Annotated in this window: 52 protein-coding genes, 1 tRNA gene and 3 pseudogenes (1 of these 56 only partly in view); 35 read left to right on the top strand and 21 right to left on the bottom strand. The window is 46.4% G+C overall.

Going from position 1 to position 57,671, the window contains the following annotated elements:
- Positions 1-169: 169 nt before the first annotated feature.
- From BQ5591_RS12845 to BQ5591_RS21420, 16 genes and pseudogenes are all read left to right on the top strand, one after another.
- Positions 170-1,723 (top strand): peptide MFS transporter, encoded by a 1,554-nt coding sequence (locus tag BQ5591_RS12845; RefSeq protein WP_071149663.1) that lies wholly within the window; start codon positions 170-172, stop codon positions 1,721-1,723.
- Positions 1,724-2,130: 407 nt separating this feature from the next.
- Positions 2,131-2,457, top strand: coding sequence for a PadR family transcriptional regulator (locus BQ5591_RS12840; RefSeq protein ID WP_071149662.1), 327 nt, complete (start codon positions 2,131-2,133; stop codon positions 2,455-2,457).
- 75 nt (positions 2,458-2,532) lie between these two features.
- On the top strand, positions 2,533-3,585 hold the full coding sequence (locus BQ5591_RS12835; RefSeq protein WP_022162827.1) for a PspC domain-containing protein: 1,053 nt from the start codon (positions 2,533-2,535) through the stop codon (positions 3,583-3,585).
- A gap of 329 nt (positions 3,586-3,914) precedes the next feature.
- On the top strand, positions 3,915-4,136 hold the full coding sequence (locus BQ5591_RS12830) for a hypothetical protein (RefSeq protein ID WP_071149661.1): 222 nt from the start codon (positions 3,915-3,917) through the stop codon (positions 4,134-4,136).
- 130 nt (positions 4,137-4,266) lie between these two features.
- A complete protein-coding gene (locus BQ5591_RS12825) occupies positions 4,267-5,376 on the top strand; it encodes a helix-turn-helix domain-containing protein (RefSeq protein ID WP_159434479.1) in 1,110 nt (369 codons plus the stop codon).
- Positions 5,377-6,397: 1,021 nt separating this feature from the next.
- Positions 6,398-6,811: pseudogene (locus BQ5591_RS22035) on the top strand (DUF4221 family protein); the annotation flags it as partial.
- Between the two features lie 56 nt (positions 6,812-6,867).
- Complete coding sequence (locus tag BQ5591_RS22030; RefSeq protein WP_083380976.1) at positions 6,868-7,545, top strand: DUF4221 family protein; 678 nt, start codon at positions 6,868-6,870, stop codon at positions 7,543-7,545.
- Between the two features lie 59 nt (positions 7,546-7,604).
- Complete coding sequence (locus BQ5591_RS12810) at positions 7,605-8,633, top strand: BF3164 family lipoprotein (RefSeq protein WP_071149657.1); 1,029 nt, start codon at positions 7,605-7,607, stop codon at positions 8,631-8,633.
- Between the two features lie 134 nt (positions 8,634-8,767).
- Positions 8,768-9,925, top strand: coding sequence for a DUF4221 family protein (locus BQ5591_RS12805; protein ID WP_083380975.1), 1,158 nt, complete (start codon positions 8,768-8,770; stop codon positions 9,923-9,925).
- Between the two features lie 118 nt (positions 9,926-10,043).
- Positions 10,044-11,054, top strand: coding sequence for a TolB-like 6-bladed beta-propeller domain-containing protein (locus BQ5591_RS12800; RefSeq protein ID WP_113740879.1), 1,011 nt, complete (start codon positions 10,044-10,046; stop codon positions 11,052-11,054).
- Positions 11,055-11,101: 47 nt separating this feature from the next.
- Positions 11,102-12,067 (top strand): TolB-like 6-bladed beta-propeller domain-containing protein, encoded by a 966-nt coding sequence (locus BQ5591_RS12795; RefSeq protein WP_159434478.1) that lies wholly within the window; start codon positions 11,102-11,104, stop codon positions 12,065-12,067.
- An 11-nt stretch (positions 12,068-12,078) separates the two neighbouring features.
- A complete protein-coding gene (locus BQ5591_RS12790) occupies positions 12,079-12,258 on the top strand; it encodes a hypothetical protein (protein WP_071149654.1) in 180 nt (59 codons plus the stop codon).
- A 99-nt stretch (positions 12,259-12,357) separates the two neighbouring features.
- Positions 12,358-13,488, top strand: a complete 1,131-nt coding sequence (locus tag BQ5591_RS12785; RefSeq protein WP_083380974.1) for a BF3164 family lipoprotein — start codon at positions 12,358-12,360, stop codon at positions 13,486-13,488.
- Positions 13,489-13,651: 163 nt separating this feature from the next.
- Positions 13,652-14,419, top strand: coding sequence for a hypothetical protein (locus tag BQ5591_RS12780; RefSeq protein ID WP_071149653.1), 768 nt, complete (start codon positions 13,652-13,654; stop codon positions 14,417-14,419).
- A gap of 45 nt (positions 14,420-14,464) precedes the next feature.
- Positions 14,465-14,746, top strand: a complete 282-nt coding sequence (locus BQ5591_RS12775; RefSeq protein WP_205410637.1) for a winged helix-turn-helix domain-containing protein — start codon at positions 14,465-14,467, stop codon at positions 14,744-14,746.
- A gap of 737 nt (positions 14,747-15,483) precedes the next feature.
- The gene (locus BQ5591_RS21420; protein ID WP_159434477.1) at positions 15,484-15,648 is read left to right on the top strand and encodes a hypothetical protein; all 165 of its coding nucleotides are present in this window, start codon (positions 15,484-15,486) and stop codon (positions 15,646-15,648) included.
- Between the two features lie 784 nt (positions 15,649-16,432).
- Here the strand turns inward: BQ5591_RS21420 and BQ5591_RS12770 are convergent.
- Positions 16,433-17,344 (bottom strand): Rpn family recombination-promoting nuclease/putative transposase, encoded by a 912-nt coding sequence (locus BQ5591_RS12770; RefSeq protein WP_071149651.1) that lies wholly within the window; start codon positions 17,342-17,344, stop codon positions 16,433-16,435.
- Between the two features lie 388 nt (positions 17,345-17,732).
- On the opposite strand from BQ5591_RS12770, the gene BQ5591_RS12760 reads away from it, so the two are divergent.
- Together BQ5591_RS12760 and BQ5591_RS12755 are read left to right on the top strand one after the other, a co-directional pair.
- Positions 17,733-18,449, top strand: coding sequence for an Abi family protein (locus BQ5591_RS12760; protein ID WP_071149649.1), 717 nt, complete (start codon positions 17,733-17,735; stop codon positions 18,447-18,449).
- Between the two features lie 250 nt (positions 18,450-18,699).
- Positions 18,700-20,340, top strand: coding sequence for a VapE domain-containing protein (locus tag BQ5591_RS12755; protein WP_113740878.1), 1,641 nt, complete (start codon positions 18,700-18,702; stop codon positions 20,338-20,340).
- Positions 20,341-20,562: 222 nt separating this feature from the next.
- Here the strand turns inward: BQ5591_RS12755 and BQ5591_RS12750 are convergent, their stop codons facing one another.
- The 4 genes from BQ5591_RS12750 to BQ5591_RS12735 all read right to left on the bottom strand — a co-directional run bounded on the left by BQ5591_RS12750 (position 20,563) and on the right by BQ5591_RS12735 (position 24,847).
- Positions 20,563-21,354: an N-acetylmuramoyl-L-alanine amidase-like domain-containing protein gene (locus BQ5591_RS12750; protein WP_022162004.1), complete on the bottom strand. Its 792-nt coding sequence runs from the start codon at positions 21,352-21,354 to the stop codon at positions 20,563-20,565.
- Between the two features lie 30 nt (positions 21,355-21,384).
- Positions 21,385-22,248 (bottom strand): alpha/beta hydrolase, encoded by an 864-nt coding sequence (locus BQ5591_RS12745; RefSeq protein ID WP_071149648.1) that lies wholly within the window; start codon positions 22,246-22,248, stop codon positions 21,385-21,387.
- A gap of 19 nt (positions 22,249-22,267) precedes the next feature.
- Positions 22,268-24,259 (bottom strand): OPT family oligopeptide transporter, encoded by a 1,992-nt coding sequence (locus BQ5591_RS12740; RefSeq protein ID WP_071149647.1) that lies wholly within the window; start codon positions 24,257-24,259, stop codon positions 22,268-22,270.
- A gap of 192 nt (positions 24,260-24,451) precedes the next feature.
- Positions 24,452-24,847 (bottom strand): DUF1573 domain-containing protein, encoded by a 396-nt coding sequence (locus tag BQ5591_RS12735; RefSeq protein WP_022162007.1) that lies wholly within the window; start codon positions 24,845-24,847, stop codon positions 24,452-24,454.
- 205 nt (positions 24,848-25,052) lie between these two features.
- Between BQ5591_RS12735 and BQ5591_RS12730 the strand changes: the two genes are divergently transcribed.
- Together BQ5591_RS12730 and BQ5591_RS12725 are read left to right on the top strand one after the other, a co-directional pair.
- Positions 25,053-26,060: an ABC transporter ATP-binding protein gene (locus BQ5591_RS12730; RefSeq protein ID WP_071150707.1), complete on the top strand. Its 1,008-nt coding sequence runs from the start codon at positions 25,053-25,055 to the stop codon at positions 26,058-26,060.
- A gap of 10 nt (positions 26,061-26,070) precedes the next feature.
- Entirely contained in the window at positions 26,071-27,444 is a 1,374-nt protein-coding gene (locus BQ5591_RS12725; protein WP_071150706.1) for an MATE family efflux transporter, read from the top strand.
- Positions 27,445-27,474: 30 nt separating this feature from the next.
- Here BQ5591_RS12725 and BQ5591_RS12720 read toward each other — a convergent pair whose 3' ends face one another.
- The 6 genes from BQ5591_RS12720 to cobU all read right to left on the bottom strand — a co-directional run bounded on the left by BQ5591_RS12720 (position 27,475) and on the right by cobU (position 32,632).
- Entirely contained in the window at positions 27,475-28,248 is a 774-nt protein-coding gene (locus BQ5591_RS12720) for a nucleotidyltransferase family protein (RefSeq protein WP_071149646.1), read from the bottom strand.
- Positions 28,249-28,281: 33 nt separating this feature from the next.
- Entirely contained in the window at positions 28,282-29,694 is a 1,413-nt protein-coding gene (locus tag BQ5591_RS12715) for a RapZ C-terminal domain-containing protein (RefSeq protein WP_071149645.1), read from the bottom strand.
- Positions 29,695-29,715: 21 nt separating this feature from the next.
- The gene (cobC, locus tag BQ5591_RS12710) at positions 29,716-30,246 is read right to left on the bottom strand and encodes an alpha-ribazole phosphatase (RefSeq protein WP_071149644.1); all 531 of its coding nucleotides are present in this window, start codon (positions 30,244-30,246) and stop codon (positions 29,716-29,718) included.
- A 19-nt stretch (positions 30,247-30,265) separates the two neighbouring features.
- On the bottom strand, positions 30,266-31,009 hold the full coding sequence (locus BQ5591_RS12705) for an adenosylcobinamide-GDP ribazoletransferase (protein ID WP_071149643.1): 744 nt from the start codon (positions 31,007-31,009) through the stop codon (positions 30,266-30,268).
- A 6-nt stretch (positions 31,010-31,015) separates the two neighbouring features.
- Entirely contained in the window at positions 31,016-32,053 is a 1,038-nt protein-coding gene (gene cobT / locus BQ5591_RS12700) for a nicotinate-nucleotide--dimethylbenzimidazole phosphoribosyltransferase (protein WP_071149642.1), read from the bottom strand.
- Between the two features lie 66 nt (positions 32,054-32,119).
- Positions 32,120-32,632 carry a bifunctional adenosylcobinamide kinase/adenosylcobinamide-phosphate guanylyltransferase gene (gene cobU / locus BQ5591_RS12695; protein ID WP_071149641.1) on the bottom strand — a complete coding sequence of 171 codons (513 nt, stop codon included), beginning with the start codon at positions 32,630-32,632 and terminating at the stop codon, positions 32,120-32,122.
- Positions 32,633-32,768: 136 nt separating this feature from the next.
- Here cobU and BQ5591_RS12690 point away from each other — a divergent pair.
- Positions 32,769-32,841, top strand: a tRNA-Gly gene (locus BQ5591_RS12690).
- 240 nt (positions 32,842-33,081) lie between these two features.
- Positions 33,082-34,575, top strand: a complete 1,494-nt coding sequence (gene proS, locus BQ5591_RS12685; protein ID WP_022161989.1) for a proline--tRNA ligase — start codon at positions 33,082-33,084, stop codon at positions 34,573-34,575.
- Positions 34,576-34,696: 121 nt separating this feature from the next.
- On the opposite strand, the gene BQ5591_RS12680 is transcribed toward proS, so the two are convergent.
- The 8 genes and pseudogenes from BQ5591_RS12680 to BQ5591_RS12650 all read right to left on the bottom strand — a co-directional run.
- A complete protein-coding gene (locus tag BQ5591_RS12680; protein WP_071149640.1) occupies positions 34,697-36,262 on the bottom strand; it encodes an ATP-binding protein in 1,566 nt (521 codons plus the stop codon).
- A gap of 229 nt (positions 36,263-36,491) precedes the next feature.
- On the bottom strand, positions 36,492-36,614 hold the full coding sequence (locus BQ5591_RS22025) for a hypothetical protein (protein ID WP_262483116.1): 123 nt from the start codon (positions 36,612-36,614) through the stop codon (positions 36,492-36,494).
- A gap of 29 nt (positions 36,615-36,643) precedes the next feature.
- A complete protein-coding gene (locus BQ5591_RS12675; protein WP_071149639.1) occupies positions 36,644-37,144 on the bottom strand; it encodes an HU family DNA-binding protein in 501 nt (166 codons plus the stop codon).
- Between the two features lie 256 nt (positions 37,145-37,400).
- A pseudogene (locus BQ5591_RS12670) lies at positions 37,401-38,189 on the bottom strand (fimbrillin family protein); the annotation flags it as partial.
- Positions 38,190-38,201: 12 nt separating this feature from the next.
- On the bottom strand, positions 38,202-39,803 hold the full coding sequence (locus BQ5591_RS12665) for a fimbrillin family protein (protein ID WP_071149637.1): 1,602 nt from the start codon (positions 39,801-39,803) through the stop codon (positions 38,202-38,204).
- Positions 39,804-39,830: 27 nt separating this feature from the next.
- Entirely contained in the window at positions 39,831-40,715 is an 885-nt protein-coding gene (locus tag BQ5591_RS12660) for a fimbrillin family protein (RefSeq protein ID WP_071149636.1), read from the bottom strand.
- Between the two features lie 41 nt (positions 40,716-40,756).
- The gene (locus BQ5591_RS12655) at positions 40,757-41,623 is read right to left on the bottom strand and encodes a hypothetical protein (protein ID WP_235817092.1); all 867 of its coding nucleotides are present in this window, start codon (positions 41,621-41,623) and stop codon (positions 40,757-40,759) included.
- Positions 41,624-41,659: 36 nt separating this feature from the next.
- Positions 41,660-42,175, bottom strand: a pseudogene (locus BQ5591_RS12650) (DUF3575 domain-containing protein); the annotation flags it as partial.
- A 649-nt stretch (positions 42,176-42,824) separates the two neighbouring features.
- Here BQ5591_RS12650 and BQ5591_RS12645 point away from each other — a divergent pair.
- The 7 genes from BQ5591_RS12645 to bla all read left to right on the top strand — a co-directional run bounded on the left by BQ5591_RS12645 (position 42,825) and on the right by bla (position 50,564).
- On the top strand, positions 42,825-43,007 hold the full coding sequence (locus BQ5591_RS12645; protein ID WP_022163336.1) for a hypothetical protein: 183 nt from the start codon (positions 42,825-42,827) through the stop codon (positions 43,005-43,007).
- A 213-nt stretch (positions 43,008-43,220) separates the two neighbouring features.
- Complete coding sequence (locus BQ5591_RS12640) at positions 43,221-44,360, top strand: glycosyltransferase family protein (RefSeq protein WP_071149635.1); 1,140 nt, start codon at positions 43,221-43,223, stop codon at positions 44,358-44,360.
- Between the two features lie 54 nt (positions 44,361-44,414).
- Complete coding sequence (locus BQ5591_RS12635) at positions 44,415-46,490, top strand: RNA degradosome polyphosphate kinase (protein WP_071149634.1); 2,076 nt, start codon at positions 44,415-44,417, stop codon at positions 46,488-46,490.
- A gap of 2 nt (positions 46,491-46,492) precedes the next feature.
- Positions 46,493-47,398: a Ppx/GppA phosphatase family protein gene (locus BQ5591_RS12630; protein ID WP_022163333.1), complete on the top strand. Its 906-nt coding sequence runs from the start codon at positions 46,493-46,495 to the stop codon at positions 47,396-47,398.
- A 253-nt stretch (positions 47,399-47,651) separates the two neighbouring features.
- Positions 47,652-48,746, top strand: coding sequence for a Nif3-like dinuclear metal center hexameric protein (locus tag BQ5591_RS12625; RefSeq protein WP_071150704.1), 1,095 nt, complete (start codon positions 47,652-47,654; stop codon positions 48,744-48,746).
- A 4-nt stretch (positions 48,747-48,750) separates the two neighbouring features.
- Positions 48,751-49,581, top strand: coding sequence for a zinc ribbon domain-containing protein (locus tag BQ5591_RS12620; protein WP_022162685.1), 831 nt, complete (start codon positions 48,751-48,753; stop codon positions 49,579-49,581).
- A gap of 83 nt (positions 49,582-49,664) precedes the next feature.
- Positions 49,665-50,564, top strand: coding sequence for a class A beta-lactamase, subclass A2 (gene bla, locus BQ5591_RS12615; RefSeq protein ID WP_113740917.1), 900 nt, complete (start codon positions 49,665-49,667; stop codon positions 50,562-50,564).
- Here bla and BQ5591_RS12610 read toward each other — a convergent pair.
- Positions 50,549-50,998, bottom strand: a complete 450-nt coding sequence (locus BQ5591_RS12610; RefSeq protein WP_022162687.1) for a type I restriction enzyme HsdR N-terminal domain-containing protein — start codon at positions 50,996-50,998, stop codon at positions 50,549-50,551. The two genes, bla and BQ5591_RS12610, sit on opposite strands and share 16 nt — an antisense overlap.
- Positions 50,999-51,064: 66 nt before the next feature.
- Between BQ5591_RS12610 and BQ5591_RS12605 the strand changes: the two genes are divergently transcribed.
- From BQ5591_RS12605 to BQ5591_RS12585, 5 genes are all read left to right on the top strand, one after another.
- Positions 51,065-51,841 carry an AMP nucleosidase gene (locus BQ5591_RS12605; RefSeq protein WP_022162688.1) on the top strand — a complete coding sequence of 259 codons (777 nt, stop codon included), beginning with the start codon at positions 51,065-51,067 and terminating at the stop codon, positions 51,839-51,841.
- 15 nt (positions 51,842-51,856) lie between these two features.
- Entirely contained in the window at positions 51,857-52,876 is a 1,020-nt protein-coding gene (gene holA, locus BQ5591_RS12600) for a DNA polymerase III subunit delta (RefSeq protein WP_071149632.1), read from the top strand.
- Positions 52,877-53,866: 990 nt separating this feature from the next.
- Positions 53,867-54,334: a helix-turn-helix domain-containing protein gene (locus BQ5591_RS12595; RefSeq protein ID WP_071149631.1), complete on the top strand. Its 468-nt coding sequence runs from the start codon at positions 53,867-53,869 to the stop codon at positions 54,332-54,334.
- Positions 54,335-54,405: 71 nt separating this feature from the next.
- Positions 54,406-55,182, top strand: coding sequence for a dihydroorotate dehydrogenase electron transfer subunit (locus BQ5591_RS12590; protein ID WP_071149630.1), 777 nt, complete (start codon positions 54,406-54,408; stop codon positions 55,180-55,182).
- Positions 55,170-56,081 (top strand): dihydroorotate dehydrogenase, encoded by a 912-nt coding sequence (locus tag BQ5591_RS12585; RefSeq protein WP_022162692.1) that lies wholly within the window; start codon positions 55,170-55,172, stop codon positions 56,079-56,081. Before BQ5591_RS12590 ends, BQ5591_RS12585 begins: the two co-directional genes overlap by 13 nt.
- 113 nt (positions 56,082-56,194) lie before the next feature.
- Here the strand turns inward: BQ5591_RS12585 and trmD are convergent, their stop codons facing one another.
- Complete coding sequence (trmD, locus tag BQ5591_RS12580) at positions 56,195-56,872, bottom strand: tRNA (guanosine(37)-N1)-methyltransferase TrmD (RefSeq protein ID WP_022162693.1); 678 nt, start codon at positions 56,870-56,872, stop codon at positions 56,195-56,197.
- Between the two features lie 112 nt (positions 56,873-56,984).
- Between trmD and ligA the strand changes: the two genes are divergently transcribed.
- A protein-coding gene (gene ligA / locus BQ5591_RS12575) for an NAD-dependent DNA ligase LigA (protein ID WP_071149629.1) crosses the window boundary here: on the top strand, positions 56,985-57,671 show its 5' portion. It continues 1,311 nt past the right edge of the window; only the first 687 of its 1,998 coding nucleotides appear in the window; it begins with the start codon at positions 56,985-56,987; its stop codon lies off the right edge, out of view.

Below are 57,671 nucleotides of genomic sequence, written 5' to 3'. Positions count from 1 at the left end.
CAAGCCTTACTGACAATTTGTTCCTATCAAGGGTATGCAAGCCATATAAATCTTGCATACCCTTTCTATTTTTCAGCTTATTTTAGTGTATTATCTCACCCAAAAGTATATATTTGCAACTATTATTATTTGAAAAACATATTTAGTCACTATTTAAAAAATTAATTCTATGTTCAACAAACATCCTAAGGGTCTGATTCCTGCGGCACTTTCAAACATGGGTGAGCGTTTCGGCTACTACATCATGAATGCCGTACTAGTATTATTCCTTTGTTCTAAATTCGGTATCAGCGAAGAAAAAAGTACACTGATTTATTCATTCTTTTATGCCGGCATTTACCTTTTAAGCCTCATAGGCGGTTACATAGCCGACAAAAAACAAAATTATAAAGGCACAATCATGGCCGGTCTTGTCATTATGGCTGTCGGCTACATCGTTCTTTCATTCCCCATTACTGCAAATTCAGGAAACATCACCTGGTTACTGACACTGACTTGTGCCGCCCTTTTCCTCATCGCATTCGGTAACGGTCTGTTCAAGGGCAACCTCCAGGCCATCGTTGGTCAGATGTACGACGACCTGGAAGCAGAAGCCGCCAAGAAAGGCGAAAAAGAACTGAAGATTGCCAAAAGCAAGCGCGACTCCGGTTTCCAGATCTTCTACGTATTCATCAACATCGGTGGTCTTATCGCTCCGTTCGTAGCTCCGCTTCTGCGTAGCTGGTGGCTGAACGCACACAACATGGTTTACAACGCCAGCCTTCCTGCCCTGTGCCACGAATATATCGAAAAGGCAGAGCAGATGTCAGCCGAAGCACTGGGCAACCTCAACCAACTGATGGCGCAATGTGTAGGCGATACCGCCAATATGGCTGACTCGTGCGCACAATATCTCCAGATTTTCAATGAAGGTATCCACTATTCGTTCCTGGCATCGGTAGCGGCCATGTTCATTTCACTGATTATCTTCCTCGTAACCAAGAAGCAATTCCCCAATCCGGGAAAGAAAGAGGCTGTTGCTGCCGTTCAGTATTCCGAAGAAGAAAAACAGGCGATGGCAAAAGAAATCAAACAACGTCTTTATGCTCTGTTTGCAGTGTTGGGAGTCGTTATTTTCTTCTGGTTCTCATTCCATCAGAACGGAACATCCCTCTCGCTGTTTGCCCGCGACTTTGTTAATACCACTACCATTGCTCCCGAAATATGGCAGGCTGTCAATCCATTCTTTGTTATCACGCTGACTCCGATCATCATGATGATTTTCGGATCTATGGCTCGCAAAGGCAAAGAAATATCCACTCCCCGCAAGATTGCCATCGGTATGCTGATTGCAGGACTTGCTTACCTGTTCCTTTCCGTATACTCCTTCTCGCAAGGTTATCCGTCTGCAACCGAGTTCCGCGAGCTCCCCATCGACCAGCAAGTGAAAGCCGGAGCATGGGTATTGATCGTTCTCTATTTCCTTCTTACCGTTGCCGAACTCTTCATCTCGCCGCTCGGACTCTCGTTCGTGTCCAAAGTTGCTCCCAAGCATCTTCTCGGTCTCTGCCAAGGACTCTGGCTGGGTGCTACGGCTGTCGGTAACCTCTTGCTGTGGATTGGTCCGCTTATGTACAATGCCATCCCCATCGGTTATTGCTGGGCCATATTCCTGATCGTTTGTCTTATCTCCATGGGAGTCATGCTCGCTATGGTGAAATGGCTCGAAAGAGTAGCTAAGTAACCACAACGTTCCTAACATAAGAAGAAGGCAGCTGAATCACAAGAAATCAGCTGCCTTCTTTTATTTTCTGCCTGTCAGCTTTTCTCCTTGCCAACTTTGTGCATATTCTGCATACATTATCCCGTATTTTTTCCCCAGTTAGGAAAAAATATCTTCCCAGTTAGAAAAAAAATTTTCCTAACTGGGAAAAAATTACCCCTCTTGCTATCATCGTACCCCATCTGTACTTGTAGGTATTTCTTCTTACCTCGCAATCGGCTTCTGCACTGTTATTCCTGTATCTCTCAAACCTACAGTATAGGACATACACCACTTCTCAAATCGTTAATATAGTATAATTATATAGTATTATGCAATACAAGGTACTCATATAATACATATATTTGTGCTATACAAAACAATTAACCATGAATGTAGACAACGTAAAATCGCAAATGCGGAAGGGAATGCTGGAATACTGTATCATGCTTCTGCTGCACAAAGAACCGGCCTACGCTTCCGACATCATATCGAAACTGAAAGAAGCCCGGTTGATAGTAGTGGAGGGAACACTATATCCACTGCTGACCCGCCTGAAAAACGACGGTTTGCTCAGTTACGAATGGGTTGAATCAACGCAAGGACCACCACGCAAATATTATCGGCTGACAGAAAAGGGAGAGACTTTTCTCGGTGAGCTGGAAGTGTCGTGGCGGGAACTGAACGAAACCGTCAATCACATAGCCAACCGATAAGCCCAGTCCTCGACTCTTTTATGCAGGACTATCCAACGAACAATAAACGAATTAATTAATAAACAGAAGAACACAATGAAAAAGACTTTAACTGTAAATTTAGGAGGAACCGTGTTCAACATAGACGAAGACGCTTATCGTCTTCTCGACAACTATCTCAATAATCTGAAGCTGCATTTTCGCAAACATTCAAGTGCTGAAGAAATTGTAGACGACATCGAGCTACGCATTTCCGAACTGTTTGCCGAAAAATTGCAGACTGGTGCCCAAGTCATCACCATAACTGATGTAGAGGAAGTCATAGCACGCATGGGAAAACCGGAAGATATGGATACAGACACCGAACCGTCTTCGGACGAAAATACGAAAACAACCGGACATCGCCGTTTCTTCCGCAATCCGGACGACAAGATGCTGGGTGGCGTCATCAGTGGTGCGGCAGCCTATTTTGGCCTTAATGTCACCACGCTTCGTCTGGCAATGGTCTTTCTGCTGATTTTCTCTTTCAAAATACTGATACCGCTCTACATCATTTGCTGGATTATTGTTCCCGAAGCCCGGACTGCTGCCGAGAAACTGAGTATGCGTGGCGAAGCCGTCACTGTAGAGAACATCGGCAAAACTGTCACCGACGGATTCGAAAAGGTAGGAAATGGGGTAAACGAATACATCCGGTCGGACAAGCCACGCTCTTTTCTTGCATCGTTGGGCAATGCCATAGTCACCGTTGTCGGATGGATATTGAAAATGGGACTAATTGCTATTGCCGTTATCTGCAGCCCTGTACTCTTTATCTTTGCCGTCGTCTTTGTTGCGTTGCTTTTCATGGCTATCGTTATCGGCATTGGCGGGGGAGCAGCATTGCTGTCTCTGTTTCCTACCACCGATATCATATTGCCCATCTCGCCAATGTCAACTATTGTCATGTACATTGCAGGTACCCTGATGCTGGGCATCCCTTTGCTGGGCATTGTTTATGGCGTTTGCCGCTCTATGCTCAAGTGGCAGGCCATGGCTACTGGATTAAAATGGACACTGTTGATTCTTTGGGTGGTTAGTACCGCCATATTTGCCATCAGCTTCACAATGAACGGGTTCGACCTTCCAGATCTGCTGATCCATATATAATCTCAGCTTCCCTCTGTTTTTTTGTGTCCAGCCTGTGTGTCTTTCGGATAAAAAAGTGGGGCGTATCTCGCCCCGACAGGTACGAGAAACATACGGGCCGGACACAATGTTATACATACAAAGCTTTTTGTTAGCCAATCGAAGATACAGACACAAAGATATTACATAAAAGCAATAATTTGTAACATTATTCATTTGAACTATCCGACTTTATTCTTATTTTTGCTTTGTTAATCTGAGAAACATTTACTGACTCCTTCATCATAGAGAGAATACACAGAATTTCATGGGGTAGAGGAGTGCAATTTATTCTTAAAATAAGAAACACGATGAAAACCAATTTTCTATTCTCTTTCCACCGGATATTCTTCTTTCCGGCGTTTCTGTCCCGACTGTCTGGCAGTTTGTCCGCTGTGTTTGTCCTTTTGTGGCTCGCCGCCTGCTCCCGTCCTCTATGCGAGGGGCTGACTGTTTACGACGATTTCCCGCAGAAGGCGGAATATGCAACGCCGCTGCTTCTCGGAACTACTGTATCGATGTTTTTTTGCTGACAAACAGTCAGATTTAATTGGAGCCAAGGAATATCAACAGCGATGAACTGATGGCAAGATTTAAATAAGCGACACAGAAAAATACTCAGCAACGAAATAAAAATTATCTTTAATGAATTCCAATTTCAATATGAAGAAAATAAGATTCAGATCAATAACAATTTATTTGCTTACAGGGGCAGTGCTAGCCGTAATGGTTGGCTATATGCGTACTTCATATAGACATGAAACGTATCAGTTGAAAGCAGGAGAAATCTTGACGAAAGCTTTGCAGCAGGAGATGCTTTCGCGTGATACGGCCAACCATTTGTTCAGCAGCAATCTCACGGAATCCTTGAATGAAGAATTACCCGATACGGTGCGAGGAAGAATACGTTCCATCCATGGCATACAATCTTACGTTGTCCCTCGGACAAAATACTATGATAATATCAGTGCAAGTAAATTTGTTCGCGACATACATTCTTATTTAATTTTGGAATCGGTGTTAAAAGCAGATTCTTTATATAAAAGTTGGTCTCGATTATTGTCCGATTCGTCGGTTTGCAATCATAATATTGGTTTGCGACTGAAGCAACCTTTATCTGAAACTACCAGTTATGTTCCGGATTCTATTACGGTAACACGTTACGACAGCCTGTGTACCCGGTATATAGGCAGTTATTGCGAAGCAGAAATAACGGCTTTTTCCGATATTTCCTGGTACGATTTGTTGGAATGGACAGATTGGGGATTAATATTCTTGGCAGGAGGGGGAGTTCCATGCCTTTGCTTGTTCTTTGTCCGTCTGAGAAAGTTGTATAAATCTTTATCAGCTCTCCGAAAAACAAAAACGAAAATTCAGGAAGAGGGCGTAAAACCCCGAACGCGAAGTAAAAACAATCGGCTTTACAATTTGGGTATGGAAATCTATTTTGACGCTGAGCAAAACGTACTCTGTAATGAGAATAACAAGACGATTGCTACCCTGTCTGCAACCATGTCTAATTTGTTAGAATGTTTTCTTAAAGCTCCTCATCACACTTTGTCTAAACATGATATTTACCTGGCTATCGGAAAAGAGCTTGAAACCTACTCTTTGGATAGTTTTTATAAGATGATAGGACGCCTTCGGGATAAACTCGAAAGCATATCGCCTGCTACTATATCTAATGATAGAAATGGCTCTTATCAGCTTGTCCTGCCTTCTTCGATAGACAAACAGAAAAAAATGAATCATTCGGATGAAAACGCCAACTGACATCAACTGACATTTTCGATTTTTAATATTATGATAAACAGATATTTATGATTAATGTCAGTTGATATCAGTTGAGATGATGGTTTATTTCGGTTGTATTTTTTTAATTTTATCGGCAAATTGAAATTCAGGCTATTTACTTGGGAAAGCTATACAATAAATTACGTCTGATTCCTTCCATTTTATTCGTATTTATCGAGTATTTTTCGATTTGGTGAGGATCTTTGAGGTTTGGTGAGGGCATGGTGAGGTTTGGTGAGCAGGTCTATGGAAGAAACGAATAGTGATCCAATTTTATAAACGGTCATTTTTATAATGTTGGATTTCAATGATTTATATGTCTGTTAGAAATGGTGAGTCGTAATTTTGCATATTGGAATTATTATTGCTTATTTTTGAGAGATAACAATGAAATGAGTTATGCTTTTCTACATGTTTACTCAACTTTGATTCAATTCGTAAGCTCAAGTTGCAATTGACAAGTAACAAGTTGACAAGGCATTTGTAGAAAGCCGTTTCTGGTGATACTTTATTAAACAGGGCATTCCAGCCCTTGTTTGTCTTGTTGACTGAAGACTTGTCAACTACTAAGTTGATCACCTGCGAAACTTAAATATGTTTTATTTAAAAAGGTATGAATATGTTTAATATATGAAAATGAATTTAGAACTTTTATTTATAGGAATCTGTATCTTTCGGCACCCTATAATGTGTGGAAGACAAATTCCATCAGTATGAATATTTGAATGGAAAGATGAATACGAAAAAAAATCTTTTAAAGGTTACTCTTCTAACAGCCGCTGCGGCAATGGCAGTTTATGGCGTTTATGCTCATTAGACAAAGGAAATGATGTCAGGGATGTTATGAAGAAGAATTTGGAAACGTTGACATAAAGTGAAAATGGTAGCTATTGTCGTACGAATGAAGACTATACGGCAATCTGTAACTATTGTAATAAAGAAGTAATCTGCCCTTGTAGATTTTGAATTTAGTATTTAATAATTAAAAAATAAGAAGAATATGAGAACACTATTTTCACTTCTGTTTTGCTGTCTGTTGGGAGCTTGTAATGGAAAAAAAGAGCAGGTAAAGGATATCTGTGAACTGAAAGCTACGGGAGAAGTGAAATCCTTTGAACTTGACAGCGATGTGCGATACAATGCATTCTACTTATATACGTTTTCTGACGAAACAGGTAAAGACTATTTGTCTTTTTTGAATTACCGAACCAATCAGCTTCTTTTTTATGACTGGAAAACAGCCCGTTTTCTTTCAAAAGTAGAGTTGGATGCGGATGGACCGAATGGGGTAGCACAGGTTTCCGGTTACTATGCCAAGGATTTTAACCATCTGTACGTTTCCAGCTATGCCTATAGCGGGTTGATAAGAGTAGATACAACAGGAAGAATTGTTCAGAAAATACCTTATGGTACACCACCGCCAAAGGATATAAGGTACTACCGTCTTATACCCCTTCCTCACATCCTTACATCGCTCCTGTTTTTCTTGAAGGGAAGCTGTATATCACTCAGCCGGATATTCCTCGTTTCCATTCTGCGGACGATACTCCTCTCACGGTGCGGATTGATACGACACAACAGGTTTGCGAAGAGTTGCCTTTGACCTATTCCTTGCTGACTTCTGAAGAGAAAAGTGCCAATAATTCGCAGTTTAGCCGCATTTTCGACGGAAAAAACTTTGTTTATTCCTTTTACGTAAGTGAAGATATTGTTGTGGCTTCTGCCGACCATTCCACTATCAAACGAATAAAAGCAGCCAGCCGCTATATTTCTTCTGCCACCGAAGAACAGAAAGATTCGGAAGCAGGTCCTCGTCTTTATCTGGAACTGGCACGTTATGGTGATCTGATTTATGACCCATATAGGAAAATCTATTACCGTTTTGCCTATCCTAAGGTTGATTTAGACAGGAATATGAATTGGTGGGGTAAGGCCGTTTATGGCAGGAAGAAGTTCTCCTTCCTGATTCTTGACAAAGATTTTCAAGTAATAGGCGAGACTCTTTTTCCCGAAGGCATTTACAATTCCTTTGTATTTCTTGTAAACAAAGACGGTCTGTACATAAGCCGTGATTATCAGGTAGGAATGGGTAACCAGTCAGATGATTATATGACTTTCGAACGGTTCGAACTGGTTTCGAAGAAATAAAAAAACGCAACCGAATGAGAGTCATAATAAAGAAATGAAATGGCAATAACAGTGAAATTATGAAAATAGTATTTTATATCATTCTTTGTATCTCTATATTCTCGTGTACTTCTACTAAGAATAATTCAGATTTTGTAGATTTGTCGGAATCGACAATTTTACAATCTCCTGAAACAATATTAAGATTTGAAGACAAATATCCGGTGAGTATAAAAATAGTTGATTCATTACTTTTCGTAATCAACATAAAAGCAGATACATGCATTGATGTTTATAATATTGAGACGAGGCAAAAAATAAAATCTTTAGGCTCTGTAGGATATGGAGCTGATGACTTGATTAACCCTACTTTTATTTTATCAGTAGATGTGGATAGGGTTTTATTGGATGAAGGAAATCTTAAAAAAATAGTGGAAATAGAAAAAGATGATAATGGTGCTTTGCTATTAAAAGAATATATTCCGTATCCGGATTCTATATTTATAAGTAGTGAAACGAATTTATCTAAAAATTATATTGTAGGTAGGAAGATTGATGCCACTAATCCCAATATGTTCTTTGTGTACAATAGGAACACCGGAAAAACCTTGAAAGCAAAATGCCCTATTACTTTAAATGAATCTGTATCAGACTATAACTATACCTTTGCATCAATAGTTGCATTAAACGAACAACAAAACCGTATTCTTGTAGGAATGTATTTTTTTGATTTGATTCATGTCTATGATTTGGAAGGAAAACACATCCAGACATTCAAATTTTCAGAAAAATGTATTCCCGATGTGAATAAAAATACGAAGATGTTGGCATTAGATAATGGCTATTCAGGCTTTACCAGATGTTTTCCTACAGAAAAGTATTGTTATTTGTTACGTATGATTGTTAGCCCAATGGCAGAGAAGACAGAAAGTATGTTGATCCAGACGGATTGGAATGGCAATATGATAAATTCTTATCGTTTTGTTGATAATGTATCGGGACAATTTTATATAGATGAAAATGCCCACAAAGTATATATTATACGAAACGAGTGGGATGCAGACATAAATGAGGAAGTATTTGATATCGTATCTTTCAATCTGAAATAACCCTAATATTGTTCGTACTTTAAAATATAAGTTTGAAAAATATAATTATCCTGTTAGGTATAGGTACTGATAAGATAATAAGTTTAATAAATTGAATCGTTTTCTATAAAGATCATTTAATATTGTAAGTTACTATGAATAGATTAAGCATGTTTGCATATGGATTTATTGTTTTTTGTTTTGCATCCTGTTCTCCAAAACATAATAAAAGTTCGGAAACCAATCATTCTGACTTAAAAGGACTACAGATCAAAAAGCATATATTGCCCGAGGCCGATATCTTGAATTTGAAGTCATATTATTTATCTGATTACTACCAAGATACTACAGAGTGGTTATATGGCTATAATTTTAAGTTACATGCACTGGATCGTTTCAATTTACGGAATGGGAAAGCTACTCAGTTATCCTTTTACACAGAAGGACACTCAGCTGTCATCAGTCCTATTACAGGCTTAATGGTTTGTTCCCCCGACTCTATTTGGGTAGTGGATGCTACTCAAAGTGCTCTATTGCTGAATGGTAATGGCGAATTGTTGAGAAAGGTAAAACTCTTATCAAACTTACCTTCAGGTCAGTCTGTGATGGTGGAACGTAATTATGCGATTTCTACAACGGATTTGTACTACGACAAGATTCGTCATTCTTTACTCTTTGGCATAAGAAACGCATCCACGCATCCTGTATCATTTGGGGTACGTGAAGTCTTTCTATCTGACTCAATCCCTCCTGTGACCTACGCCCTTCAGCCATCGGTAGAGATACCAGACATAGGAGATGGTGATTATGCCAATATGAATCGTCCGAACATTACCTTTACATCTGATAAAATCTTGTATAATTATCCTGTAGAATCTCATGTGTATGTTATGGATCGGAAGAGTGGAAAAACTGCGATCCACGAAGCGTATAGCCGCTTCTGCAAAAACAAAGCGGATAAGTGTGAGTCAAAGGAAGATTATACGAAATGGGAGAAACACGGAGTGGTAAATCCTCATTTTTATGAAGTGGGTTATTTGCCTGCACGCGATATGTACATTAGGCTGCATGTAGGCGAAGAAGAATACAATACATCAAAAAAACTGAATGACATATTGGCCGGTAGGAAGTTATATCTGACCGTATTCGATAATCAGTTTAATATTTTAGGTGAGAGCGAACTGGCTACAAAACGTTATAGTTTGTTGACCGGTTGGTGCATGACATCGGATGCGCTTTTGCTATATGTTGACAATCCTTTATCAAGTGAGAACAAAGAAGAAATTTTTGAATACGATGAGTTAAGATGGTAAGAAAGAAGAATATGAAATATTTTGTTTCAGAACTAATTGTAAACCTTGTATTTCTCATACAAGGAATCTTCACTGAATCACAAAACAATTTTATTAAAGGATAGAGTGAAAATATAATATGAGAATGATGAAACGCAACATTTTTACATTATTAATGGCGGTCGGGATGCTGTGTTCTTGCAGCAGGCAGGAGACAACCGAGGTATATACATCTTTCGATGTGACAGATACATTGGTGGCAGACGTACACCGGATTCCTCCGGTCATGCTGTATCCGAGGAGTATGTTTCTGACAGACTCCTGCCTGGTGGTGTTCAACGACAAGATGGATACTTGTTTTCAGGTGTTCGACAAAGCCGGACTCAGGTATCTGTACAGCTTCGGGGTACGGGGCGAGGGGCCGTCCGATTTCCGTATGCCGTCCAACCAGCTTGTGGGAGAGCGTTCCGGTCGGACTTATGTATTGGATGTCAATGAAGTGAAGGGTATCTCACTGGCCAATGGAAAAGCGGTCGTGACTGCCTGCAAACTTCCGGTACAACGCAGTTATTACAACGGTTTGCTGATGTTGGCAGACTCGGCTTATGTGTGTGAAACCGACTTTGAAGAGGAGAAAGAGTACCTCTTTATCCGTCCGGACGGCACTGCCGAGCAGCAGGTCGATTATCCGGAAACGCCCGACCGCTTCGGTTCTGTACTGGCTCGCAACCAGGCGTATGGGCGTATTGCCGCCGCCCATCCTTCGGGCGAGTGCTTTGCCTCGTTCTATACTTCGGACCGCCGTTTCCGCATCATAGACAAGGCTGGTCGTCTGCTTCGGGATGTCACATTGGATATAGCTCCTAAAGACGACCGCATTCCGATCGAACCGGACAAACGGAGAATCTATCCTTTGGCCGTCTGCGCAACGGAACAATACATTTATACGCTGAACCTTGACATGACACCCGAAGAGATCAGAGAACAGAAGTCTTATCCGTCCGTCCAGATATTCTCGTGGGAAGGCAAGCCCCTGAAGCGGCTGTATCTGGATCGCATGATCAGTTCGTTTGCCATTGACGAAAAGGAACAGACCATTTATGGCGTGTTTGCCGAAAATGAAGACGAAATTTATACGTTTGACATGTAACAGATTACGCAAAGAAACATTGAAAAAATAGAAACATGGGTATGGATATGAAATCTTATTTGTATGGGTTGTTGTCGCTGTTTTTATTGGCAGGATGCGCATCCCAATCCGTCGAAATGCCTTTTCCGGCTTTTGAGCAGAAGGCGGCTTTGAAGGGAGAAATGTTGGAATGTAAGGAGATCATTGCTCCGGATTTTATTGCATTGAAAGGAAAATCGATGTTCGTGGCAAGCAGCAGGAGCGACACGATGCTGTGGCGGTACGAACTGCCCGATTTGTTGCTGCAAAGCGGCTGGGGCACCAAAGGACAGGGCAAAGATGAAATAGGACTCTTCCCGATGTTTTGCCGAAGTTTTTCGGATACATTGTATGTATGGGGCTACACGCCTGTCACGATAAAAGCAATGGTCACCGACGGACAGGCAATGAAGGCAGCCCACGCACTTCTTCTGCCGCAATACGACAATTTCAACCAGATGCACATTCTGCGCGACTCTTTGCTGGTTTACAGTACCGTTTCTACCGATTATACGATCAAGAAGATAAATCTGATAACCGGAAAGCCAAGCGGGCAGATAACGATGGAACGCGATGAGCATGGCGAAACTTTTTTTGACAGCCATCGCGGAATCATGTCTGCCAACGATGACTTTATAGTCTATGCATATAGCTATAAGAAACAGATAGACCTATACCGGGTTTCGGACATGACGTTGTACAAGCGTCTGGTAGACAAAGACGTGAAGTCTGAAATCCGCATGGGCGGCATGCAGCATACCGTACAGCGCTATCTGAACGTCATGGCAGGCCGGAAGTACATTTATGCCTTGTACGACCGACAGGAGAATGGCTGCTGCCTGGAAGTATTGGATTATGAGGGCAGGGGAGTAGCCCAATACAGTTTCGATGTAGCTCCCTTCCTGTTCGATGTAGATGAGGAAAACAATATGCTCTATGGATTCAATGGAAACTATGAGAACTATTTTATCCGATATAAGTTGCTTTTTGATTAAAATAAAAAAGAATGAATACACGAATCGTGCTTTTAGGTTTTGTCCTTATCGGAATGGTGGCCTGCAAGCCATCGGCTTCTTCCCCGGATGCGGAAGGGAAGACAATCACCGTAGCGAACAGTCGTATCTTGGAAAAAGTGGATCTTTATGAGTTAGTGGATAGTGTCAGCTTACGATTCGTCAACCATTAACCATTCATCATTAACCATTGTAAAATTATCGGTTTAACTCTTGAACTTCTTAACTACCAAGCAGAATTTTACTTGTTCAAATTCTTAAAATAAAGAAATATGAGTATTATTTCCTTATGCTCTTCCCACCGGACTTTCGCCTTACCGGCGTTTCTGTCCCGACTGTCTGGCGGTTTGTCCGCCGCGTTTGTCCTTTTGTGGCTGGCCGCCTGTTCCCGTCCTCTTCGCGAGAGGGTGACTGTTTACGACGGTTTCCCGCAAACGGCAGAACTTGCAGGCACACCGCTGCATCTCGATACCGCTGTGTTCCGCTATCTCTTCCGCATCCGCGTGCAGGCAGACCGTGCCGTGGTGATGGATCTTCATGGTACGGACCATTTCTTCCACGCCTTCAGCCTTCCCGACTTCCGTCATCTGGCTTCTTTCGGTCGCCGTGGCGATGGCCCCGACGACCTGATTTCCGCCGAAAACATGCGTTGGACAGGCGACACGCTCCATGTCCTCGATTCCGGCAAGTCGCAGGTCGCACATTTCGTGTTTGCTCCTTCTGCCGACTCGCTACTTCGCGTAGGTACGGTCAGCCTCGACCGTCAACTGCTCCGTGCGCTCGATTTTGTCAGCATCAGCGACTCCACTTGCCTCGTTCCCGACTATTCGGGTGACAGCCGTTTCTGCGTGGTGAACCGCGACGGCCGCCTGTTACGCCGGTTCGGCTCCATCCCCACGGCCAACGAAGACGCTTTGCTCCACTCCCGTCCGGCGTTGGCACAAGCCTGGCGCAGTTTTATCGACTACAATCCCCGTAACGGTATGTTGGCCGCCGCCACCCAGTTGGGCGAGGTGCTTGAGTTGTGGAACCTGCACGACAGTACGCATACGGTGCTCCTGGGACCCGGTGGCGAACCGCAGTTTCAAGTACGTCAGGGGTATGGCATCCCTACGGGCATCATGGGGTTCATCGACGTACAGGTGGCAGACAGTGCCGTCTATGCCATTTTCCAGGGAACTTCGTTCAAGGAAATTGGCCAAAGCATCCAACAAGGCGAAAGCCTGCAGGATGGTGGCCGTTACCTTTATGTGTTCAGCCTAACAGGAGCACCCTTGCGCCGTTATATACTCGACCGTCATGTGTGTGGCATTGCGGTGGATGAAAAGCGGAGGATATTATGGACTACAGATGTCAACAGTGATGAACCTGTGGTAGAGTTCCGGTTGGATGCTACAGACTGATGGACATACCACATTATCATCATTTCTTTATTTATGGACATTCGTCTGTTGGTCTGTTCGGCACTATTTCTGACGGAAGTATTTTGTCATCGTTTTTTAGTCATTGTTTGTTGTTTCGTGTAGAAAGAACAATTATTTTTGCGAACAAAATCTTAAGTCGGAGATGAAAAGAAAAAAATCTGTAAGGTGGATAGAAGGAGGTATAGCCATCCTGTTTGGTGTCGTTTGTGTCTTCTTGGTTGGCAAGTATTATTACAATGTCCATATATCTTCATTTAAAGGAACAGCACGGCAGGAGTGCACAAAGGTATTGGAGCATGAGCTTTTGAAAAGAGACAATATGAAAGTATCGCTCTACTCCAACCGGTCACAGGCGGTATTGTCCAAGGAAGAGATGGTGAAGGACACGGTGAAACTGAATATTACGGGGGTGGGTAAGCGATCGTATGCGATACCGCTCCATCGTCGGTTGAACAACCTCGAAGTGTTGCCGGAATACCGGGTTATGCAATCTTATATCTTGTTACTTTCGCCTTTAAGTGCCGACACGTTGCTACATTCATGGCAAAAGTCGGTGTCCGACTCCGGCCTCCGTTTATCGGTTCGTGTAGGTGTGACCGACTTTTTCGAAAAAGAAACCTTTTCCTATGCCGGCGATACTGTGCATCTGGCAGATGCGGATAGCCTGTTTTCCTGCTATCTGGGGATGCGGAGCGAAGTGGAAGTCACGGGGTTTGCAAGTTATCTGTGGTATCGCATGTTCACCGAGGACGAGTGGTACACGTTGTTTTTCCTGTTTTTTACAGTGTCAGGTCTTGTGATGGTCGTTGCCAATTTTCGGTCGGTTCTCCGTTGGATCAGAATCGGCTTGCACAAACTTTTTCCTTCTTGGATATCCCTACCGACAATGGAAACGGCAAAAGAGGCTTAGCCTGTGCTGGTGGTGCAGGGCTTGACGTTCTGTCCGAACAACCATATGCTGATAGGAGAGAACGGAAAAACGAAACTGAATCCTCAGATGTCTTGTTTGTTTATGTTGTTTGCCAAAGCGGAGGGACATCAGCTGCCCAAAGTGGATATCATGGAGCATTTATGGCCTGATGGAAATTGTACTATCCATTCCCTCCATTCTGCTATTTCTCGATTGCGTAAGGAACTACACGCATGTAGTGATGTAGATATTCTGGATGTGAGTGTCGCCTATAAGTTGTGCAGGCCCAAGGAGGATGAAATCGTAATGCCTACGGAACAACCGTAATTACATTTTATTTATTTCGAAGTTTTTCTTCGCCGCCGATCGATCTTGGCGAGACAATAAAAATGTACGGATAGGGGGGGAATCTGCTGCTCTCTTTCGTTTATTTTTGGTAAGATTCTGATCGTCTATTCCTTTTTTATCTATATGATATATAGTGTTTTGATATTTTTTGAGGTGCTTATTGAGTAATTTTGAGCTATTTTTTTAAGCTATTATCAGCTGGTTGCCTACCTTTATCCAGACTAACAAATAAAACTACTGACATGAAAAGTAAAAAGACAAAAATTTTGTAGGTTGGATTGGCTCTTGTGGCTTCCGTTTATGGCTTTAGTGTACAGTCATAAAACAGTTAGTTCTTTTTTCCGAGAAAGTGATGCGGCGAATGTAGAAAGTTGGTAGATAATTAAACTACTTTCCAAGATTGTACTGGAGGAAGACATTTGTATACATGGGTTTATGATACTTAGGTTAGTCACTGGTAACTTTTTTCTTTAAATATACTATGATTTTTAATTATAAATACGTATTGTTAATCATCTAAATATGAAACAAATATGAAAAATGTAGCTTTACTTATTTTGTGTGTTCTGTTAAGGGAATCCGGTAAAACTGTTGAAGTCGAGTAAACGAATCACTTGTCTGGCTGTGGACGAAAAAGAAGGAGTAGGATATTGCATCATTCGCGATCCGGAAGATACATTGGTATCTTTTAAGTTGAGTGTATAAACATTTGTAATTTGGTTGATAGCAAAATGTACTTTTATGAGAGGTTTTATGCTCTGCCCGACTACCGTCATCCGGATAAGTTGGAGGAGATGAAGCGGATTGTGCTGACGAAAGAGCCCAAGGTGATGTCGACCGCCATCCGCGAGATGCGCGAGGAGGTGGAGAAACTGGAGTGAGCGGTGCTTGTTGCGCCGGCTAACTGCCCATATTACGCGGCTAAAGTAGGTGGTTACGTCTGCCAAGTGGCACTTTAGGAGGGTGAAAGATGGATACGCGGACGACGAGGAGGGGACGGACGAACACGGATGAAAAGGAGAAAAGGGGAAATTGGGTTCACGCTTTCAACAGGTAAAATAGTATTGATAATCAGATGGATATGGTGAAGGATAAAGTTTCACGTTGATTCAATTAAAAATGAATAATTAAAAATTAAAATCCGCGTTCATCCGCTCATTCCGTGTAGTCCGCGTATCCATTCTTTGCATTACAACATCTTTATTATCATTCGCTTACGGTGAAACTTTTACAGACAGGCTCTTGCACTCACAGGCTGTCACCCACCTGTTTTTTTCTAGTTAGGAAAAAATTATTTCCTAACTGGGCAGTAATTTTTTCCTAACTGGGAAAAATCATGGCAAGACTAGTATCAACTTTCATCCCTTTGTAGAAATCCGTTCCACCCGTATTTAAAAATTCAAATCCGCGTTCGTCCGCCCCCTCCTCGTCGTCCGCGTATCCATATTTCACCACAAACAGCTCACCCACAGGATATTACGACAAAATTTCACCCTGCAAACTGGTGAAAAATACCACAGAAGACACGGATGATCACGGATTAAACATGGCGGTGGGGTAGTAGTATAATAATGTGTAAGGGATAGAGACGCAAAATCTTGCGTCTCTACAGTTTGCATATAAATTAATCTGACAAATCTGTGTAATCCGTGGATTATTGACAGTTTATAAGGTTTTGATTTCCTCGACTATGAGTCCGGTGATTTGGGCTATAGTTTCGATTGGAATGCCGGCGGCTTTCATGGCAGTAGCGTTTTTTAGACGCTCTTCCCTAATGCCTTGTTCTCTTCCTTGTTCTCTTCCTTCTTCTCTTCCTTCTTCTCTCCCTTCCGCTCTTCCTTCCGCTCTGCCCTCTGCCCGTTCTGTCTGAATATTATCCCGGAGGATGACGATATTGTCCAAGTGGCGATAATAGGCTTTCAGTTCATCCTGACTCATACGATCCAGTTGCAACTGCTCTTTCACGGTCTCCAGTCCCGGTGCGGTGGCACCTTCCGGCACTTCGCCCGTGTTCAGATAGTAAATCCATTCTTCCAAAGGCGTTTTTGCCACACGGTTGAAGTCGTTCACCTTCAGTATGTAGTACTCCGGATAAAGCTGGCTCACCTGATCGACCTTGAAAGTCTGACGCTGGAATGGCGAAAGCTCCAACAGGTCGCCCTCGTGAATGCCACGGAACTCCGTCTTGCCATGGTAAACAAAATCCTTTCCGTGCCCTAACGAGAAATAGACGATGTTCACGCTATACACCTTGCGCACTTTTTCATATCCCTCGCCACGGTTGATATATTCCGTCACCAGTTTCGACGCACCGAACAGCATGCGCTGGAAGTAAGCATACTCGTTGTTGTTTTGCACTTCTATCAGGATCAGTTCGCCCCGTGAGTCCTCGGCAAGCATGTCCACACGGTTATACTTGTCATACTCATCCTCCTGGTTGCTTTCGCTTTCCAGCAACTTGCAGATTTTCACCTTATCTTCCAACAACGTGGTCAGCAGTCCTTCCAATACAGCATAATTGGCCTTATTGCGCAACAATCGCTTCATGGCCCAGTCGAAACGGATGTAATTTGCCATAGTCTTTCAAAATGAAGTTCATAACGCAAATAAACGAAGTTCTTGCTACATTTCCAAACATTGAAAAGAAATATTCGTTTGACATGACGGGGGATATTCACCACAGATGACACGGATGATTACGGATTGGATGTCGGGTAAAATGTAGTTATATGTGTGTATGCCCTAAAAAGAAATTTTATACTCTTAATATTAAAAATGGTCTGAATACTTTCCATGACCTTCTTTTTTTGGCTATTTTTGTAGGATAAAACAGATGGGATAGTTATAAACGAAAAAACCCGTTCTTGATGAACGGGTATATCCTTAACTTGGTTACGTGTTTTGATAACAGAGGCTTTACCAAGCATTACGATGCAAAGGTACGGTTTTTATTTGAACAAGCAAAATGAAATATAAAAAAGTAGTCAGATTATATTCTAATTCGAGAGTTTCCAAATATTATAAGGCGACCAACCGCAACAAAAGCAAGGCGGTCATGCTCTATTTTGCCAACATGAAGATAGCACAGGCATTTCATCCCTTGCTGTCTTCCTTTGAGGTCATATTGCGTAACCAGTTGCATTATGCTCTGGCACGCCATTTCTCCGACGGAAACTGGATTATCAACCAGAAGGCCGGATTCATGGTTGCTTCTTCCCTGACATATACGAACAAACGGACAAAGAAAAAAGTTATCAATGACTATATCTTAAAAGAAGTTCTGAAAGCAGAAAAGAAAATAGCCGACCGGGGTGTCAAGGTTACGACTGGCAGGGTAATAGCTGAACAGACCTTGGGATTCTGGAACAGTTTTTATGAAACGCACCACTATGCGCTTTTGGCTGGTGTACCATGCCGGATTTTCAAGAAGCTGCCTTCCGGGTACGGACGAAAGGAGGTTAACGATATTATAGTGCAGGTTCGTGAACTGCGCAACCGCATCAACCATAACGAGCCGATATGCTTCGTAAATAGAAAATGTGACTTCTCCTATGTGAAGAATATGTATGTGATAATCAGCGACTTTCTCACATGGATAGACCCTGAGATTATGCCCTCGCTAAGAGAGGTGGATAAAGTATGTAAGATAATAGAAAAAGAAGAAAATAAACAAAAACAATGACTATGTAAAAACTAATTTTTCGAGGTATCACCTTAGAGTTACTTTTGTACAAAATGTTGGTGATACCCCGTATGGGGCGTTTATGAATGTGTATGTGAAGGTGTGCGCATGTATACATAATGCCCCTGTGTCCTCCGTGGTGCATGAGAATGAAGTTGATTAATGTTGATTATTGTTGATTATTCCACACCCACCCACTTGACAAAGGGCTTTTGATGTTGTATCTTTGGGGACAAAAACCTAAATCGCTATGAATCTGATTACAAACCTGAAAAACTGGTTCCTTCCTTGGAACAATGCACACAAGAGTCCCACAACCGGTACGCCGGCAGCCAGCCCCGCCGCTCCGTACGAACAACTGCTGACCGACCTGCAACACGTCTGCCACCGCCTGCCCGAGGGTGAAATCTTCGTAGTGATGGGCGGCGGCGAGTTCAGTGTCCGCATGACCTGGACGCCCGACGACCGTGCCAAAGGTGAACAGAAACGCATGTTCAGCCTGAACGGCGGGAACGAAATCATTGAATGGGTGGATGCGCAACCCGAAGAAACTGCCGAAGCGCGTATTCTGACAATGGAGCAACCGCCTGTCATTGAAAAGGATACAGTGAAAGATGCGCTAAAAAATACACCCAAAGAAGATGTTGCACCTACCGAAGAATCTCCTGCCCAACCCGAAAAGCCCTCGCGTCAGCAACAGATGATGCAACGCCTGACGCGCTACCTGAAGCTGCACTACGCTTTCCGCTACAACCTGCTGACGGAACGAACGGAGTGCGCCCGCATAAATACCGATCTTACGAACGATCCGCACCACCTTAGTTATATACCTGTGGACAACCGCACGCTGAACGGCATCGCCCTTGACGCCATCGACAACGGCGTGGACTGCTGGGATCGCGATATAAAGCGCTACGTGGAGTCTGACCACGTGCAGGCTTATCACCCGTTCGACCTCTACTTCAAACAACTCCCCACATGGGATGGCACCGACCGTGTGACCGACCTGGCCAAACGGGTGTCCGACACCGAACTCTGGACACGTGCTTTCCACCGCTGGATGCTGGCCGTCACCGCCCAGTGGACAGGTCGTGGCGGAGAGGGACGCCGAGCCAACAGTGTGGCACCGCTACTGGTCAGCACCGCACAAGGTTTGGGAAAATCTACCTTCTGCCGCCTGCTGCTCCCGCCCCAACTGCGTGACTACTTTACCGAAAGCTTCGACCTGACCAACGCCACGGCGGCGGAGAACAAACTAGCCTCGTACGGACTCATCAACCTGGACGAGTTCGACCGTCTGCCTGCCAGCCGGATGCCCCAGCTGAAGAACCTGATGCAGATGGAAGCCTTACGCGTGCGCCGTGCCTATCGTCGCACGGCAGAGCCGTTGCCCCGCATCGCCTCCTTCATCGGCACCAGCAACCGCCGAGACCTGCTGACCGACCTTTCGGGCAGCCGTCGCTTTATCTGTGTGGAGGTGGAACGCCCCATCGACTGCACCACGCCGATAGATTATGAACAGCTTTATGCCCAGCTGCTGCACGAGTTGGAGAACGGCGAACGCTGCTGGTTCAGCAAGGAAGAGGAAACCGAAATCCAACAGGCTAACCGCCCGTTCTATCGCGTTACGCCCGCCGAAGAGTTGGTCAGCTCCTGCTTCCGCTTCGCCGAGCCGGGTGAACAGGGCGCCCGCCTGATGTCTGCTGCCGAAATCTATGCCACAGTGAAGAAGAAGAATCCTGCTGCTCTGAAGGACTGTTCGTGTACATCGTTCGCCCGCCTGTTGGCGCAGCTGGGGCGCAGGGTACATACGAAGTATGGGAATGGGTATTGGGTGGAGCCTCACCCCCGGCCCCTCTCCCAAGGAGAGGGGGGAGGAGAGCGGGAGTAAATCTGGCTGGGTACCTTCCATTCTCTTTCATTCATGTACGTTGGGCTATGAAAGAAAGAGATTTGTAAGATGTTGATTACAGGTTGATTTGTTTTGTGGGTGGTAAAAACGCAAAAAAATTGCGTCTCTACACGAACGGGACAGATTCAAAACAGGTTATCTGATCCAAGTCCGTGTAGAGACGCATTCGAAACATGTTCTCACTCCTGAGCAGGTGTGCGCTTACTTCTTCATGCGCAACACACGGATGCCTGTCCATTTATCATTGTTCTTCAGCATCTGCGACAGTGCGATACGCGATACGGTCACCTTTTTCGCAGTAGAAGAGGCATGGAGCAGACTCAATTTGCCATCCACATAGAATGCAATACCCATGTGGGCAATGTCCAGTCCCGGAATATTGGTGGTGATGGCTATGATATCACCGTTCTTAATCCACGGCAGACCGTTGACAGGAAGCTTGTCTTCAGGAATATAATGAATCTCTTTTTTTGACAGTTCCTTTTCTATTTTTTTGATCTTTCTCATATCCTCAGGCGAATCGGCCAATTTCCAGTACTGTTCCGGATGGGTACTCATATAGTTGACCGTCACTTTCTGCGTATAAGGACTCTTCTTTTCGGTGATATCCTCAAGAAAGCCATTTCGAACACCATTCTCTGCCCAATCGGTGATATAATGCAAACGTGATGCATATCCGTCAATACGTCCGTTCCGATAACGGATTCGCTGGACATTGTTTGCAAAATCTCCTTCGGCCACCTGTCCGTCTTCGGTCGGCGAAAGCGACATGGCCAGCGTGTATTCAACAAAAGTGGTGCAATCCATCTCGTCGCAATTGACAACCAGATCTTCTTTCACTTCCCCGTCCAGCGTATGAGCCACATAAGGGATATCCAGAAAGCCAAGGCCATTGCTCAACATCACCTCACCCGGATCTTCCTGAGCATAAGTCGAAATAAAAGGTATAGCCATACACAGTATGCTACACAAAATCTTTGTAATTATTTTCATCGCTTTATTAAAAAAAAGATTGTTACATTTCTATTCTGCAAACTTCAAGCCTTCGCGCAGCCACTTTTCCAATTCTCCGGTCCACTGACGCTTATAAGAAAAGTCGTCGCGAAATCCCCAGCCGTGTCCTCCTACAGGATAGGCATGGAGAGTGGCAGATACTTTCTGTTTGACTAAAGCCAGATAATAGTTGATGCTGTTGACAGGAGGGACACTCGTATCATCTGTCGAAAGCATAATGAAAGCTTGCGGAGTACGGGAAGTGACCCTGTTTTCAAGAGAATAATCCCGTACCAGTTCGTCAGACGGATTCTCGCCTAACAAATTGTTCCGGGAGCCCTGATGGGTATCTGCTCCCATCGTGATAACCGGATAAAACAGAATCTGGAAATCGGGATGGGTTTCATCACTGCCGTAAAGCGTAGCCAAAGATGCAGCCAGGTGTCCGCCGGCTGATGCCCCCATGATGCCTACACGCGCAGGATTGACATTCCACTCGGCTGCATGCTGACGTACAAGGCGAATAGCCTGTTCGGCATCGGAAAGAGGCACTTCACGATGACCGTTCGGCATTCTGTACTTCAAAACAATATAAGTAATACCTTGCGCATTGAGCCAAGGTGCCATATCATAGCCCTCGTGCGCCATCGCAAGGCGGGCATAGCCGCCTCCCGGACACATGATAATGGCCATACCGTTAGGGCAGGAGGGACGATAAACCGTAATAGAGGGTGTCACGACATTGGCTACCAGTCCGCCATTCAGATCTTCTTGCGTTCCGGTCAGTCCATTCGTATTAGGAGCCCCATCGGGCCATAACGGAAGCTCGATGGGATTTTGTGCATATAACATAGTTGTAATGAATGAAAAAAGTAAAACTAGAATTTTTTTCATGATATTCTGTTTCTAAAGGTTATTTCGTCTTCATGGAAGCCTTGATAAAGTAGAAAATAAGCACAGCGTAGGCAACAAGCGACAATACCTCCGACCAGGAGTTGGAAAGCCAAGCCTCGTTGACGAGATTGATGTTGCCGAAACGCATGGCTGCACTGACAACTCCCATCAAAGCACCGCCGGCAATAAATCCGGAAGCCAGCAATGTTCCCTTTTCGCCACGTCTTGCATTAACAGCTGCGTCCTTGCTGCGGCTGGTAACATACCAGTTGATGGCACCTCCCACAATCAGAGGAATATTCAGTTGCAAAGGAATAAACATACCCAATGCAAAAGCCAATGCAGGCACCTTACAGAACGTCAGCACGATAGCCAGTAAAGCACCAATACCGTAAAGAAGCCAGGGAGCACCCACACCACTCATCAGCGGTTCGATAACAGCTGCCATGGCATTGGCCTGAGGAGCAACCAGGTCACCGCTTGTAAATCCATAGGTCTTGTTCAGGATAATCATTACACCTCCTACCGTTGCTGCCGAAACAATGGTTCCCAGGAATTTCCATGTTTCCTGCTTGACCGGAGTAGTACCCAACCAATAACCGATTTTAAGGTCTGTAATAAAGCCACCAGCCATGGACAGAGCCGTACAGACAACACCTCCCATCACCAGTGCGGCTACCATACCCTCAGGACCTTTCAGTCCGACAGCTACCATAACCACGGAAGCCAGAATCAATGTCATCAAGGTCATGCCCGATACAGGATTGGTTCCTACAATGGCAATGGCGTTGGCAGCGACAGTCGTAAAGAGGAACGAGATACCGGCCACAAGTAAAATGGCCACCACCGTATGCATCAGATTGCCCTGCATCACATCGAAATAGAAAAACAGGAAAACCAGAATCAGCGTAAGGATAGAACCTACTACAATGATTTTCATGGAAAGGTCGCGCTGAGTACGTTTCACGTTACTTTCTGCATTCGACTTTCCGCCCATCTCTTTGGCTGCCAATCCTACAGCACTCTTAATGATACCCCAGGATTTGATGATACCGATGATTCCGGCCATGGCAATACCACCGATACCGATGCTCTTGGCATAATAATCGAATATCTGTTCGGGAGTCATGCTGCCGACAGTTGCCGTAATATCCGGATTCCACTGATTGAGCACTTCATTTCCCCAAATGAGTGACATACCGGGAATGATGATCCACCACACGGCCAGTGAACCGGCACAGATAATGGCTGCATACTTCAATCCTACGATATATCCCAAACCGAGCACGGCAGCACTTGTGTTCACCTTGAAAACCAGCTTTGCCTTTTCGGCCAGCATTTCGCCCCACATACAAACACGGGTAGTGAAGTTTTCGTTCCACCAACCGAAAGTAGCTACAATGAAATCGTAAAGACCACCCACAAGACCTGCCATCAGAAGAGGTTTGGCCTGATTGCCACCTTTTTCGCCCGATACAAGCACCTGAGTTGTAGCTGTGGCTTCGGGGAAAGGATATTTACCGTGCATGTCGCTGACAAAATACTTACGGAACGGTATCAGGAACAGAATGCCCAACACACCTCCGAGCAGCGAACTGATGAACACTTGCATAAATGTCACCGTAATTTCCTCGGGATAGGTCTCCTGCAATATGTATAATGCCGGCAATGTAAAAATGGCTCCGGCTACAATAACACCCGAACTGGCACCGATGGACTGTATGATCACATTCTCGCCTAAAGCGTTTTTCCGTTTTCCGGCACTGGATATTCCGACAGCAATGATGGCAATAGGAATAGCAGCCTCGAACACCTGGCCGACCTTCAGTCCCAAATAGGCTGCCGCAGCCGAAAAAAGGACAGCCATAGCAATACCCCACAATACCGACCAAAGATTCACCTCCGGATATTTCCTGTCGGGACTCATCAACGGGTTGTATACCTCGCCCGGCTTTAATTCTCGAAAAGCATTTTCCGGCAAACCGGTCTGTTTTTCTAGTTCTTGTTCCATAAGTTAGCAGTTATTTTATGTTTATAATCTTAATTTCCAAATACATACGTTGGATTGATACAAAAAAAACAGGCACGGATTACATAACGAATCACGAACAAAATTCAGTTGTTCTGTGATAGATTGTGTAATCCGTGCCTAAAAGTACATTAAAAATCTGATACCGCCACTATTTTGGTATCAAAAAGTTACTTATTTCTTTTCTTTGGCAGTCATATCCCCTTCTACGTACAACCGCATCATTTCGGTTTTGGCATTGGTTCGCAGCGTAATGGACTTTTTAAAATGTCCCGGATATTTGCCGGCTCCGTTATAAGTTATCTTTATCGTACCCGTTTTGCCAGGAAGTACCGGTTCCTGTGTGTATTCGGGTACCGTACATCCGCAAGAAGCAATAGCCTGATGTATGACCAGAGGAGCATCGCCTACATTGGTAAATGTGAAAACACAGCTGACCACCGGACTATTCTCGGAAAATGTTCCAAAATCGTAAGATGTTTTATCAAACTTAATGTCAGCCTTACCTTGCGCAAAAGCATAGCTTATGCCCACAAGGAGCATTGCCATATACAATACCAGCTTTTTCATTTTTATTTCGTTTTTTAGATTCAACCGCGGCAAAGTTAGCCTTTTTTTATGGAAATGGAAGTTTCCGTATGCGAAATAGTATTAAATAGTAGATTTACTATCACCTTTTCCCTACATATAATAAAAAAGCGCGTTTGCATATCTCGCTAAAAATTCCGAATATTGCGACCAAAATCAGAAACCCGTTATTTTGGACATGCCACACGTGAATACGGAAACCATACATATCAGTAATCTGGCTATCGGATATCCCGGAAAGAAAAATGTAAAAATCGTAGCAGAAGGTATTCAAGCCGGAATCAACAGCGGCGAACTGACTTGCCTGTTAGGATCCAACGGAGTGGGGAAGTCTACACTGCTCCGAACATTATCCGCCTTCCAACCCAAGTTGAGCGGACAGATACGCATTCTGGGGAAAGATATAGAAGAATATACAGACAAGCAGATGGCCAAAGTGATCAGTGTGGTTCTGACCGAACGGTGCGACGTCCAGAATATTACTGTCACCGAACTGGTCGGATTAGGCCGCAGTCCTTATACTGGCTTTTGGGGAATATTGTCCAAAGAAGACAAGGCCATCGTAGAACAGGCTATCGGGCAGGTAGGCATAAGACACCTGGCCCACCGAATGGTACATACCTTAAGCGACGGCGAACGGCAGAAAGTCATGATAGCCAAAGCACTGGCGCAGGAAACCCCCATTATTTATCTGGATGAGCCGACTGCCTTTCTGGATTTTCCCAGTAAAGTAGAAATGATGCAGTTGCTGCACACGCTTAGCCGCCAGACCAACAAAACCATTTTCCTGTCCACGCACGACCTGGAACTGGCACTGCAGATAGCAGACAAGATCTGGCTGATGGACAAGAACAAAGGGGTTGTCATCGGAACTCCGGAAGATCTCTCTCTGGATGGCAGTCTGAACCAATTTTTCGTTCGCAAAGGCATTGTTTTCGAACCGGCGACCGGACTGTTCAGGGTAGACTACGAATGTCCCTTGAAAATAGGACTGAAAGGGCACGGACAACGATATGCCATGGTGCAGAAAGCACTGCAACGCAATGGCATTGAAGGCGATAGCCACTTCACCGATATCTATATTGATACCGATGAAAACAACAGCAACCAATTTGGCATACACGTTCACGGAAAGGAAGTGATCTGTACCGACAACATAGAAGGTTTGCTGAAGATAATAAAGCAACTGAAATAGTATTTTGAATATCATGCACCATTCAAAAGACAATTATACGTACCTGACAACGGCCTCCGTTCCCCGTTTAGTTATCTCATTGGCCATACCGACAATTATCAGTATGCTTGTCACTTCTTTCTATAATATGGCAGATACCTACTTTGTGGGGAAAATCAATACGCAGTCAACGGCAGCAGTAGGCATTGTATTTTCGGTCATGTCCATCATACAGGCCATAGGATTTTTCTTCGGTCATGGCTCCGGCAACTACATCTCGCGCAAGTTGGGAGCCAAAGAGTTGGACAATGCGCATAAGATGGCTGCTACAGGTTTTTTCCTGGCCTTGTTCATGGGAGCGATGCTGACCGTTGTAGGCCTGTTGCTGCTTACTCCTCTTTCCCTGGCATTGGGATCGACCCCGACCATCTTGCCGTACACCGAACGCTACCTGGGGATTGTTCTGTTAGGAGCTCCCTTCATGACCTCGTCGTTAGTACTCAACAACCAGATACGCTTTCAAGGAAATGCCTCGTATGCCATGGTAGGCATTGTTACCGGAGCCGTCATCAATGTCATATTGGATCCGATTCTGATCTTCGGACTCGACATGGGCATATCCGGAGCAGCATGGGCCACCGTTATCAGCCAGATGTGCAGCTTCACCCTGCTGCTTTTCATGAGCCGCCGGGGTGAGAATATACGTATCAGTTTCAGCAACTTCACCCCTTCGCGCTCCTTTATTAAGGAAATCATCGGTGGGGGAAGTCCGTCGCTGGCCCGTCAGGGACTTGCCTGCGTAGCTACCATCCTGCTGAATATTGCGGCAGGTGCCTATGGAGATGCCGCCATTGCCGGAATGTCCATTGTGACCAGAATAGCTATGTTCATCAATGCGTTCCTGATAGGTTTCGGACAGGGATTCCAGCCGGTTTGCGGCTTCAACTACGGAGCCGGTCTGTACGCCCGGGTACGTCAGGGGTTCTGGTTCAGCGTCAAAGTAGGATTTGTATTTCTGCTGGTTTGCGCCGTATCGGGCATAGGCTACGCCGAAGAAATCGTTGAACTGTTCCGCAAAGGCGACCCGGCAGTGATTGCTGTGGGTGCCGCGGCATTGCGGTGGCAATTCATCACCTTCCCGTTAGGCTCGTGGATCATCGTCAGCAATATGATGCTGCAAACCATCCGCAAACCGGTACGCGCCACTTTGCTTTCATCGGCCCGTCAGGGACTCTTCTTTATTCCTCTCATCTTCATATTGCCTCATTTTCTGGGTTTGCAGGGAGTTGAAATGTGCCAAGCCTGCTCGGACGTGCTGTCTTTTCTGCTTGCCATTCCACTGACATGCGGCGTACTTTCCGAGATGAAACGGAAAGAGAAGCTTGGTAATGTGCCGACGACGTAAAGAAGAATAATCATCCGCAAAATTCCGTGCCTAAAGGAAAACCGTTCCTTCATTTGACCCACTTTTTTCCTCTTGTAAGAATGCCTCAGCCTTAGCCAGCGTTTCAGGTTTCCCAATGTCGAACCAGTGGAAACCTTGAAGCGGACAGCCTTGTATCCTGACCTTATCGCAAACAGACAGATAGAAAGGAACAATGGAAAACTTACCGCTCCATTGAGGTCCTTCCATATATCGGAAAAGAGTGGGGGAAATCACATGAATACCTCCAAAAGCATACTCCAGAAAGCGATCCGGATCGGGGACAAACCCCTGCGGCTTTACTTCGCCCGTAGCTTTGTTGATCCAACCGTGCAACCGGTTTTCGGCATCGAACAGCAAATAACGCGAAGTTTGCCGCTGGCTGACCAGTAAGGTGGCATCGGCTCCGCTACTGCAATGGGCACGATAGAAGCCGGCCAGATCGATATCGGACAGAATATCAGCGTTATGAACCAGAAACGGTTCGCTACCCTCTAAAAACGGACGGGCCTTCCGAATGCCTCCACCGGTGTCGAGCAATTCATCCCGCTCGTCGCTGATGTGTATGTTCACTCCAAAATGATGATGAGCCTCCAGAAAATCAATAATCTGCTGACCCAAGTGGTGTATGTTGACGGTAATGTCATCGAATCCCGCCTCTTTCAGTTTCTCGATAACCCGCTGAAGCATCGGTTTACCGCCCACCGGAACAAGCGCCTTAGGCGTATGATCGGTCAAAGGACGGAGCCGCGTACCCAGTCCGGCTGCAAAAATCATGGCTTTCATAACTACAAATCTTATACTGAACAAAAAAACGGATTATAAACTTACGGATATATGCTGCTCCCGATGGACGAGCCGCACCTGCACACCAAACTTCCGATGCAGATGTTCGGCTACATGCTGTGCACTGTAAACAGAACGATGCTGTCCGCCCGTGCATCCGAACGAAACGGAAAGGCTGGTAAACCCACGCTCCATATAACGCTTGACAGAAGCATCGACCAAGGCATACACATGCTCCAGAAAGACCGTGATTTCTCCGTCATCTTCCAGGAAACGGATCACCGGTTCGTCCAGTCCGGTCAGCGATTTATAGCGTTCGTACTTTCCGGGATTGTGGACGGCCCGGCAATCGAACACAAAACCGCCCCCATTGCCGGACGTATCTTCCGGTATACCTTTCTTATACGAGAAACTGGTCACAGTGACAACAAGCGGTGATTTTTTCTCCACAAACTGGTCCAGTTCGGTCAGCCGGCGCAACACCTCACACAAATAAGGATATTCCGGATAAGGCTCGCGAAGCAACTGGCGCAAACTGTCTATGGCATACGGCACACTCTCCAGAAAATGTACCTTTTTCTCAAAGTAACCCCGGAAGCCATAAGCCCCCAAGACCTGCAAAAGGCGGAACAATACAAAATGTCGCAAGCGATGCTGAAAATCCGGCTTGCTGATCGCCGTATACTTTTGTGCTGCAGACAGATACTCCCGGATCAGTTCCTGTCGGAGTTCTTCCGGATAGCGTGCCTTTGCCTGCCACAGGAAAGACGCCACATCGTAATAGACCGGTCCTTTACGGCCTCCCTGAAAATCGATAAACCATGGAGCACCGTCTTTTATCATCACATTGCGGCTCTGGAAATCGCGATACATGAAGGTAGGCGTATTGTCCTGCAAAAGCACCTCCTTCATTTGCTGGAAATCATCTTCCAGACGGTCTTCCTGAAAATCGAGTCCGGTAGCTTTCAGGAAACAATACTTGAAATAGTTCAAGTCCCACAGGACACTGCGACTGTTGAACTGCGCCTGCGGATAGCATTCGGAGAAATCCAGCCCGTCGGCTCCGGCAAACTGAAAGTCGGGAAGCAGACGGATGGTCTGTCGCAACAGGTCTTTCTCCCTTTCGGAGAACACCCCGGTGCTGCGTCCCTGCCCGATGGCATCGAACAGAAGGACGTCGCCCAAATCGTCCTGCAGATAAAACCGGCCGTCTTCCGACCGGGCTACGACTTTGGGCACCGGCAACCCTTTGGATTGAAAATGCCCGTCCAGATAAAGGAAAGCCTTGTTTTCGTCGACCGATTCGCCTTCGACTCCGATTAAATCTGTCACTCCCTTCAGACGGAAGTACCGACGGTTGGAACCCGCCGGCGTCAGTCTGACAATTTCTTCCGGATCCTGTCCGGTATGGTTTCTATAAAGTTCTCTAAGCTCTTCTGGTATCATAAATGTCTTTTTATTCTATCATTATATTTCAATACTGATGATTCCACCATAAGGCGTCAAAGCACTGAAAGCCTCCTCCGGCTTCACCAGCCCGGCATATATCTGCGCACAGATAAGGACGCCTCCATGAGCGAATATGGCAACACGCTGATAATCTGACTTTTTCAGCTCGTCCAGAAACTGGCTGACACGCTGGTACTGCATGGCAAAGGATTCGCCTCCGGTGGCGGCTACGTTCAGATAATCGGCATACCATTCCTTCAGACGGGGATCGTCGTTCGTCTGGAACGGCTTCATCTCCCAGGCTCCGAAATTTATCTCCATAATACGACGGTCGCGCGTAGCGTCGGGATAGCCGCAATAAGCAGCCAGCCTTACGCACCGTGTCAGCGGGCTGGTATACACTTTGTCGAAAGGCAGAAACGCTTTCAGCCCTGCGGCCGTGACAGCCGCTTCCTGCTCGAAAGTTGCCTTCAGAGGCACGTCGGTCTGCCCATAGCACACCCCAGGGGGAACATCTACCGAGGTATGTCGGATAAGAATCACTTCCATATATTGACTATTTCTTTTCTTAGTAATAATGATACATCCACAGGCTTCCCAAATAGAAAGCCAATTCGCACAGCAGGAACATGGCCCCGCAACAATCGCCCGTATACCCGTTCAGGCGTCGCTTCATCAGTCGGCACAACGCTACAAACACAACCACCGGAAACAAAGCAACCGGCCACATGCCGAAAGGAAGCAGGCAAACCAAAGGCAACGCGCCACCGGCCAGAGCCAACAGGAACTCGCTGACCCTCATGCGTTGGTACACGACGTGTGCCTTGCTCTCTTCCTCCTTCCGCGCATAAGGAAGAAAATTGATCAGTTGCGCAGCCGTAAACTTCGACCAGCAGTCGCCACAAAAGGCCAAGGCGCAAAGAAGGTCCAACGGCAATGCGTGTAACTGAAACAACAACAGGAAATAGATTATCAGCCCTATCACCCCGTAGCTGCCAATATGCGAATCCTTCATTATGGCCAGTGTCTGCTCGCGTGTGCGCCCTCCGCCAAATCCGTCGAAGAAGTCGGCCAAGCCATCCTCGTGCAGGCAGCCGGTAAGCAGCAAGCGGGCAATAATGGCACAAAGCCAGGCCACCGACATCGGGAACACCTGTGCGGCCAGCCACAAAACGGCAGCCATCACGCCTCCGGTCAGCCAGCCCACCACCGGCCAGTAGGGCACCACATGCTTAAAGCTGTCCGAAGGCACTTCCCCAAGTCTCCAAAAAGGCAACCGGGTGAAAAAGATAAATGCAGCTAATACGTTCATCTGCGCTTAGAAATATTTGGTTATCGATGCATGGGCAAAATTGTCCATCTCGTTGATCATCCGTACTGCTGAATCGACAATGGGGTAGGCACAGATGGCACCCGTACCTTCGCCCAAACGAAGCCCCAAGTGGAGCAGGGGAGTCGCCCCCATGGCATCGAGCAGCAACTTGTGGCCGGATTCGTCGCCACAGTGCCCGAAGATGGCATAATCGAGGACAGCAGGATACAGCTTGCTCGCTGCCAGCATGCAGCTGGTCATGATAAAGCCGTCCACCAGAATCAGCATCTTCAATTCGGCTGCCTGAAGCATGGCTCCCACAGCCATCACCATCTCCAGTCCGCCGAAATAGCGGATCACGTCGCACGGAGAGTAATCGCCTGCATAGTGCTGCAAGGCCTGCTGTAGCACCTGATACTTATGGCGGATGCCTTCGGTGTTCAGTCCGCTGCCGGCACCTACGCACTGTTCCAGAGGAATGCCGGTGAAGCAGGTCATCCACAACGACGAGGCCGACGTGTTCCCTATTCCCATTTCCCCGAAGCTAAGCACATTGCTGCCTTCTTCGTGACAGCGCCTCACGACTTCGGCTCCGCGTTCGATGCACAGCTCCATCTCTTCGCGGCTCATTGCTGCCTCGTGCAGATAGTTACGGGTCCCGCGACGAACTTTCATATTGATGATGCCCTTCTCGTAAGGCAAATCATAATCGACACCGGCATCAACGATTTTCAGTGTAAAACCATGCTGACGGCACAGAAAGTTGACTCCGGCGCCACCATGCAGGAAATTACTGATCTGCTGCCATGTCACTTCCTTGGGCGAGAGGCTTACGCCTTCTTCCACAATGCCGTGGTCGGCAGCAAAAATGATATTCTGCGGATGATGCAGGGCAGGCGACAAGGTTTGCTGCACTAATCCTATCTGGAGGGCAAGAGCCTCCAACATGCCTAAAGAGCCTTTGGGCTTCGTCAGGTTGTTTATCTTATCGACCAATGCCTCCCGGATAGCCATATCCGGACGGGGTATATTGAATGTTTTCATGCGGTGATTATAATGGGGAATGATTAATGATTAATGGTGAATGGTTAATGATTAATGGTTAATGGGCTATTTTATTTTCACCGGAATACCCGATACCATCAGCACGACTTCATCGGCCTTTGCTGCCAGATACTGGTTCAGCCAGCCCAGCATATCGGTGAATTTCCGTTGTATTTCGTTCCCGGAGGTGCCGCCCATACCTATTTCGTTGGTGACGAAGATAAAGGTGGCGTCTTGTGCCGTAAACCGGTCGAACTCCTGCTTGGCGGCTTCGAGCGACCGGCCGACATCGGCTTTCAGTTCGTAGAAGAAATTGGTGGCCCACAGGGTGACGCAGTCTATCAGCACCACCCGGCCTTCCACCGCATGCTTGCTCAGATGTTTTTCTTCTTCTATTATATTGGTCCATTCTTTTCCCCGCCGTGCCTGGTGCCGGAGTACCCGTTGCCGGAATTCCTCGTCCCAGATGCGGGCAGTGGCCATGTAGACGGGGGAGGCGGAGAGAGAAAGTGCCAGCTTTTCGGCATAAGTGCTTTTCCCCGACCGTTCTCCTCCGGTGATAAGTATGATTCGTTTCATGGTTGTCTTCTTCTAAAATTGGAAATAACACACAAAAGTAGGAAATAAATCAGGAAATGCTTGATTCTTTCTAAAAGATTTTATTACCTTTGCCGACGTTTTAAAAGGGAGGTCGCCCTCCCGATACATACATCTTGCGGCAGTAGCTCAGTTGGTAGAGCATCAGCTTCCCAAGCTGAGGGTCACGGGTTCGAGTCCCGCTTGCCGCTCCCTCAGAACAATGGAGGATGTGTCAAAATGAAAAGACACATCCTCTCTTTTTTGTTGCCTCCCCCGGACGCCCCTGCCGGAAAAGCATTCGAAACTCTGCCCAAAGGACATACACCACCTTCCAACCCCGACTGCTGATAAAAAAACTGCTGAATGAATGACTTTTGCAAAGAATTTCGTAATTTTGCGTCCTGTTTGAAAAACCGTAATAGGAAAAACTTATAATAAACGAAATAAAAATGGCAGTAGAACTGAAAGACCTTACCAAACGTAGCGAGAATTATTCTCAGTGGTACAACGAATTGGTAGTGAAAGCCGACCTGGCAGAACAGTCGGCTGTGCGTGGATGTATGGTTATCAAACCGTACGGTTACGCTATCTGGGAGAAGATGCAACGTCAGCTGGACACAATGTTCAAGGAGACCGGACACGTCAACGCATATTTCCCCTTGCTTATCCCCAAATCATTCCTTAGCCGCGAGGCCGAACACGTGGAAGGCTTCGCCAAAGAATGTGCAGTAGTAACACACTACCGTCTGAAAAACGATCCGAACGGGGGTGGAGTAGTGGTAGACCCTGCTGCCAAGCTGGAAGAAGAACTCATCATCCGTCCCACATCGGAAACCATCATCTGGAATACGTACAAGAACTGGATCAACTCCTACCGCGACCTGCCCATCCTGTGCAACCAATGGGCCAACGTATTCCGCTGGGAGATGCGTACGCGCCTGTTCCTGCGTACAGCCGAATTCCTGTGGCAAGAAGGACACACGGCCCACGCCACCCGCGAAGAGGCTGAGGAAGAAGCCGTAAGAATGCTGAACGTCTACAGCGACTTCGCCGAGAAGTACATGGCTGTTCCCGTCATCAAAGGTGTGAAGTCGGCCAACGAACGATTCGCCGGTGCCCTCAACACCTACACCATCGAGGCCATGATGCAGGACGGAAAGGCGCTGCAAAGCGGTACATCGCACTTCCTTGGGCAGAACTTTGCCAAAGCGTTCGACGTGCAGTTCGTCAACAAGGAAAACAAGCTGGAATACGTATGGGCTACTTCCTGGGGGGTATCTACCCGTCTGATGGGTGCCCTGATCATGACCCACTCCGACGATAACGGACTGGTACTTCCGCCTCACCTGGCTCCGATACAGGTAGTGATTGTGCCCATCTACAAAAACGCCGAGATGCTGGCCAAGATCGACGAGAAAGTGGCAGGCATCGTGGCCAAACTGAAGGCAATGGGTATCTCCGTGAAGTACGACAATGCCGACAACAAGCGTCCCGGATTCAAGTTTGCCGACTACGAAGTGAAGGGCGTGCCCGTGCGTCTGGTAATGGGTGGCCGCGACCTGGAAAACAACACGATGGAAATCATGCGTCGCGACACGCTGGAGAAAGAGACCCGCTCGTGCGAGGGCATCGAAGAGTACGTAAAAGACCTCCTCGAAGACATCCAGGCCAACATCTACAAGAAAGCGCTCGATTACCGCAACAAGCGCATCATCAGCGTAGACAGCTACGATGAATTCAAGGAGAAAATCGAAGAAGGCGGATTCATCCTGGCCCACTGGGACGGTACGACCGAGACCGAAGAAAAGATCAAGGAAGAGACCAAAGCAACCATCCGCTGCATCCCGTTCGACTCCTTCATCCCCGGCGACAAAGAGCCCGGCAAGTGTATGGTGACAGGCAAGCCTTCGGCATGCCGCGTAGTCTTTGCCCGCTCGTATTGATACCCGTCGGGACCGAAAGATACACACAACCTGAAAAAAACAACAGTACGTAGTGAACCGGCCGCAAGGCCTTCGCTACGTACTGTTTGTTTTCGGGGGGGGCATATCCCGTCCGCCTTCCTCACACAGTTTTCCAATCCTCTATCGTCCCGGTCTGCGAAGAGAAGCTTGCACCTATCTTATACAGTGTGCGTGCATCCAAAGCATATTCGCGTGCATAACCTTTTTCTTCTATCTGTCGCAAAGCCTCGTCCGCAGTGCCATCGAGCTTGAATTCGAAGATGTAAACGTATTGCGGAGTTTCCAGTACACAGTCCACACGGCCGTGGCTCTGAACCTTCTCCACATAGACGGTATAGACGCTTATCAGGCGAAGAATCAGATAGAACGTATACTGGAAATAACGTTCACGTTCCACCTCATCGTCCTTGCGGCGCATAGTATAGGGAATGCCAGAAAGGAACGACGTGAACAACGTGCCCAACCTGTCCACATCGCCTGCACGCAGCGTGCGAACCACGTCGCGAACCCATCCGCCCGTATCTTCCGACGACTGCAGATACGACGAAGCAAGCATGGTCAGAAAACCGCTTTTCACCTCGTTGTTCGGAAAGTCCAGCAGGAATGTATTGAAGTCCATGTCGTAATCCTTGATGGTCAGATAGCCGCTCTGGTAAATCATCGGCAACGGACGTTCCACGTCGGCCTTGTAGTCGATGAACTCTTCCGGGCGGTAGTACTTGCCCGTCAGTTCGTTTATATTCTCCCTGAAATGGGAAAGTAGGCGGATGAGGTAGGTAGGCGTGCCCGAACGGAACCAGTAATCGTCCACGCTACGGCTGTCCAGCGCATTAAGCAGGCTGAAGGGGTTGTACACGTCCGTCATGCGTTTGCTGAAGTGGTAGCCGTCATACTGTTGCTTCAGCCGTTGCTTCATCTCTTCCGACGTACAGCGGTAGTCCACCGCCATGTCGGCAATGGGTTGCGGGAAGTAGCGGTCGATCTCTTCCTGCGTGATGCCGCACAACGCCTCGTAACGTCCGTCCATGCTGATGTCCTTCGGCTGGTTGAAACCGCTGAACACGCTCACCTGCGAGAACTTCGTCACGCCCGTCAGCAGCACGAACTGCAGATGTTCGTCTGCCACCTTGAATACCGAGTAAAAGGCTTTCAGCACGTTGCGGTGATGCTCCTCCAGCACAGGGTCAACGTCGAGCACGTCCAGAATCGGTTTGTCGTACTCGTCGACAAGGACCACGGCGCGACGCCCCGTCTGCTTATGGGCGGCTTCGAGCACTCTCTGAAAACGTCCTCCCAAGTCCAGCCGGTCTGGTTCCGAAGCCAGACCGTAGTCGGCTTCCCAGCCTGCCACATAGCCGTGCAAACGTTTCTGCAATGCGTCCGCTTCTGCGAAGTTACTGCCATTGAAGTCCAGATGAAACACCGGATAAACGTCCCATGCCTGTTCCATGCGTTCTATCTTCAGCCCCTTGAACAGTTCCTTACGGCCAAGATAATAGTTCTTCAGCGTAGAGACAAGCAAGCTCTTGCCGAAACGGCGGGGACGGCTCAGGAAGTAGATGCTGCTCTCGTGCGTCAGGCTGTATATCAGGTCGGTCTTGTCCACGTAGACGTAACCGTCTTCGACAATGCGGTCGAAACTTTGAATGCCAATGGGATATTTCATGTCGGGTCAAATGAATAATGATTAAACATACATCTCGGTCCCGACAAAGATAGTGAAAGTCGAATGCAGAAAAAACAAGCTCGCTTGATTTTTTTTGCTGAGACGTATCCTAGCTTATCAAAAGATAGTGAAAGTGATATACAGCGTGTCGTAAAGCCTACCACCCCGCCCGTTGGGCCCCCCTCCTTCCCGAAGGAGGGGAGCGCAGATACCGTTCAACACACCCTATTCAGATACCTTTGTCTTGCCCCCCTCCATTCTTCATTGTCATGCTGAACGTAGTGAAGCATCTCTCTTCAGCTGGCTGTTGAGATTCTTCGCTGTCGCTCAGAATGACAGATACATTCTTCATTCCTCATTCTTCATTCTTCATTTTCTTCCTTATCCCAGCGGATCCTCCCCGCCCGGCTCCGTCGTTCCGCCGCCGGGTTCGGGTTCCTCGCCGCCGTCCTCGCCATCGGGCACGGGGCGTGCGGGGATTTCGTCGTCCAGCAGTTCCCAGAAGATGTCGCTGCTCACCAGGCTGCGGGTGGTCACCTTGTTACTACTGTCGCGTGTGGTCTCGGGGATGAAGCGCACGCGCGTGCCCGTTATCTGCTGCGCGCCCACCTTGTCGGGCGAGTCCACGCCCTGGCCTTCGGCGTTGGCGGTGTAGTAGAAGGTGCCCACACCGTCCAGCTTGACGGAGCGGCCGTTGTTCATGTAGTCGCCGATGACGCCGCCCAGCAGCTTGAGCACAGACAGCACGTCGCCCACACTAAGCGACGACAGGTCGGCCAGTTTCTTGGCCACGGTGTCGGTACCGACGGGGCGGCCGATGGTTACAGACACGGGATACCACTTCCCATTACTCTTCATTTGTTTTTTCTTAAAGTATGCCATAGTACAAAGTTTTTTTACTTCCTGCCGGCAGGCTGTCCGGAAGCCTCCCTACCTTAGGCTATCAAAGGTGGGGAGTTTGGTTGGCAAAGGTGGGGAGTTTGATTATCAAAGGTGGGGAGTTTGACTCTCCCCCTCCACAACCCCTTCCTGACGGGGTGCCGACATTCGGCGGTTTGACAATAAAATTTATTCATTTCGTAACCGGGCGGAACCGGAGTTGCGCCCGGGTTTTAAGCCCATGTAATAATGGTCAGCCCGTGTATCCCGGGTCTTTTGCCGCAGCGAGGGAGACGGTGTAGGTATATTCCTCGCCCGCCTGCCAGTCGGTATCGTTCTTCATCTTATAGACGAAGACCTTGCCGTTGGTGAATTTGCAGGTAATGAATGTCGTGCCCGCTGCCACACTTTGCGGGGCGACGAGGGCGGTGTAGGTGTCGCCACTCTTGTCATACGGGGTGATTTCGGCCGGGTTGCCGTTCTCGGTGGAGAGGCCCGTCAGCTGCACGGACTTCAGCCCCTCGGTGTAGTCCGTCAGAACGACGGTCACCCGCGCCGTGCGGTGCGTAAAGGCAAGCGTGGGTGTGCCTCCGTTGTAATGCAGCAGTTCCTCCGCCACGCCGATGTGGTCGCTTTGGGCATATCCGTCACCGCGCTGGTCTGCCTGCACCGTCACGGCGGGCATCGAGGTCTGCCCGTCCGTATAGGGCCACCATGCCGATACGGTGACGGCACTTTCTCCCGCCCAGTAGTGCGGGTCATCGCTGCTGAGGGTGGCGGTAAGGTTGTCGGAAGAGGGGGTCACGCGGTATGCTTTCACTTCGTTGCCTATTTGGATGGCGACCGCAGTCACGCCCTCCCAGTCGCCGTCCACCGTGGCGCGGGTGCCGGTGGTGGTTGCCGCCGTGGGATTCAGTCCCTTGGCGGTAAAGGTCATGGGTATGCCCTCCGGTGCTTCGGGGAGCAGAACCGCATCGTCCTGCGTGCAGGCTGCGGCCGCAAGGAGCAGGGCGAGTGCCGAGAATGTATGTATGGTATATCGTTTCATATCGTCCTGTTTTTACTTCTTCTTCAACACAGGCAGACCGTCGGTGCCGGATGTCCATTGGTAGGCGTTGTCAGTGAGGGCGGCGTTCATGCCGTCTATGGCATCCGTCCAGTTGCCCTCCACTTTCGTGGTTTCGCTGTTGCCGGTCACATCATAGCCTACGCCATTGCTAATTTCCTCACCGCTCCAGTAGCAGGCTGTGATTTTTCCATTATAAGAACCGGCATTCGTATTGCTCCCTGCTATGCCGCCTATACTGCTTCCTCCGGTTATCGTGCCGCTGAACCAGCAGGCGGTGATGGTGCCCAGATTGGTCGCTGCGATACCCCCGACATGACCATTATTAGTCGTATTCGTCAGTGTCCCCGTTACGGAGCAGGCGATGATGGTGCCGCCGTTACCATGGGCTATTCCGCCCATTGCCGTAACGCCGTTGTAGGTCACATCTTTCAGCTGTAGGTTCATGACCTTTCCATCACCGTTGATATTATGGAATAATGCTGCCGCATCCTCTGAAGGTGAGATGGTCAGTCCCGTGATGGTATGCCCCTGTCCGTCGAAAATGCCGTTGTAGCCTCTGGACATACCTATCGGCGTCCACTCCTTGCCCGTGAGGTCGATGTCGGCGGTCAGGGTGCAGTTCAGCGATGGGTCGCTTTGTGCGGCTTTTGCCCATTCCATCAGGCCGTCGGGTGTATAGACGGAGTAGGTATGGGTGTCGGAGTCGTATGAGTATCCCAAATCCTCTGCATTGCCTGTCTCGCCGCCGCCGTTAGCCCAGCCGCCGATGGTGCAGCCTACCAGTTCCAGTCCCTTGGCGGTGACATAGACGGTGTAGGTGTAGCGGCTGTTGGCCTCCAGCGCCACGTCGTTCTTCGGGCGGAAGTAGAAGGTGCCGCCGTTCAAGTCCACTTGGATGAAAGGTGTGTTTGCCTTCACGGTCTGCGGAGCGGCCAGTGCCTCATAGGTCTTGTCGCTCGGTGCGTAGGTGGTGATGGTGGCCGGATTGCCGTTGTCCGTGGAGAGACCGGTCACATAGACTTCCGCTCCTGTCAGGTCGTTGATACCGGCTCCCTCTCTAAGTATAACAGTCACTCGCGCAGTGCGGTGGCTGAAGGTCAAAGTCGGGTCGTCGAACCTCACCGTCTGTTTCTCGGCTGAAATGTAGTCGCTGGCTGCAAAGTCGTTCGCTGTGCTTTGGTCGGCCTTCACCACCACGGCGGGCATGGTGGTCAGAAGATTGTCCTCCTCGTCCTTGCAGGGCCACCAGGCACTGACGGTGATATCGTTGCGGCTCGTCCACCAGAACGGGGAGAGGTTGTTGCTCAGGGTGGCGGTCTTGTAGCCGTCGGCATCGGATGCCGTCACGTTGTACTCCTTCGTCTCGTCGCCCAGGCTGAGGGCTACGGACGCGACCCCGTCCCAGTCGCCGTCCACGGTGGCGCGGGTGGAGGCAGGGGTTGCCACGGCTTGCAGGCCGGTGGCGCGGATTACCAATGGATACTCGCCTTCGGGCAACGTGCCGCCGCCGAGGTCGTCCCGCGTGCAGGCAGTCGCCGCAAAAAGCAGGACGGTTGCCGCGGACAGTATATGCAATGGAAGTCTATTGCCCATATTCTTAGTCTTTTAGGAATGATATACTTAAAGGTCTGCGTTCACGTTGCCGCCATTCACCGGGTTCCAGTCGCTGATAGTGGCAGAGCTGATGCTCAGGTCCTTGTTGCGGACGGTGACGGTGTAGGTGTAGTTGTTGCCTGCCTTCAGTGCGCCGTCGGGAACGGTGAGCGTGGCGGTGTAGGGCTGGCTGTTGTAGTTCACGCTCAGTTCGATACTTGTCGTTGACTGCGGGAAGAGGATGACCGACGAGGTGAGTGCGCCGTCCAGTTCCATTGTAAGGTCGGCTGTCTGTGCGTTCTCATCTGTTTTTGCCGTGCCGGTAGTAGTTTCGAAGCTGCCCGCCAACACCAGTCCGGAGAGTGTGTAGCTGGTGGGTTTGATGGTATTGAAGTCCACGCCGCTTCCTGCCTTGAAGGTGAGCGTAATCTGACTCATGCAGTGGTGGAAGGAGCAGTCCGTGCCTCCCGCAGCCGTGTCGTCGGTAAAGTTCACTTCAGGATTGTGCGTACTGGCAGTGGCACCGGTGGCATAGAGGAAGTCGATGGCGGGCTGGTTCTGCTGCGCCGTGGCATCAGTGGTGGCGGTCAGCGTTCCGCCGTCCGCATCGTAGGGATAGTAGGCGGAGAAGGTGGTCGGGTCGTCATCTTGGAAGAAGATAATGGTTCCTGCCGGTGTGAACTTCCCGTTTTCCCACCGGTAGAGCACGTTGGCGTAGCCGAAGCGGCTTTCGGAGATGCCTATCTCGTCACGTTCCGCCCAGGCGGTACCGCTGGCGCGGGTGGCTACAGCGTCGGAAATTTCGGCGTTAATCACTGCGGCCACGGGGCCGTCGTTCAGGTTCTCGTTGTCGTTGGTGCAGGCGGCCAGTGTCAGTGCCAGCGCTGCGAGGGCAAAATGTCTTGTTTTCATCCTATTCACTATTAATTGTTAATTATTAATTCTTCATTTTCTTACATCCCCGCATCCACATCGCCTCCGTCCACCGGTTCCCAACCGGTGATTTCGGCGTTGCCTTCCTCCATGCCGACAGGCGTTTCCAGTGTGCCGGTCACACGGTAGGCGGTGGTCATGTCGCCGTTAAAGTCCGCAAGGGCTTCCGTCAGGTCGACCTCCGTGCGCTGTGTGCGTCCGCCGTCCACAAATACGATGTCCAGCACCATGGTCTGCACGGCTCCCATCGCACCCAGCAGGCGCACGTTGGCCGTGAGCTTGCTGCCTTCGCGGGCAAAGGCAAAGACCGTGGAGACAGGTTCGCCGATGGTCTGTTCCGCCTCCATGTCGAAGGCACCGGCTATGCCGCCAAGGGTGGCAGTGACGCTCTGTATCAGTTCGGGGCGGCCCTGCGTCACCTCCAGTTCCAGTTGCAGGTCGCGCACGCGCTGCTGCGGGGTGGGGCTGACGCGCAGCGTGTCGTCGGCAGCCACCGTCATCTCCCGGCAGGCGGTCTTCAGGTAGCCCGGCAGGGGAATGACGGATGCACCGTCCGCACGGCTCATGCCGCCGGGGGCATTGACCCGCGCTGTCCGTCCGTCGAAGGTGAAGCCCTCGGCACGGTTGTAGACCACCAGGCTGTGCGCTCCCGGCGCAAGCAGCCACGGGCAGGTAAAGGGCGAACCGTCGATGTCGGCCGTCTGCCCGTCGATGTCCATCACATAATCGTCAGTAGCCGCCAGTCCCGTCAGGCTGATGGTGACAGCTCCCCGGTCGGGGTGGGGCGTGCGGTAGAGCGTGTTCTTCACGCAAGCGGACAGCAACATGGCTGCCACACCTATCATATAGTATATCTTCTTCATACCACTCAATTCCTCATTCCTCATTTAATTCTTCATTCTTCATTCTTCATTCCTCATTCTTCATTTAATTCTCCATCCCAAAGTCACCCCCGCATCAATCGGTCCCCACCAGTTACGGGTCTTCGTGCCGCGGAAGACACGCACACCGTCGACCACCTCGTAGCGGTCGTAGTCGGCCTTCAGGTATCCCACGGCCAGCGAGAAGTCGAGCACCAGTGCGTCGGTCAGCCTCATCCGATAGCCGCCCGTCAGTCCGCCGCCCGTCAGGCTTCCTTGCTTGCCAGTTTCAGATAGTTTGTAGTTGAACTCGCCCGTCTTGAACATCGCGCCGAAATAGCCGCGCTTCTCCTTGCCGACATAACGACGCGCCTCGGGCATCACTTCCCACAGCGCATAGCGGCGATCGCGGTTGCTCCAGCTCCACGCAGTCCACGAGCCACTGACCAGTATGCCCCACGAGGGGTTGATGCGCCACTCCAGTCCCAGATCGGGCGTAAGGGATGCCCAGCGCAGCAGATTCGCCCGCAGGGACAAACGGGGTTCGGCCGGGCTTATGCCTGCCCCCTGCTGCGCCATGGCCGGGAGCAGCAACAGCGACAACAATACGGTCGCAATCAGTTTTTTCAAGTCTATCATGGATTAATGGTTAATGATTAATGGTTAATGGTTAATAAATTCTTCATTCTTCGTTCTTCATTCTTCATTCTTCATTCTTCATTCTTCATTCTTCATTCTTCGTTCTTCATTCTTCATTTTCCTGTTCTTCATTTTTTTCCCCGCCCCGCCCAAGTGCAGCAGGAAACAACAGAAAAGGGCGGAAAACTCCCGAATAAAGAGTTTCCGCCCTTGCATAAATATAATAATAAGGTATATTGACGCGCGCGACTAACGTCAGGTGAGAATGTGTGTGTGTGTGTGTTTACACAAGTTTCACACATATCCAAATTCTCAGCCAACTTATTGGATGGATTATGAATTATTGCGAAGCCGTATTCTGCCATAAATATCTAACTTAAGATGCATTGCGATAGGCCAAAGATAAAGAAAATTCTGAATAAAAGAAAGGATTAAGTCAAAAAGTCACACACACCGCAAAATAAAAAAACAATGAAGCCGGACTGATTCATAAAGGGAATCCCGATATTTACCGTTTTGTAATCCCGCCTACACACGTTTGAAACAAAGTTAGGGCATCTTTGCAATGTCAAAAAAAGGAGGACTAATTATGAAACTGAACAGAAACGAATACGCTATCGAGGCCGCAGCAGGCGGTGGCTTTTATGCTTACATCGTAAACAATACACTATGCAGCGCCTACGGAGAAACTCCGGACGAAGCTTACCTGAACCTGGAACAGACTGTAGACGACTTTGTCAGCGACATGTATATGGTTGAAGAATTTGTTTGATATTGAACTGCCTGCACAACGGCAGCAGTAACTTTTCACACACGAAAGTAAATCCATAAATTCTCTTAGGGTCATGTCGGCGTGATGCCGGCATGACTTATTTTATAACCCAATTGTCACACCTTCTACATCCTGACGTAACATGAAAACATGACCTTTGTAAAGATGAAAAAAGAGAAGATGTTTTTTGTAAACCATTAAATCAGCAAACAGATGAAAGTTATCTTTATCGTTCAAGGAGAAGGACGCGGGCACCTGACACAAGCCATCACCATGGAAGAACTGTTGCGCCGCAACGGACACGAAGTAGTAGAAGTGCTGGTAGGGAAAAGCAATTCGCGAAGGCTTCCCGGATTTTTCAACCGCACCATACAGGCACCGGTAAAACGGTTCATCAGTCCCAACTTTCTCCCGACTCCGGCCAACAAACGAATCAACCTGCCCCGCAGCATCGCATACAACCTGCTGAAAATACCGGCATACATCAAAAGCATGCACTACATCCGCCAGCGCATTGAGGAGAGCGGGGCCGACCTTGTCATCAACTTCTACGAACTGCTGACCGGGCTGACCTACTGCTTTATGCGTCCCTCCGTCCCACAGATCAGCATCGGACACCAGTACCTCTTTCTGCATCCCGACTTCGAATTTCCTCCCCGGCAGTCCGTCAGCCTGACGCTGCTACGGCTCTTTACCCGACTGACCTGCATAGGAGCCAAAGAAATATTGGCACTATCGTTCCGCGACATGGCCTACAACCCTTCGACCCGCATAAAAATAGTGCCGCCCTTGCTGCGAAAAGAAGTATTGGCATGCGAAAGCAGCCAGGGAAACTACATACACGGCTACATGGTGAACGCCGGTTTCGGAGAAAGCATCATGAACTGGCACGCGCGGCATAAAGAAGTACCCCTGCACTTCTTCTGGGACAAACAGGATGAAGAAGAAATATGCCAGATAGACGAAACGCTGAGTTTCCACCAGATAAACGACGTAGAGTTTCTGCGCTACATGGCCGGATGCAAGGCATACGCCACCACGGCAGGCTTCGAGTCGGTGTGCGAGGCCATGTATCTGGGCAAACCTTTATTGATGGTTCCCGCTCACATCGAACAAGACTGCAATGCTTACGACGCTGTCCGCAATGGAGCAGGAATCACCTCCACCGAATTCAACCTGGAAGAATTGTTGGAATTTTCAAAAGGCTACCGGCCCAATCAAGCGTTCATCGACTGGGTGCACACTTGCGACTGGCGCATCTTACGCTGCATCGAGAATTCGCTTTCACCGACTCGTCTGCCCGTCACCATCCGTCCTTATCCTTATTGTAACATTTCTGACACACATTTGTAACATCAGTGGGATACTTTTGCAAGTCAGAAAATAATCTATTCATCGTAACAAAATATGATCAGTAAAAAAGAGTTGTCTGACGCATACGTCGACCGAGACTTAAGCTGGATGTATTTTAACCGACGCATCCTGCAAGAAGCAATGAAACCCCATATCCCATTGCTGGAGAGACTAAGCTTCCTTGGAATCTATTCGAACAACCTTGATGAATTCTTCCGTGTACGTATGGCCACCCTTAGCCGTATAGCCGAATGCGATGACAAAGGAGTGCGCTCGGAACGTGAACATGCGCAACGACTCATCAAACAGATCAACAAGCTGAACAACAAATATGTCAAAGAGTACGAGTCGGCCATTCGGGACGTTACCGGCCAATTGCGACACGAAAACATATTCATCGTCAAAGAAGACGAACTGGACGAAGAACAGCAAAACTATGTCCGCCAGTTCTATCGGCAAAAGTTAAGCGGTTTTGTAAGTGCCATCTGGCTTTCGGCCGTAAAACAGCTGACCGACGAAACCGACGAAAACATTTACCTGGCTGTGAAGATGCAGGCCAATGGTAAGAAAACATTCGACTACGCGCTCATAGCCCTTCCCGTAGCCGAATGTGGACGTTTTGTCCGTCTGCCGGACAAAGATGGAAAAAGCTATCTGATGTATCTGGATGATGTAATCCGCTATTGCCTGCCGATGATTTTCGCCGGACTGGGGTATAGCTCGTTCAACGCATACGCCTTTAAATTCACCAAGGATGCCGAAATGGAGATTGACAACGACCTTCGCAACGGCATGCTGCAAAAGATATCCAAAGGAGTAAAAAGCCGCAAGAAAGGTGATGCGCTACGAGTGATATACGACAGCCAGATGCCCAAGGACATGCTGAAACGGGTAATGAACAAACTGAATCTGGACAAGCTGGACACCGTCTTGAGCGGAGGACGCTACCACAACCATAAAGACCTGATGTCTTTCCCCGACTGCGGACGCAAGGACCTGAAATACCCGGTATGGGCTCCTGTCATCAAGCCCGAACTGGACAGCGGAAAAAGCCTGCTTAAGCTGATACAGGAAAAAGACCGGTTTATCCACGTTCCCTACCACAGTTTTGACTATTACATCCGTGTGTTGCAGGAAGCTGCAGTCAGCAAAGAGGTGAAAAGCATCAAAACCACCCTTTACCGACTGGCCAAAGACTCCAAAGTAGTAAAGGCCCTGATTTGCGCAGCACACAACGGCAAGAAAGTAACGGTTGTCATCGAACTGCTGGCACGCTTCGACGAAGCTTCCAACATTGGCTGGTCAAAGAAGATGCAGGATGCGGGTATACACGTGATATTCGGCGTAGAAGGCCTGAAAGTTCATTCCAAGATCACTCACATTACCATGAAGACAGGTAATAACATAGCCTGCATCAGTACGGGAAATTTCCATGAAGGAAACGCACGAATGTATACGGACTACATGGTGATGACTGCTGCACGCAACATCGTCAACGACGTAAATTCGGTCTTCACGTTCATTGAGAAGCCTTATTCGCCTGTACACTTCAAAGAGTTACTGGTATCGCCCAATGAAATGAAAAACAAGTTTATCAAACTGATCAACGACGAAATCAAGAACAAGCAGGCTGGCAAACCGGCTTACATACTGATCAAAATAAACCACATAACCGACACTACAATGGTGCGGAAACTGTACGAAGCATCGTCCAACGGTGTTCCCATCCGTTTATTGGTAAGAGGTAACTGTTCGCTGATAACCGGCATTCCGGGACTGAGCGATACGATACACATCAATGGTATAATCGACCGCTATCTGGAACACTCGCGCATCTTCATCTTCGCTGCCGGCGGAGAAGACAAGACATTCATCGGTTCGGCCGACTGGATGCCACGCAATCTGGACAATCGGGTAGAGGTAGTTACGCCTGTGTATGACCCGCAAATCAAAGCAGACTTACGAAAAGTAATAGAGTATGGGCTGCGTGATACCTGCCAGGGACGCGTAGTAGATGGGAAAGGGGACAACCAGCCATGGACTTCTGAAGAAGGAACTCCATTCCGCTCGCAAGAAGAATTATATTACAGCTATTGCAATACCACACCAGACAATCAAAAACAAGAATAACAATGAGTAATAAATGCTATGCCGCCATCGACATCGGTTCGAATGCAGTGCGGTTGCTAATCAAAAAAGAAAAAGAAGACGAAAACCTAATCAGCAAGCGACTGTCAAAAGTCATGTTGCTACGAGTTCCCCTGCGGTTGGGATTCGATGTCTTTTCTTTAGGAGAAGTTTCTGAAATAAAACTCGTCAAGCTGAGAAGACTGATGAAAGCTTTCCGCCAACTGATGAAGATATACGAAGTGACCGACTACCGTGCATGTGCTACCTCTGCCATGCGCGATGCCAAAAACGGAAAAAGTGTCATCAAGAAGATTCTGAAAGACACAGGCATCAACATCGAAGTAATTGATGGCCAGGAAGAAGCACATATGATCTACAACAATCATATAGAATGTATGGAAGACCGTACCGGAAACTATATTTATGTAGATGTCGGCGGTGGAAGTACAGAAATCAACCTGCTGACCAATGGTGAATTGGTTCAGTCGCTTTCGTACAATATAGGAACCGTACGCATCCTGAGCGGAGCCGTAAAAGATGAAACCTGGGCACAGATGAAAGACGACCTGACACGGCTTACGGCCGACTTCCAAGGTATCAACATCATCGGATCGGGAGGAAACATCAATAAACTGTATCGTCTGGCCGAGAAAAAGGATAAAAAGAAGATGAGGATGCCTATCGCTTCTTTGCAAGGATTATACGATGAACTCAAACCGCTGACACCCGAACAGCGCATGAATGAATTCAGTCTGAAAGCCGACCGCGCAGATGTCATTGTACCGGCCGCCGAAATATTCCTGACCATAGCCAATATCGTAAAGGCCGAATACATCCATGTACCTGTAATAGGACTGGCAGACGGAATTATCGACAGTCTGTATTCCAAGCAGCTAAGTAAAGAATAAACCTGCACCCATACCCCAAAGCAATATACAAGAATAAGGAAAGTGTGTCATGCCTCTCTCCGGATAAGCTTGTCGGATTTTATCCGCAATAATCCATATCCTGCGAGAAAGCATAACGCACTTTCCTTGTTTTTTCCCATTCTTTTTAGTCCTAATTTATTCCCCAATACTCTGCTCTATTTCTAAAAAAAACAAAAATCAGAGTTGCGTACATGCTTTTTTCGTATATTTGCAGACAATTTTTTCCATTTATATGAAGATAAAGGAAGTAGTATGCGCCCTTGAACGGTTCGCGCCTCTGCCATTGCAAGACGGATTTGACAATGCCGGTTTGCAAATAGGATTGACAGATGCGGAAGCAACAGGGGCTTTGTTGTGTCTTGACGTTACCGAATCCGTTCTGGATGAAGCAATTGCTTTAGGATATAACCTGATCATTGCTCATCATCCGCTTATTTTTAAAGGATACAAATCCATTACAGGAAAGGATTATGTAGAACGTTGCATTCTGAAGGCTATCAAAAACGACCTTGTCATCTATGCAGCCCATACCAATCTGGATAATCTGCAGCAAGGAGTCAATTTTAAAATAGCAGAGAAAATCGGATTAAAAAACACCCGTATTCTGCTGCCGAAAGAAAACTCTCTGTTGAAGCTGGTAACATTCGTACCGCTGATGCAAGCAGAATCGGTCCGAAAGGCTTTATTCGATGCAGGTTGCGGCTGCATAGGCAACTATGATTCATGCAGTTACAATGTAGTAGGAGAGGGCACCTTCCGTGCATCGGAGGGTACACATCCCTTTTGTGGAAACATTGGAGAGTTGCATACCGAAAAGGAAGTGCGGATAGAAACTGTGCTGCCTGCATACAAAAAGGCAGAAGCAATCAAAGCGCTGCTTCACGCACACCCTTACGAAGAGCCTGCTTACGACCTGTACCCGCTGCAAAACTCATGGGGACAGGCTGGCTCAGGTCTGATTGGAGAACTGGAACATCCTGAAACAGAGCTGGAATTCCTGAAAAGGATAAAGAAAACGTTCGAAGTGGGATGTCTGAAACACAATAAACTGACAGGAAGGGAAATACAGACTGTAGCTTTATGTGGTGGTGCGGGATCCTTTTTAATCCCTCATGCCATACGCAATCAGGCAGATGTCTTCATTACCGGTGAAATAAAATACCATGACTATTTTGGCCTTGACACAGAAATACTGCTGGCCGAAATAGGGCATTATGAGAGCGAACAATATACGAAAGAAATATTTTATACAATAATCAGGGATTTGTTTCCCACTTTGGACATACAAATGACTAAAGTAAATACAAATCCCATAAAATACATGTAAAGCAATGGCTAAAGAAGCAAAAAAAGATCCACAAGAACTGACCGTGGAACAAAAGTTGAAAACGTTGTACCAACTACAGACAACCTTGTCCAAAATCGACGAAATTAAAACATTAAGAGGCGAACTGCCGTTAGAAGTGCAGGATCTGGAGGATGAAATAGCAGGTTTAAGTACTCGTATCGAAAGAATTAAATCTGAAATTGCAGAACTGAAGACTTCTATAGCAGGCAAAAAAGTTGAGATAGAGGCAGCTAAAGCTTCTGTTGCAAAATACAAAGAACAACAGGATAATGTCCGCAATAACCGGGAATATGATTTCCTGACCAAAGAAATTGAATTCCAGACACTGGAAATCGAACTCTGCGAAAAAAGAATCAAAGAGTTTACTGCACAGGAACAGGCAAAGACTGCTGAAGAGGCAGAAAGCTCAAACACCCTGGAAGAAAGAAAGAAAGACTTGGAAGTAAAGAAGAACGAGCTGGACGAAATTATTTCTGAAACCAAGCAGGAAGAAGAAAAACTGAGAGATAAGGCTAAAGACCTTGAAACCAAAATAGAGCCTCGTCTGCTTCAGTCGTTCAAACGAATCCGTAAGAATTCACGCAACGGTCTGGGCATCGTCTATGTACAACGTGACGCATGTGGCGGTTGCTTCAATAAGATTCCGCCTCAGAGACAACTGGATATTCGCTCACGCAAAAAAGTCATTGTATGTGAATATTGCGGACGCATCATGATAGACCCCGAACTGGCTGGAGTAACTCCTGAACATAAAGAAGAGCCAGTAAAGGAAAAGCCGACAAGAAGCAGAAGAAAAATAGCTGACGCTGATTAAAAAAGAATAAAAAAAGTCCGATTTGTCCGCATTACTTTGCAAAAGACAGATCGGACTTTTTTTCATGAGGAAACGCCATGAAACTGAGAACTACATTCATTTTAGTAAGTTATTTGTTTAGTGTAACAACTCTCTGTGCACAAAACACAACATTACAATCCAGAATTTCAGACTTCCTGAAAAACAAAAAAGCTACGGTAGGAGTCTCCGTTCTGACGGAAAGGGGAGATACGCTACTCTATAACAACAATTTACGTTATCCGCTCCTTAGTGTTTTCAAATTTCATATAGCATTGGCCGTTTTAGATAAAATGGATCATGCCGGCACACCTTTGGATAGTATTTTGCACATCAGCTCGTCTCAGCTACAGAAGAATACCTATAGTCCCTTACGAGACAAATACCCCAATCAGGACATCAATATCTCACTACGTGACTTATTGAAATACAGTGTCTCGCTCAGTGACAACAACGCCTGTGACATTTTAATAGATTATGCAGGAGGCATCTCAAAAGTAGATAGCTACATAAGAAAGCTGGGTATCAAGAATTTCCATCTTTCGGAAACAGAAAACACCATGCATCAGGATCCGGAAAAGGCGCCTTATAACAATTGGAGTTACCCGTCAGAAGCAACCCGGCTGCTTTTCATTGCAGATACAAAAACGCTGTTTGCCAACAATTACAAAGAGTTTCTCACAGAAATCATGCTGGGTACAACTACTGGCACAGATAAGTTAAAAGGCCTATTACCTCCCTGCACTCAAGTAGGGCATAAGACCGGTTCGTCCGATCGGAACCCAAACGGAATGAAGCTTGCAGACAATGATCTGGGCTTCGTCACGCTACCTTGCGGAGTGAAATATTACATTGCAATCTTCGTGATGAACTCATACGAAACCGATCAAGAAAACGCTTCTATCATTGCATTCATCTCAAGACTGATTTACGACGAACTGAATACACGCTATAACAACCGGTAATCCGGTATGTCCTGCAAAAAGGTATAAGTATTCCGCTCGTAATCCATACGACAACAATAATGTTGTATACCGTTGCTTACCACCAGATAATCTACCTTAAGCACCATATTGTAGCGCGTTATCTGATTGAATACAGCTTGTGTAATCACTACATCCGGTGCTTTATATTCTACAATCATCTGTGCACTAAGATCGCGACGATAAAGCACAGTATCACAACGTTTTCTTGTCCCATTCAATTGCAACTGTACTTCATTAGCCATTAAAGCCTGCGGATATCCTTTATAAGTCAACAGGAAGTGAACAAAATGCTGGCGAACCCATTCTTCTGGTGTCAATGCTACATATCGGCGACGTATTATGTCGAAAATAGCCTTTTTCCCATCTTTTACGATAATTTTAGCATCGAATGCTGGCAAATTTAACGATAACATTTACTACATTTGTGAATTTAATAATAGATGCATCCTTATTAGAAGGTGCAAAAATAATGAAATCTTATGAAAACAAAGGAAGAAATTGTAGCTAATTGGTTACCTCGTTACACAAAACGTAGTCTGGAAGATTTTGATGAGTATATATTGCTGACTAATTTCAATAAGTATGTAGAAATCTTTGCCGAAAAGTTTAATGTACCAATCTTAGGAAGAGATGCCAATATGATATCAGCAAGAGCTGAAGGCATAACGATAGTAAACTTTGGAATGGGAAGTCCCAATGCGGCAATTATCATGGATTTATTAAGTGCTATTCATCCCAAAGCATGCCTGTTTTTGGGGAAATGCGGAGGAATTGACCGTAAAAATAAAATTGGTGACCTTATTCTTCCCATTGCCGCAATTCGTGGCGAAGGTACCTCCAATGATTATTTTCCTCCAGAAGTGCCGTCACTGCCTGCATTTATGCTACAGCGTGCCGTTTCATCTGCTATTCGTGACTATGGCCGCGATTACTGGACCGGCACCGTTTATACTACTAACCGACGAATCTGGGAGCACGACGACGCCTTCAAAGAGTATCTGAAGAAAACTAGAGCAATGGCCGTCGATATGGAAACCGCAACCTTATTCAGCTGTGGATTTGCTAACCACATTCCTACTGGTGCTCTGCTTCTGGTTTCCGATCAGCCTATGATTCCGGAAGGTGTCAAAACAGAAAAAAGCGACAATCTCGTAACCCAGAACTACGTAGCAGAACATGTAGGTATCGGAATAGAGTCTTTACGTATGATTATCGATGAGAAAAAAACCGTAAAACATCTGAAATTCGACTGGTAAAACCACTCCATTTATATGACAAAACAAGAGATAACATGTGATGATATTTTAAGAGAACTACGCTCAAAACAGTATCGTCCTATCTATTATCTGATGGGGGAAGAGGCATACTATATTGACCTCATCTCTGATTATATCATGGACAATGTTCTGACTGATACGGAAAAGGAATTCAACCTTTCTGTAGTTTATGGTGCAGACGTAGATATCGCTACAGTCATCAATGCAGCCAAGCGATATCCTATGATGTCAGAACACCAGGTCGTTATAGTGAAAGAAGCTCAATCGATTCGCAATATAGACGAACTTTCCTATTACCTGCAAAAGCCTCTTAGATCCACCATACTGGTCATGTGCCACAAACATGGAGTACTGGACCGAAGGAAAAAATTAGCTGCTGAAATAGAGAAAGTGGGCATCTTGTTCGAATCAAAGAAGCTAAAAGAGGCCCAACTTCCGGCATTTATCACTTCCTACATGAAACGTAAAGGGGTAGATCTGGAGCCTAAAGCCACTTCTATGTTAGCCGACTTTGTGGGTACAGACCTTAGTCGGCTGACAGGAGAACTGGAAAAATTAATCATTACACTCCCTAAAGGGCAGACCCGTGTCACCCCAGAGCAAATTGAACGTAACATAGGCATAAGCAAAGACTATAATAACTTTGAACTTCGAAGTGCTTTGGTAGAAAGGAATGTTCTAAAAGCTAATCAGATAATAAACTATTTTGAGAAAAATCCTAAAACCAATCCATTACAGATGACCTTATCTTTACTTTTTGGCTTTTATTCAAACCTCATGCTAGCCTATTATGCACCAGAAAAATCTGAACAGGGAATTGCCTCTTTCCTGGGATTGAAAAGTCCATGGCAAGCCAGGGAATACCAAACTGCCATGAAACGATACAGTGGCGTAAAGACAATGCAAATCATAGGGGAGATCAGGTATACTGATGCCAAATCAAAAGGTATTGGTAACTCATCATTGACAGATAGTGAGCTTCTTCGAGAATTAGTTTTCAAAATACTACACTAAAAAGAATAAAATATCCTTATACTTATTTGCTATAACAATAGTCTGTAACATCTTTCGTTTACATATTATCTGCACTACTTACAATCTCAGCAAGCTGCAAATAAGAAGTGAATAGTCGGCAAAGCTTATAAGTCCCCTTAGGGGATCTATTTCTTTATAATAGTTTTTTCCGACTATTCACAAGATTCATTAACGGCAACTTCACTTTTTCCTCTTCTACCATTCATTCCTATTATTAATTCATGCTCAAAGCCATTATTTTCTAAAAGCGAAGTTATTTATAAATAGGAAATCGGATATATTATTCTGTTTTTCAACAGATTATAGCCAAATAAAGCTTTTTAGAATCACAAATTTGCACCCCGATCACATATCCGGTAAAATTAAGCCCCAAATTTTAGGTTTAACCAGATTTTCTTTGTTTAAACCTAGGTGTTAGCATAATTAGAGAAGGTTTAACTTCACAGATTCTTTTCAATTGTAATATTCAATAAAGTAAATCACGAATATTACATTTATAATAATACTTAAATACTATAAATAATATTCCCAAAATACATAAATCTTAATCATCGTACATACCATTCCAAAAGTATAGCACTTAATCACAAATATAATATGTATGAGTCAATAGAATACATATTCATATCTATAATAAAATCAATATCAATAGAATCAGTAGATTAGAAGGATTATCTATTGTGAAAATTTAAATAAAATATAACTGATATATAATAATAACCAGTTAATAGAATAAATAAGCCATAATACGATACGATAATCAACTGCATATCATTTATTTATATATGAATTATAAACTAAAAGATTAACATATAAACAGGGTTATTACAATCGTATATATAACAAACGAAATAATTCCATTACTTATGTATAATACTGTATTTACAAAAATATATTTGCTATTGTAATTTTAATACTTTATCTTTGTAATCCATAAAATACAAAAATACATTCATAATAATATATGGTATGAGCATAAAGGACCGATTAAAAATGATTATGGACCGTGAGAAATTAACGGCTGGTGCCTTTGCCGAGAGCATCGGCGTAGCCCAAGCCACCATTTCACACATATTGGGAGAACGCAACAAATATCCAAGTACCGAAGTTATCCTTCGCCTTCACCAACGTTATAGCGATATTAATTTAGAGTGGCTACTGACAGGTAATGGAGAAATGAGCAAAGACTCATCTTACTCCACTGCTAGTTGCCCGGATTTCGACTATCCCTTATTTGCTGAGAATGCAGAAAATCCGTCCAATGGGACAGACAAAACTGAAAATCGCAAGGAAATCGCATTAGGAACGCCTCAGAACAGTCCTAATAGCATTGTTAGACAAGAGGTTATCTATAAAGAAAAGCCTGCAAAGAAAATAACGGAAATAAGAATTTTCTTCGACGATAATACTTACGAAATATTCAAACCCGAAAAATAATCTGTAAAAATGCCTATTTCCATAAATTGGCGTATCTTTGCCACACGAAGATAAATATCTCTTAATTGAATATGAAAAAATACATTTTAGATCTTATTGTAGCAGAAAACATCAGACTGCATACAAATTACGCTTTACTAAAATTGACCTCATCTTCTCCTCTTCCGGAGATGCGCCCTGGGCAATTTGCAGAAATTCGAGTAGACGGATCACCCACTACTTTTTTGCGCCGGCCAATATCCATCAATTATGTAGATACTTCCCGCAACGAAGTATGGTTCCTGGTTCAATTAGTCGGAGACGGAACTAAGCGTTTAGGAGAGGCAAAAACAGGTGATACGATCAATGTTGTACTTCCCTTGGGAAATGGCTTTACAATGCCTCAAAAAGCTTCTGACAAGCTGTTATTGGTAGGTGGAGGTGTAGGAACTGCCCCCATGCTTTACCTGGGAGAGCAACTGGCTAAAAACGGCCACAAACCCACCTTCCTTTTAGGTGCCAGAAGCAGTAAAGATCTGCTCCAACTGGAGCAATTTGCCCAATACGGTCCTGTCTACACCACTACAGAAGATGGCAGCCATGGCGAAAAGGGATATGTAACACAGCATTCCATTTTAAACCAAATAGACTTTGAACAGATTTATACTTGCGGGCCCAAGCCAATGATGATAGCTGTAGCCAAATATGCCAAAAGCAAAGGTATCAACTGCGAAGTCTCATTGGAAAACATGATGGCTTGTGGTTTAGGCGCCTGCTTGTGCTGTGTAGAAAACACCACAGAAGGGCATTTATGCGTATGTAAAGAAGGTCCGGTTTTTAATATAAATAGATTATTATGGCAGATTTAAGTGTAAATATCGGTGAATTACAAATGAAAAATCCGGTAATGACAGCATCCGGAACATTTGGATACGGTGAGGAGTTTGCAGACTTTATAGATATAGCGCGAATAGGGGGTATTATTGTAAAAGGAACCACTCTTCACAAACGTGAAGGAAACCCATATCCCCGTATGGCAGAAACCCCTTCAGGCATGTTAAACGCTGTGGGACTGCAAAATAAGGGTGTCCATTACTTTGTTGAACACATCTATCCCAGAATAAAAGATATCCAGACCAATATGATTGTTAATGTGTCGGGAGCAACTGTCGAAGATTATGCCGAAACCGCTTCTATCATTAACGAACTTGACAAAATTCCTGCCATTGAATTAAACATCTCCTGCCCGAACGTAAAACAAGGAGGAATGTCTTTTGGCGTAACAAGCAAAGGCGCTGAAGAGGTGGTAAAAGCCGTACGCTCGGTCTATAAAAAAACGCTTATTGTGAAACTGTCTCCCAATGTCACCGACATTACCGAAATAGCCCGAGCTGCCGAAGGAGCAGGTGCCGACAGCGTTTCATTGATCAATACTCTGCTTGGAATGGCTATCGATGCCGAAAAAAGACGCCCCATACTCTCTACCATTACAGGCGGTATGTCAGGAGCAGCAGTCAAACCCATTGCCCTGCGCATGGTATGGCAAGTTGCCAAAGCAGTAAAAATACCTGTCATTGGTTTAGGAGGAATCATGAACTGGAAAGACGCTGTAGAATTTATGCTAGCTGGAGCCTCTGCTATACAAATCGGTACTGCAAACTTCATTGATCCTACTGTCACCATCAAAGTTGCCGAAGGTATCAACGACTACTTGGAAAGACATAAATTCAGTTCCGTACGCGATATTATCGGTGCGCTTGAGGTGTAATAGATTACAACAGCACATCCTTCGCATACAAAAACAAGAAAAGAGGAGATTTCAACGAAAGTCCTCTTTTCTTGTTTTCATACAACTTTTATTTCTGTTTCCAGGTTGATTCTCTATTCCCCCAGCAAGTCAGGACGAAGTCTTCTGGTACGTTCCAAAGACTGTTGTAGCTCCCATTCCTTTATTTTAGCCTCATGGCCCGAAAGTAAAATTTCAGGAACCTTCCATCCTTTATAATCAGCAGGGCGGGTATACACAGGTGCAGCCAGCAAATTATCCTGAAACGAATCGGACAGAGCAGATTGTTCGTCTGATATAACGCCGGGAATAATACGCACAATCGCATCGGCCATAACAGCCGCAGCCAGTTCGCCTCCAGTAAGCACATAATCTCCTATGCTGACTTCCTTCGTAATAAGGTGCTCGCGGATACGATAGTCGATGCCCTTAAAGTGACCGCAAAGGATAATGAGGTTTTGCGCCAGCGACAGCGTATTAGCCATAGGCTGACAAAACTTTTCCCCATCCGGGGTGGTAAATATTACTTCATCATAGTTTCGTTCTGCTTTCAGGCTATTGATGCAACGCTCAATAGGCTCTATCTTCATAACCATTCCAGCAAATCCTCCGAAAGGATAATCATCCACACGGCGATATTTGTCTTCAGTATAATCACGCAGATTATGAATACATATTTCCGCGAGTCCCTTGTTCTGAGCACGCTTCATAATCGAACAATTGAAGAATCCTTCAATCATTTCCGGCAGAACTGTGATAATGTCTATACGCATATTACTTGATTTTTTGCAAAAATACAGCAAGTTCTATTTTCACGCAACAAAAGTAAGAATATTCGCAGAGAAACCGCTATTTTTGCATTCAGACAATCGAACCAGATATATTATGAATATAAAAGAAAGAATAGAGGAACTGCGTGCCGAGCTGCACAGGCACAATTACAATTACTACGTGCTGAACGCTCCCGAAATATCAGATAAACAATTCGACGACATGATGCGCGAATTACAGGATCTTGAGAAAGAACACCCTGAATATCAGGATGAAAATTCTCCTACCATGCGCGTCGGAAGCGATATCAACAAAAACTTTACCCAGGTAGCCCACAAATACCCTATGCTTTCTTTGGGGAACACCTATTCGGAAAGCGAAGTTGCCGAATTCTACGAACGGGTTAAGAAAGCCCTGAACGAAGATTTCGAGATCTGCTGCGAACTTAAATATGACGGCACTTCCATATCGCTGACTTACGAGGATGGAAAACTGATACGCGCAGTCACCCGGGGAGACGGAGAAAAAGGAGATGACGTAACGGACAATGTAAAGACCATACGCTGTATACCTCTGGTATTACACGGCAATTATCCTCCTTCTTTCGAAATCAGAGGTGAGATATTGATGCCTTGGGTTGTTTTTGAAGAGCTGAACCGGGAAAAAGAAGCGCGCGAAGAGCCGCTATTTGCCAATCCGAGAAATGCGGCTTCGGGCACTTTAAAACTGCAAAACTCCGCTATCGTAGCCTCGCGCAAACTCGATTCGTACTTATATTACCTGCTTGGCGAGAATCTGCCG

Source organism: Bacteroides ndongoniae, from assembly GCF_900108345.1.
GTDB lineage: Bacteria > Bacteroidota > Bacteroidia > Bacteroidales > Bacteroidaceae > Bacteroides > Bacteroides ndongoniae.
The sequence above is the reverse complement of the archived record's forward strand: the minus strand, read 5'-3'. Positions and strand labels throughout refer to the sequence as shown.

What these genes read in the sequence shown, in the direction of transcription:
- BQ5591_RS12845 (WP_071149663.1), top strand. Translation starts at nt 170, where the DNA reads ATGTTCAACAAACATCCTAAGGGTCTGATTCCTGCGGCACTTTCAAAC.
- BQ5591_RS12840 (WP_071149662.1), top strand. Translation starts at nt 2,131, where the DNA reads ATGAATGTAGACAACGTAAAATCGCAAATGCGGAAGGGAATGCTGGAA.
- BQ5591_RS12835 (WP_022162827.1), top strand. Translation starts at nt 2,533, where the DNA reads ATGAAAAAGACTTTAACTGTAAATTTAGGAGGAACCGTGTTCAACATA.
- BQ5591_RS12830 (WP_071149661.1), top strand. Translation starts at nt 3,915, where the DNA reads ATGAAAACCAATTTTCTATTCTCTTTCCACCGGATATTCTTCTTTCCG.
- BQ5591_RS12825 (WP_159434479.1), top strand. Translation starts at nt 4,267, where the DNA reads ATGAAGAAAATAAGATTCAGATCAATAACAATTTATTTGCTTACAGGG.
- BQ5591_RS12810 (WP_071149657.1), top strand. Translation starts at nt 7,605, where the DNA reads ATGAAAATAGTATTTTATATCATTCTTTGTATCTCTATATTCTCGTGT.
- BQ5591_RS12805 (WP_083380975.1), top strand. Translation starts at nt 8,768, where the DNA reads ATGAATAGATTAAGCATGTTTGCATATGGATTTATTGTTTTTTGTTTT.
- BQ5591_RS12800 (WP_113740879.1), top strand. Translation starts at nt 10,044, where the DNA reads ATGAGAATGATGAAACGCAACATTTTTACATTATTAATGGCGGTCGGG.
- BQ5591_RS12795 (WP_159434478.1), top strand. Translation starts at nt 11,102, where the DNA reads ATGAAATCTTATTTGTATGGGTTGTTGTCGCTGTTTTTATTGGCAGGA.
- BQ5591_RS12790 (WP_071149654.1), top strand. Translation starts at nt 12,079, where the DNA reads ATGAATACACGAATCGTGCTTTTAGGTTTTGTCCTTATCGGAATGGTG.
- BQ5591_RS12785 (WP_083380974.1), top strand. Translation starts at nt 12,358, where the DNA reads ATGAGTATTATTTCCTTATGCTCTTCCCACCGGACTTTCGCCTTACCG.
- BQ5591_RS12780 (WP_071149653.1), top strand. Translation starts at nt 13,652, where the DNA reads ATGAAAAGAAAAAAATCTGTAAGGTGGATAGAAGGAGGTATAGCCATC.
- BQ5591_RS12775 (WP_205410637.1), top strand. Translation starts at nt 14,465, where the DNA reads ATGCTGATAGGAGAGAACGGAAAAACGAAACTGAATCCTCAGATGTCT.
- BQ5591_RS12770 (WP_071149651.1), bottom strand. Translation starts at nt 17,344, where the DNA reads ATGGCAAATTACATCCGTTTCGACTGGGCCATGAAGCGATTGTTGCGC.
- BQ5591_RS12760 (WP_071149649.1), top strand. Translation starts at nt 17,733, where the DNA reads ATGAAATATAAAAAAGTAGTCAGATTATATTCTAATTCGAGAGTTTCC.
- BQ5591_RS12755 (WP_113740878.1), top strand. Translation starts at nt 18,700, where the DNA reads ATGAATCTGATTACAAACCTGAAAAACTGGTTCCTTCCTTGGAACAAT.
- BQ5591_RS12750 (WP_022162004.1), bottom strand. Translation starts at nt 21,354, where the DNA reads ATGAAAATAATTACAAAGATTTTGTGTAGCATACTGTGTATGGCTATA.
- BQ5591_RS12745 (WP_071149648.1), bottom strand. Translation starts at nt 22,248, where the DNA reads ATGAAAAAAATTCTAGTTTTACTTTTTTCATTCATTACAACTATGTTA.
- BQ5591_RS12740 (WP_071149647.1), bottom strand. Translation starts at nt 24,259, where the DNA reads ATGGAACAAGAACTAGAAAAACAGACCGGTTTGCCGGAAAATGCTTTT.
- BQ5591_RS12735 (WP_022162007.1), bottom strand. Translation starts at nt 24,847, where the DNA reads ATGAAAAAGCTGGTATTGTATATGGCAATGCTCCTTGTGGGCATAAGC.
- BQ5591_RS12720 (WP_071149646.1), bottom strand. Translation starts at nt 28,248, where the DNA reads ATGAAAGCCATGATTTTTGCAGCCGGACTGGGTACGCGGCTCCGTCCT.
- BQ5591_RS12715 (WP_071149645.1), bottom strand. Translation starts at nt 29,694, where the DNA reads ATGATACCAGAAGAGCTTAGAGAACTTTATAGAAACCATACCGGACAG.
- cobC (WP_071149644.1), bottom strand. Translation starts at nt 30,246, where the DNA reads ATGGAAGTGATTCTTATCCGACATACCTCGGTAGATGTTCCCCCTGGG.
- BQ5591_RS12705 (WP_071149643.1), bottom strand. Translation starts at nt 31,009, where the DNA reads ATGAACGTATTAGCTGCATTTATCTTTTTCACCCGGTTGCCTTTTTGG.
- cobT (WP_071149642.1), bottom strand. Translation starts at nt 32,053, where the DNA reads ATGAAAACATTCAATATACCCCGTCCGGATATGGCTATCCGGGAGGCA.
- cobU (WP_071149641.1), bottom strand. Translation starts at nt 32,632, where the DNA reads ATGAAACGAATCATACTTATCACCGGAGGAGAACGGTCGGGGAAAAGC.
- proS (WP_022161989.1), top strand. Translation starts at nt 33,082, where the DNA reads ATGGCAGTAGAACTGAAAGACCTTACCAAACGTAGCGAGAATTATTCT.
- BQ5591_RS12680 (WP_071149640.1), bottom strand. Translation starts at nt 36,262, where the DNA reads ATGAAATATCCCATTGGCATTCAAAGTTTCGACCGCATTGTCGAAGAC.
- BQ5591_RS22025 (WP_262483116.1), bottom strand. Translation starts at nt 36,614, where the DNA reads ATGAAGAATGTATCTGTCATTCTGAGCGACAGCGAAGAATCTCAACAG.
- BQ5591_RS12675 (WP_071149639.1), bottom strand. Translation starts at nt 37,144, where the DNA reads ATGGCATACTTTAAGAAAAAACAAATGAAGAGTAATGGGAAGTGGTAT.
- BQ5591_RS12665 (WP_071149637.1), bottom strand. Translation starts at nt 39,803, where the DNA reads ATGGGCAATAGACTTCCATTGCATATACTGTCCGCGGCAACCGTCCTG.
- BQ5591_RS12660 (WP_071149636.1), bottom strand. Translation starts at nt 40,715, where the DNA reads ATGAAAACAAGACATTTTGCCCTCGCAGCGCTGGCACTGACACTGGCC.
- BQ5591_RS12655 (WP_235817092.1), bottom strand. Translation starts at nt 41,623, where the DNA reads ATGAGGAATGAGGAATTGAGTGGTATGAAGAAGATATACTATATGATA.
- BQ5591_RS12645 (WP_022163336.1), top strand. Translation starts at nt 42,825, where the DNA reads ATGAAACTGAACAGAAACGAATACGCTATCGAGGCCGCAGCAGGCGGT.
- BQ5591_RS12640 (WP_071149635.1), top strand. Translation starts at nt 43,221, where the DNA reads ATGAAAGTTATCTTTATCGTTCAAGGAGAAGGACGCGGGCACCTGACA.
- BQ5591_RS12635 (WP_071149634.1), top strand. Translation starts at nt 44,415, where the DNA reads ATGATCAGTAAAAAAGAGTTGTCTGACGCATACGTCGACCGAGACTTA.
- BQ5591_RS12630 (WP_022163333.1), top strand. Translation starts at nt 46,493, where the DNA reads ATGAGTAATAAATGCTATGCCGCCATCGACATCGGTTCGAATGCAGTG.
- BQ5591_RS12625 (WP_071150704.1), top strand. Translation starts at nt 47,652, where the DNA reads ATGAAGATAAAGGAAGTAGTATGCGCCCTTGAACGGTTCGCGCCTCTG.
- BQ5591_RS12620 (WP_022162685.1), top strand. Translation starts at nt 48,751, where the DNA reads ATGGCTAAAGAAGCAAAAAAAGATCCACAAGAACTGACCGTGGAACAA.
- BQ5591_RS12610 (WP_022162687.1), bottom strand. Translation starts at nt 50,998, where the DNA reads ATGTTATCGTTAAATTTGCCAGCATTCGATGCTAAAATTATCGTAAAA.
- BQ5591_RS12605 (WP_022162688.1), top strand. Translation starts at nt 51,065, where the DNA reads ATGAAAACAAAGGAAGAAATTGTAGCTAATTGGTTACCTCGTTACACA.
- holA (WP_071149632.1), top strand. Translation starts at nt 51,857, where the DNA reads ATGACAAAACAAGAGATAACATGTGATGATATTTTAAGAGAACTACGC.
- BQ5591_RS12595 (WP_071149631.1), top strand. Translation starts at nt 53,867, where the DNA reads ATGAGCATAAAGGACCGATTAAAAATGATTATGGACCGTGAGAAATTA.
- BQ5591_RS12590 (WP_071149630.1), top strand. Translation starts at nt 54,406, where the DNA reads ATGAAAAAATACATTTTAGATCTTATTGTAGCAGAAAACATCAGACTG.
- BQ5591_RS12585 (WP_022162692.1), top strand. Translation starts at nt 55,170, where the DNA reads ATGGCAGATTTAAGTGTAAATATCGGTGAATTACAAATGAAAAATCCG.
- trmD (WP_022162693.1), bottom strand. Translation starts at nt 56,872, where the DNA reads ATGCGTATAGACATTATCACAGTTCTGCCGGAAATGATTGAAGGATTC.